This window comes from Pseudomonas sp. HAR-UPW-AIA-41, assembly GCF_002304225.1.
In the GTDB taxonomy this organism is placed as follows: domain Bacteria; phylum Pseudomonadota; class Gammaproteobacteria; order Pseudomonadales; family Pseudomonadaceae; genus Aquipseudomonas.
In genome coordinates this window covers 56461-113551 of sequence record NZ_NSLB01000007.1, presented here as the reverse complement: position 1 = coordinate 113551, position 57091 = coordinate 56461, and the positions used below count along the sequence as shown (strand labels likewise).

56 protein-coding genes (2 of these 56 running past the window's edge) are annotated in these 57091 nt (G+C 59.1%); 22 read left to right on the top strand and 34 right to left on the bottom strand.

Going from position 1 to position 57091, the window contains the following annotated elements:
* Positions 1-339, top strand: partial view of a response regulator transcription factor gene (locus CK486_RS14230; protein WP_095940968.1) — the end only. 807 nt of this gene lie to the left of the window's left edge; only the last 339 of its 1146 coding nucleotides appear in the window; the start codon falls outside the window, past its left edge; its stop codon occupies positions 337-339.
* On the opposite strand, the gene CK486_RS14225 is transcribed toward CK486_RS14230, so the two are convergent.
* On the bottom strand, positions 336-1370 hold the full coding sequence (locus CK486_RS14225) for an aminopeptidase (protein ID WP_176481716.1): 1035 nt from the start codon (positions 1368-1370) through the stop codon (positions 336-338). The genes CK486_RS14230 and CK486_RS14225 overlap by 4 nt on opposite strands.
* A 64-nt stretch (positions 1371-1434) precedes the next feature.
* Here CK486_RS14225 and CK486_RS14220 point away from each other — a divergent pair, with 64 nt between their 5' ends.
* Positions 1435-1854, top strand: a complete 420-nt coding sequence (locus tag CK486_RS14220) for a hypothetical protein (protein ID WP_095940966.1) — start codon at positions 1435-1437, stop codon at positions 1852-1854.
* Positions 1855-1902: 48 nt separating this feature from the next.
* On the opposite strand, the gene CK486_RS14215 is transcribed toward CK486_RS14220, so the two are convergent.
* The 3 genes from CK486_RS14215 to CK486_RS14205 form a co-directional block, all read right to left on the bottom strand.
* Positions 1903-2127, bottom strand: coding sequence for a DUF1161 domain-containing protein (locus CK486_RS14215; RefSeq protein ID WP_095940965.1), 225 nt, complete (start codon positions 2125-2127; stop codon positions 1903-1905).
* A gap of 118 nt (positions 2128-2245) precedes the next feature.
* The gene (locus CK486_RS14210; protein WP_095940964.1) at positions 2246-2461 is read right to left on the bottom strand and encodes a dodecin; all 216 of its coding nucleotides are present in this window, start codon (positions 2459-2461) and stop codon (positions 2246-2248) included.
* Between the two features lie 60 nt (positions 2462-2521).
* On the bottom strand, positions 2522-3409 hold the full coding sequence (locus CK486_RS14205) for a LysR family transcriptional regulator (protein WP_095940963.1): 888 nt from the start codon (positions 3407-3409) through the stop codon (positions 2522-2524).
* 112 nt (positions 3410-3521) lie between these two features.
* On the opposite strand from CK486_RS14205, the gene trpB reads away from it, so the two are divergent.
* The 3 genes from trpB (at position 3522) to CK486_RS14190 (ending at position 5945) form a co-directional block, all read left to right on the top strand.
* Complete coding sequence (gene trpB / locus CK486_RS14200) at positions 3522-4733, top strand: tryptophan synthase subunit beta (RefSeq protein WP_095940962.1); 1212 nt, start codon at positions 3522-3524, stop codon at positions 4731-4733.
* Positions 4730-5539: a tryptophan synthase subunit alpha gene (trpA, locus tag CK486_RS14195; protein WP_095940961.1), complete on the top strand. Its 810-nt coding sequence runs from the start codon at positions 4730-4732 to the stop codon at positions 5537-5539. Before trpB ends, trpA begins: the two co-directional genes overlap by 4 nt.
* A gap of 193 nt (positions 5540-5732) precedes the next feature.
* Entirely contained in the window at positions 5733-5945 is a 213-nt protein-coding gene (locus CK486_RS14190) for a hypothetical protein (protein ID WP_095940960.1), read from the top strand.
* 78 nt (positions 5946-6023) lie between these two features.
* Here the strand turns inward: CK486_RS14190 and pbpG are convergent, their stop codons facing one another.
* The 11 genes from pbpG to CK486_RS14135 form a co-directional block, all read right to left on the bottom strand.
* Entirely contained in the window at positions 6024-6920 is an 897-nt protein-coding gene (gene pbpG / locus CK486_RS14185) for a D-alanyl-D-alanine endopeptidase (protein WP_095941015.1), read from the bottom strand.
* 82 nt (positions 6921-7002) lie between these two features.
* Entirely contained in the window at positions 7003-8187 is a 1185-nt protein-coding gene (gene ppk2 / locus CK486_RS14180; protein WP_095940959.1) for a polyphosphate kinase 2, read from the bottom strand.
* Positions 8188-8326: 139 nt separating this feature from the next.
* The gene (locus CK486_RS14175) at positions 8327-8926 is read right to left on the bottom strand and encodes a hypothetical protein (protein ID WP_095940958.1); all 600 of its coding nucleotides are present in this window, start codon (positions 8924-8926) and stop codon (positions 8327-8329) included.
* Positions 8923-10185: a peptidylprolyl isomerase gene (locus CK486_RS14170; RefSeq protein WP_095940957.1), complete on the bottom strand. Its 1263-nt coding sequence runs from the start codon at positions 10183-10185 to the stop codon at positions 8923-8925. Before CK486_RS14170 ends, CK486_RS14175 begins: the two co-directional genes overlap by 4 nt.
* A 1-nt stretch (position 10186) precedes the next feature.
* Positions 10187-11173, bottom strand: a complete 987-nt coding sequence (locus CK486_RS14165) for a phospholipase (protein ID WP_095940956.1) — start codon at positions 11171-11173, stop codon at positions 10187-10189.
* Positions 11174-11319: 146 nt separating this feature from the next.
* Positions 11320-12144, bottom strand: coding sequence for a shikimate dehydrogenase (aroE, locus tag CK486_RS14160; protein WP_095940955.1), 825 nt, complete (start codon positions 12142-12144; stop codon positions 11320-11322).
* Positions 12144-12533, bottom strand: a complete 390-nt coding sequence (locus CK486_RS14155; RefSeq protein ID WP_095940954.1) for a VOC family protein — start codon at positions 12531-12533, stop codon at positions 12144-12146. The genes aroE and CK486_RS14155 overlap by 1 nt, the downstream gene beginning before the upstream one ends.
* A 4-nt stretch (positions 12534-12537) precedes the next feature.
* Complete coding sequence (gene hemF, locus CK486_RS14150; RefSeq protein WP_095940953.1) at positions 12538-13461, bottom strand: oxygen-dependent coproporphyrinogen oxidase; 924 nt, start codon at positions 13459-13461, stop codon at positions 12538-12540.
* A gap of 34 nt (positions 13462-13495) precedes the next feature.
* On the bottom strand, positions 13496-14050 hold the full coding sequence (locus tag CK486_RS14145) for an L-threonylcarbamoyladenylate synthase (RefSeq protein WP_095940952.1): 555 nt from the start codon (positions 14048-14050) through the stop codon (positions 13496-13498).
* Positions 14051-14322: 272 nt separating this feature from the next.
* A complete protein-coding gene (gene dprA, locus CK486_RS14140) occupies positions 14323-15408 on the bottom strand; it encodes a DNA-processing protein DprA (protein WP_095940951.1) in 1086 nt (361 codons plus the stop codon).
* 100 nt (positions 15409-15508) lie between these two features.
* The gene (locus CK486_RS14135) at positions 15509-16534 is read right to left on the bottom strand and encodes a LysM peptidoglycan-binding domain-containing protein (protein WP_095940950.1); all 1026 of its coding nucleotides are present in this window, start codon (positions 16532-16534) and stop codon (positions 15509-15511) included.
* A gap of 131 nt (positions 16535-16665) precedes the next feature.
* Here CK486_RS14135 and def point away from each other — a divergent pair, with 131 nt between their 5' ends.
* From def to CK486_RS14110, 5 genes are read left to right on the top strand one after another with little or no spacing between them, the layout of a single operon-like run.
* Positions 16666-17172 (top strand): peptide deformylase, encoded by a 507-nt coding sequence (gene def / locus CK486_RS14130; RefSeq protein WP_095940949.1) that lies wholly within the window; start codon positions 16666-16668, stop codon positions 17170-17172.
* Between the two features lie 60 nt (positions 17173-17232).
* Complete coding sequence (gene fmt / locus CK486_RS14125) at positions 17233-18165, top strand: methionyl-tRNA formyltransferase (RefSeq protein ID WP_095940948.1); 933 nt, start codon at positions 17233-17235, stop codon at positions 18163-18165.
* Positions 18162-19475: a 16S rRNA (cytosine(967)-C(5))-methyltransferase RsmB gene (gene rsmB, locus CK486_RS14120; protein WP_095940947.1), complete on the top strand. Its 1314-nt coding sequence runs from the start codon at positions 18162-18164 to the stop codon at positions 19473-19475. Before fmt ends, rsmB begins: the two co-directional genes overlap by 4 nt.
* A 12-nt stretch (positions 19476-19487) precedes the next feature.
* A complete protein-coding gene (trkA, locus tag CK486_RS14115) occupies positions 19488-20861 on the top strand; it encodes a Trk system potassium transporter TrkA (RefSeq protein WP_095940946.1) in 1374 nt (457 codons plus the stop codon).
* 25 nt (positions 20862-20886) lie between these two features.
* The gene (locus CK486_RS14110; RefSeq protein ID WP_095940945.1) at positions 20887-21204 is read left to right on the top strand and encodes a tetratricopeptide repeat protein; all 318 of its coding nucleotides are present in this window, start codon (positions 20887-20889) and stop codon (positions 21202-21204) included.
* Here CK486_RS14110 and CK486_RS14105 read toward each other — a convergent pair whose 3' ends face one another.
* The 3 genes from CK486_RS14105 to CK486_RS14095 are packed head-to-tail and all read right to left on the bottom strand — an operon-like array spanning position 21205 to position 23029.
* Positions 21205-21474 carry a PilZ domain-containing protein gene (locus CK486_RS14105; RefSeq protein ID WP_095940944.1) on the bottom strand — a complete coding sequence of 90 codons (270 nt, stop codon included), beginning with the start codon at positions 21472-21474 and terminating at the stop codon, positions 21205-21207. It lies immediately after the preceding gene.
* Positions 21475-21527: 53 nt separating this feature from the next.
* On the bottom strand, positions 21528-22415 hold the full coding sequence (locus CK486_RS14100; protein WP_095940943.1) for a lysophospholipid acyltransferase: 888 nt from the start codon (positions 22413-22415) through the stop codon (positions 21528-21530).
* 56 nt (positions 22416-22471) lie between these two features.
* Entirely contained in the window at positions 22472-23029 is a 558-nt protein-coding gene (locus CK486_RS14095) for a DNA-3-methyladenine glycosylase I (protein WP_095940942.1), read from the bottom strand.
* An 81-nt stretch (positions 23030-23110) separates the two neighbouring features.
* Here CK486_RS14095 and glyQ point away from each other — a divergent pair, with 81 nt between their 5' ends.
* The 5 genes from glyQ (at position 23111) to CK486_RS14070 (ending at position 27915) form a co-directional block, all read left to right on the top strand.
* Positions 23111-24058, top strand: coding sequence for a glycine--tRNA ligase subunit alpha (glyQ, locus tag CK486_RS14090; protein ID WP_095941014.1), 948 nt, complete (start codon positions 23111-23113; stop codon positions 24056-24058).
* Positions 24055-26109: a glycine--tRNA ligase subunit beta gene (gene glyS, locus CK486_RS14085; RefSeq protein WP_095940941.1), complete on the top strand. Its 2055-nt coding sequence runs from the start codon at positions 24055-24057 to the stop codon at positions 26107-26109. Before glyQ ends, glyS begins: the two co-directional genes overlap by 4 nt.
* Before the next feature lie 47 nt (positions 26110-26156).
* Positions 26157-26687, top strand: coding sequence for a D-glycero-beta-D-manno-heptose 1,7-bisphosphate 7-phosphatase (gmhB, locus tag CK486_RS14080; protein ID WP_095940940.1), 531 nt, complete (start codon positions 26157-26159; stop codon positions 26685-26687).
* A gap of 9 nt (positions 26688-26696) precedes the next feature.
* On the top strand, positions 26697-27479 hold the full coding sequence (locus CK486_RS14075; RefSeq protein ID WP_095940939.1) for a 1-acyl-sn-glycerol-3-phosphate acyltransferase: 783 nt from the start codon (positions 26697-26699) through the stop codon (positions 27477-27479).
* Positions 27480-27726: 247 nt separating this feature from the next.
* On the top strand, positions 27727-27915 hold the full coding sequence (locus CK486_RS14070; RefSeq protein ID WP_095940938.1) for a hypothetical protein: 189 nt from the start codon (positions 27727-27729) through the stop codon (positions 27913-27915).
* Positions 27916-28250: 335 nt separating this feature from the next.
* On the opposite strand, the gene CK486_RS14065 is transcribed toward CK486_RS14070, so the two are convergent.
* From CK486_RS14065 to CK486_RS14050, 5 genes are all read right to left on the bottom strand, one after another.
* Positions 28251-29045, bottom strand: a complete 795-nt coding sequence (locus tag CK486_RS14065; protein WP_095940937.1) for an NYN domain-containing protein — start codon at positions 29043-29045, stop codon at positions 28251-28253.
* Positions 29042-30268: a sel1 repeat family protein gene (locus CK486_RS14060; protein ID WP_095941013.1), complete on the bottom strand. Its 1227-nt coding sequence runs from the start codon at positions 30266-30268 to the stop codon at positions 29042-29044. The genes CK486_RS14065 and CK486_RS14060 overlap by 4 nt, the downstream gene beginning before the upstream one ends.
* A gap of 458 nt (positions 30269-30726) precedes the next feature.
* Positions 30727-32703 (bottom strand): hypothetical protein, encoded by a 1977-nt coding sequence (locus CK486_RS14055; RefSeq protein ID WP_095940936.1) that lies wholly within the window; start codon positions 32701-32703, stop codon positions 30727-30729.
* 50 nt (positions 32704-32753) lie between these two features.
* The gene (locus CK486_RS18105; RefSeq protein WP_176481714.1) at positions 32754-32897 is read right to left on the bottom strand and encodes a hypothetical protein; all 144 of its coding nucleotides are present in this window, start codon (positions 32895-32897) and stop codon (positions 32754-32756) included.
* A 134-nt stretch (positions 32898-33031) separates the two neighbouring features.
* Positions 33032-34195: a hypothetical protein gene (locus tag CK486_RS14050; protein ID WP_141248912.1), complete on the bottom strand. Its 1164-nt coding sequence runs from the start codon at positions 34193-34195 to the stop codon at positions 33032-33034.
* A 128-nt stretch (positions 34196-34323) separates the two neighbouring features.
* On the opposite strand from CK486_RS14050, the gene CK486_RS14045 reads away from it, so the two are divergent.
* A complete protein-coding gene (locus CK486_RS14045) occupies positions 34324-35277 on the top strand; it encodes a hypothetical protein (RefSeq protein ID WP_095940934.1) in 954 nt (317 codons plus the stop codon).
* Here CK486_RS14045 and CK486_RS14040 read toward each other — a convergent pair.
* From CK486_RS14040 to CK486_RS14005, 8 genes are all read right to left on the bottom strand, one after another.
* Positions 35271-36410, bottom strand: coding sequence for a hypothetical protein (locus CK486_RS14040; protein ID WP_095940933.1), 1140 nt, complete (start codon positions 36408-36410; stop codon positions 35271-35273). The genes CK486_RS14045 and CK486_RS14040 overlap by 7 nt on opposite strands.
* A gap of 91 nt (positions 36411-36501) precedes the next feature.
* Positions 36502-36903, bottom strand: a complete 402-nt coding sequence (locus tag CK486_RS14035) for a hypothetical protein (protein ID WP_095940932.1) — start codon at positions 36901-36903, stop codon at positions 36502-36504.
* A 10-nt stretch (positions 36904-36913) separates the two neighbouring features.
* Positions 36914-37363: a hypothetical protein gene (locus CK486_RS14030; protein WP_095940931.1), complete on the bottom strand. Its 450-nt coding sequence runs from the start codon at positions 37361-37363 to the stop codon at positions 36914-36916.
* Between the two features lie 12 nt (positions 37364-37375).
* Positions 37376-37708, bottom strand: a complete 333-nt coding sequence (locus CK486_RS14025; RefSeq protein ID WP_095940930.1) for a hypothetical protein — start codon at positions 37706-37708, stop codon at positions 37376-37378.
* Positions 37702-39579, bottom strand: a complete 1878-nt coding sequence (locus tag CK486_RS14020) for a TniQ family protein (protein ID WP_095940929.1) — start codon at positions 39577-39579, stop codon at positions 37702-37704. The genes CK486_RS14025 and CK486_RS14020 overlap by 7 nt, the downstream gene beginning before the upstream one ends.
* Positions 39580-39591: 12 nt before the next feature.
* The gene (locus tag CK486_RS14015) at positions 39592-40542 is read right to left on the bottom strand and encodes a TniB family NTP-binding protein (RefSeq protein WP_095940928.1); all 951 of its coding nucleotides are present in this window, start codon (positions 40540-40542) and stop codon (positions 39592-39594) included.
* Entirely contained in the window at positions 40542-42497 is a 1956-nt protein-coding gene (locus tag CK486_RS14010; protein WP_095940927.1) for a DDE-type integrase/transposase/recombinase, read from the bottom strand. The genes CK486_RS14015 and CK486_RS14010 overlap by 1 nt, the downstream gene beginning before the upstream one ends.
* A 1-nt stretch (position 42498) precedes the next feature.
* Positions 42499-43221 (bottom strand): hypothetical protein, encoded by a 723-nt coding sequence (locus CK486_RS14005; protein WP_095940926.1) that lies wholly within the window; start codon positions 43219-43221, stop codon positions 42499-42501.
* Between the two features lie 103 nt (positions 43222-43324).
* Between CK486_RS14005 and CK486_RS14000 the strand changes: the two genes are divergently transcribed.
* Positions 43325-44380 (top strand): hypothetical protein, encoded by a 1056-nt coding sequence (locus tag CK486_RS14000; RefSeq protein ID WP_095940925.1) that lies wholly within the window; start codon positions 43325-43327, stop codon positions 44378-44380.
* Between the two features lie 309 nt (positions 44381-44689).
* Here the strand turns inward: CK486_RS14000 and CK486_RS13995 are convergent, their stop codons facing one another.
* The 3 genes from CK486_RS13995 to CK486_RS13985 form a co-directional block, all read right to left on the bottom strand.
* Positions 44690-45739: a reverse transcriptase family protein gene (locus tag CK486_RS13995; protein ID WP_093985482.1), complete on the bottom strand. Its 1050-nt coding sequence runs from the start codon at positions 45737-45739 to the stop codon at positions 44690-44692.
* Between the two features lie 75 nt (positions 45740-45814).
* Positions 45815-46069, bottom strand: a complete 255-nt coding sequence (locus tag CK486_RS13990) for a hypothetical protein (protein ID WP_093985481.1) — start codon at positions 46067-46069, stop codon at positions 45815-45817.
* 620 nt (positions 46070-46689) lie between these two features.
* Positions 46690-47562: a YafY family protein gene (locus CK486_RS13985; protein ID WP_095940924.1), complete on the bottom strand. Its 873-nt coding sequence runs from the start codon at positions 47560-47562 to the stop codon at positions 46690-46692.
* A 122-nt stretch (positions 47563-47684) separates the two neighbouring features.
* Here CK486_RS13985 and CK486_RS13980 point away from each other — a divergent pair, with 122 nt between their 5' ends.
* The 5 genes from CK486_RS13980 to CK486_RS13960 form a co-directional block, all read left to right on the top strand.
* Complete coding sequence (locus CK486_RS13980) at positions 47685-47939, top strand: hypothetical protein (RefSeq protein ID WP_176481713.1); 255 nt, start codon at positions 47685-47687, stop codon at positions 47937-47939.
* 170 nt (positions 47940-48109) lie between these two features.
* Positions 48110-50308 (top strand): hypothetical protein, encoded by a 2199-nt coding sequence (locus CK486_RS13975; RefSeq protein ID WP_095940923.1) that lies wholly within the window; start codon positions 48110-48112, stop codon positions 50306-50308.
* Positions 50309-50746: 438 nt separating this feature from the next.
* Positions 50747-53164: a DEAD/DEAH box helicase gene (locus CK486_RS13970; RefSeq protein WP_095941011.1), complete on the top strand. Its 2418-nt coding sequence runs from the start codon at positions 50747-50749 to the stop codon at positions 53162-53164.
* Positions 53165-53217: 53 nt separating this feature from the next.
* A complete protein-coding gene (locus CK486_RS18330) occupies positions 53218-56211 on the top strand; it encodes a site-specific DNA-methyltransferase (protein ID WP_095940922.1) in 2994 nt (997 codons plus the stop codon).
* Positions 56211-57091 carry the beginning of a BPTD_3080 family restriction endonuclease gene (locus tag CK486_RS13960; protein ID WP_095940921.1) on the top strand. 2257 nt of this gene lie beyond the right edge of the window, so only the first 881 of its 3138 coding nucleotides appear in the window; the start codon lies at positions 56211-56213; its stop codon lies off the right edge, out of view. Before CK486_RS18330 ends, CK486_RS13960 begins: the two co-directional genes overlap by 1 nt.

Here is a 57091-nt window from a genome sequence, read left to right as displayed (position 1 = left end):
CTGGAAGCCCGCACGCTGGCCATGATCAACGAGCTTCGCTCTCAGGAGCGCGCCATCCGCATCCAGACAACCGCCAGCGTACTGCAACAGATGATTGCTGAAATGGAGCAGGCCAAGCTGGAAGTGACTAAACGCAGCACCGAAGAGCTGCAAGCCATGCTCGACACCCTTAATCTGGAATTTTCTCAACTTTGCCTGACCGGCAACGAGGAGCAACGTCTGATGACATTGCTGGCCGATTCCAGCGATCGCATCCATGCCCTGTTCCGCAGTGCCGCCGAGCAGGACCAGCTGTTCCAGCACCTGCTCAGCAGCGTGGCACAGACTCTGGAACGCTAAGGTCGACTCAGCGCCTGCAGACGGGCTTGACGCTCAGCCTCCGGCTGTCTGGCCAGCTGCGCCACCGCCGCATAAAAGCGTGGCCAGTTCCCCTCATTCTGCGCAAACAGCCGGGCGAAGGCCGGCAGCCACTGCTCGTAAAGGCCCACCGGCAGCAGACGGGCATTGTTCAGTGGCGCGTTGATCCAGGCATCGAAACGCCGATCACCCTGCCACTGCCGGTCACGCAGCTGGCGATAGTCTTGGCGCAGCCGGGCAAACTCGGCCTGCTTGGCCTGGCGCATGGCGGACGCCGGCAACGTCTGCGCATACAGGGCTTCCAGACGCCCGCGACTGGCCAGCAGCAGCGCGGTGAACTGCTCACGCTGACGCTCCAGACGACCATCAGCAGCCGGTAGTCCGCGCTGCTGGCGCCACTGACGCAGTCCTTCCTCCTCGACGAAACGGGCGAAGGATTCGTTGAAGGCCGTGTCGCCGGGCAGGTAGAACTGCTGATGGGCCAGCTCGTGAAAAATCAGCCCGGCCAGCTCGGCATCGCTGCGCCGGAGCATGCTGCTGAGCAGCGGGTCGTCGAACCAGCCGAGGGTGGAGTAGGCCTCGATACCCACCACCGCCGTGTCCCAGCCTTCCTGCATAAGCAGCGCGGCAGCACCGCGCGCACGGCCCGGTGCAAAGTAGCCGCGGTAAGCCACGCAACCGGCCAGCGGAAAGCAGTGCGTCAGCGGCTGCAGGGAAAACTCCGGGCTGGCGAACAGATTCCACACCACATAGGGCCGGCCCAGCTCGACATAGCTGCGGTAGCTGCCATTGTCCGGCAGGGCCAGGCGTTGGCTGGCGAAATCCCGGGCGAGGGCCGCCTCGCGCAGGCGCGTCTTGAGTTGCTCCGGCTGCGCCGGGTCGGCTAGCAGGTCAGACAGAGCCTGCCGTTCGTACAGCAGCTGCCACTGCCCGGCAGCCAGATGCGGCAAATCGCGCAGCTGGCTACAGGCCGTAAGCAATAACAGCGAGAACAGGAGCAGGGCAGTCTTCATCGGCAGCACTACAGAAAGACGCTTTGGCGTTAGGCTAGATGGATCATTTGTGGAGGCTAGCACCATGCGCGCTGTGATTGTTTCTCTCCTGCTGCTGACCGGCTGTGCCGCACCACTGCCGGCTGCCGACCCGCAGCAGGCCTGGGTCGACCTGCAACCTTTGCCTGGCCAGGTGCTGATGGCCGATGAGCTGGACCGCCGCGACCTGCGCGACGGCCGCTATTTCCAAATGGCGCCAGGCAGCCACGAACTGCTCCTGCGCTATCAGTTCGAGCGCCCGGGAGGCGGTGGCCTGAGCGACCCGGGTGGCGGGCCGGTGTGGATCACCTGCCAGTTGCGCATAACCTATGAGCACTTTGCCGCCGGCCAGCGCTACCGGATCGACGCCCGCCCCATCAGCGGCTACCGCGCTCAGGCCTGGCTGCGCGATACCCAGAATCAGGTGCTGGCACGTGCTCAGGTGCTGCGTTGCGGCAGCTACTGAAATGACAAAGGCCGGAACAAGTCCGGCCTTTGTCCACGCTCCTACGCCTTACTGGCGTTGGTAGACGATTTCCTTGCTGCCAGCCTCGCAGCTTCCAACCACTGTCTTGTCGGTGACGCTGCCCTTGGCCACGATCTCCAGGCTGTAGGCGACAACGCCCTTGTCCTTGAGCTTGGCTTCGATTTCCGCCTTGAGTTCCTCGCAGGGCTTGGGTGCAGCCAGTGCCTGACCGGCCACCATCATCAGCCCTACAGCCCAGAATGCCTGTTTCATGCGTACGCTCCTTCGTTGCGTGAATGCTGCCGCGACAGGCGGCAGTGCCAGTCTAGCCTGTCCAAGATGACCAGCTGATGGCCGGCCATCCAAAGATGCTGACCACTCGGCCGGTGACTCAACTGTCGGCGATGCGGAAACCGATTTTCAGGCCGACCTGATAGTGCGCCACCTTGCCGTTGACGATATGCCCGCGGGTTTCGGTAACCTCGAACCAGTCCATGTTGCGCACGGACTTGGCACACTCGGCCAGGGCGTTGCTGATGGCATCCTCGATGCTGATAGTGGAAGAGCCGACGACTTCGATCTTCTTGTAGGTGCGATGGTCCGACATGGGCGTTCTCCGTTGCGGGGTGTACCCGCAAGCCTAGTCGAGAAGCATCACCTCAGCCGGTCAGTCACGCAGCTCGTGGGCCAGCCAGGCGGCCAGTTGCTCGGCGCGGCGATCACCGCGGCGGCCAGGCACCCACAGCGCCAGACGTCCGCCGGTTGCGGTGAAGCCCCAGGGCGCCAGCAGACGACCAGCCGCGAGGTCATCGGCCACCAGTTGCTGTGGTGCAATGGCCACACCGAGCCCGGCCATGGCGGCTTCCAGCAGGTAGTAGAGATGCTCGAAACCCTGCCCCAGCTGCAACGGCGCGGTGCCCAAGCCCTGACTGGCGGCCCACTGCGGCCAGGCCTGCGGGCGCGACACGGTATGCAGCAACGCCTCGCCCAGCAGAACACTGGCCGGAGCCCGGGCCAGCTCGGCGGCCCGCGCATGACGCGGGCTGAACACCGGGCCGATGCGTTCGGCGGCCAGCTCATACACCTGCAGGTCCGCCGGCCACGGCGGACTGGCAAAGCACAGGGTGGCATCCACCCCGGGGCGGCGCGGGTCCAGCTCGCCCTCGCTGGCCGACAGCTGCAGGCGCAGCTCGGGCAGTTCGCGGTTGAGGCGATCCAGACGCGGGATGAACCAGCGCGCCAGCAGGCTGCCCGGGCAGGCCAGCACGAAGGGCGCGTCTTCTCCCTGCCGGCGCAGGTCGGCACAGGTGCTGCGCAGGCGCTCGAAGGCATCAAAGGCGGCATCGCGCAGGCGCACGCCGGCATCGGTGAGTTTTACGCCGCGGCCGTCCTTGACGAACAGAACCAGGCCAAGCTGTTCCTCCAGCGCACGTATCTGCCGGCTCACGGCCCCGTGGGTGACACTCAGCTCTTCCGCCGCCTGGCTGACGCTCTGCAGGCGGGCAGCGGCCTCGAAGGCGCGCAGGGCATTCAGCGGGGGCAGGTCTCGGCTCATGGAATTGGTGAGTTTTTCTGACAGGTCAGCGCAATCTAATCGCTTTTCAGACCGGCAGCCAGGGGTAGAATGGCGCCATCACCCGATTAGCCACTCCCGCCAGGAGCCTGACATGACTTCATTCCGCAGCGGTCCCGACGCCAAGGGCCTGTTCGGCCGCTTCGGCGGCCAGTTCGTCGCCGAAACCCTGATGCCGCTGATCAACCAGCTGGCGGCCGAATATGAGAAGGCCAAGACCGACCCGGCCTTCCTCGAGGAGCTGGCCTACTTCCAGCGCGACTACATCGGCCGGGCCAGCCCGCTGTACTTCGCCGAGCGCCTGACCGAGCACTTCGGCGGGGCGAAGATCTACCTCAAGCGCGAAGACCTGAACCACACCGGCGCGCACAAGATCAACAACTGCATCGGCCAGATCCTGCTGGCCAAGCGCATGGGCAAGAAGCGCATCATCGCCGAGACCGGCGCCGGCATGCACGGCGTGGCCACCGCCACCGTGGCCGCGCGCTTCGGCATGCAGTGCGTGGTCTACATGGGCACCACCGACATCGACCGCCAGCAGGCCAACGTGTTCCGCATGAAGCTGCTCGGCGCCGAGGTGATTCCAGTCACCGCCGGCACCGGCACCCTCAAGGATGCGATGAACGAAGCCCTGCGCGACTGGGTGACCAACGTCGACAACACCTTCTACCTGATCGGCACCGCCGCCGGTCCGCACCCGTACCCGGCCATGGTCCGCGACTTCCAGTCGGTGATCGGCAACGAAGTGCGTGAGCAGATCATGCAGAAGGAAGGGCGCCTGCCCGATTCGCTGGTTGCCTGCATCGGCGGCGGCTCCAACGCCATCGGCCTGTTCCACCCCTTCCTCGATGACGAAGGCGTGCAGATCGTCGGCGTCGAAGCGGCCGGTCACGGCATCGACACCGGCAAGCATGCCGCCAGCATGGCCGGCGGCGCGCCGGGCGTGCTGCACGGCAACCGCACCTTCCTGCTGCAGGACGCGGACGGCCAGATCACCGATGCGCACTCGATCTCCGCCGGCCTCGACTACCCGGGCGTCGGCCCCGAACACGCCTGGTTGCACGAGATCAAGCGCGTCGAATACGTGCCCTGCACCGATGACGAAGCGCTGCAGGCGTTCCACCAGTGCTGCCGCCTGGAAGGCATCATCCCCGCGCTGGAGTCGGCCCACGCCCTGGCCGAAGCTTTCAAGCGCGCGGCCAAGCTGCCCAAGGAGCACCTGATGGTAGTCAACCTGTCCGGCCGCGGCGACAAGGACATGCAGACCGTGATGCATCACATGAGCGAACAGGAGAAGCACGCATGAGCCGCCTGCAGAGCCGCTTTGCCGAGCTGAAACAACAGAACCGCGCCGCGCTGGTGACCTTCGTCACCGCCGGTGACCCGGACTACGCCAGCAGCCTGGAAATCCTCAAGGGCCTGCCGGCCGCCGGCGCCGACGTGATCGAGCTGGGCATGCCCTTCACCGACCCGATGGCCGATGGCCCGGCGATCCAGCTGGCCAACATCCGCGCCCTGGCAGCGAAGCAGAACCTGCCGAAGACCCTGCAGATGGTCCGCGAATTCCGCGTCACCGACAGCAGCACGCCGCTGGTACTGATGGGCTACTACAACCCGATCTTCGCCTACGGTGTCGAGCGCTTCATCGCCGACGCCAAGGAAGCCGGAGTCGACGGCCTGATCATCGTCGACCTGCCGCCGGAGCATAACGACGAACTGTGCGAGCCGGCTCAGGCCGCCGGTCTGGACTTCATCCGTCTGACCACCCCGACCACCGACGACCAGCGCCTGCCCACCGTACTCAACGGCAGCTCGGGCTTCGTCTACTACGTCTCGGTGGCCGGCGTAACCGGCGCCGGCGCGGCCACCATGGACCACGTCGAGCAGGCCGTCGCCCGCCTGCGCCGCCATACCGACCTGCCACTGTGCATCGGCTTCGGCATCCGCACCCCCGAGCACGCCGCCGACGTGGCGCGCCGCGCCGATGGCGTGGTGGTGGGCTCGGCACTGGTCGACCAGATCGCCAAGGCCGAATCGCCGGCCCAGGCCATCGACGGCGTACTGAGTCTGTGTCGCGAACTGGCCAACGGCGTGCGCAACGCCCGCCAGTAAGCTGCCTGCGGGCGCTGGTGCAAAAAGGCCAATCCTGTGATTGGCCTTTTTTATTGTCCCCCTGCCGATCCTCCAGCCACTGGTCGGCGCAGCCATCCACGCAGACCAACGGTCTGGCTGCTAAGCACCGCGCGAACTAGCGTGATCAGACAGGCCGACCTGCAAGCTGAGTCGGAACACCGAGAGACCTGTCATGATCAACGACGACCTACCAGCCAATGCCAAAGCCGTATTCGAAGCCCGCGAGCTAAGCCGACCAACCAGCGTCTTTCAGGTTGATGGCCGAAGCAAAAGCGAACGCCGACAGACCCCCGATCGTCGCGAGATGATTCGCTTCCAGGAAGACCGACGCAGTGGGCTGGACCGGCGTCCCGCTTCTGGCTGGCAGTGCGGCGTGACCATCTGAGCAACCCCGGCACACAGGCATAAAGAAACCGCTGGGCTCGGTTGAGCACAGCGGTTTTGTGTTGCTGGCAAACCGGCCTTACTGAGCGGCGCGCTGAGCCATCTTCTGCTGCTTGTAAGCCAGCGCCGCCGGCGCCACCGGGGTGATCTTGCCGGTTTCGATCCACTTCTTCAGGCGGTTGGCGTCAGCCATGTGGGTCAGCTTGCCGAAGGAGTCGAGCACCACGAAGGCCACCGGCTTGCCTGCCATCTGCGTGCGCATCACCAGGCAGTGACCGGCGGCATTGGTGAAACCGGTCTTGGTCAGCTGAATGCTCCAGTTGGGCTTGTGCACCAGGCTGTTGGTGTTGCGAAAGCCCAGGGTGTAGTTCGGCTTGCGGAAGGCCTGGGTCTTCTCACGGGTGGTGCTGAACTGGCTGATCAGCGGGTACTGCTGGCTGGCCTTGAGCAGTTTGACCAGATCGGTGGCGGTGGAGACATTGCCTTCCGACAACCCGGTCGGGTCACGGTAGCGCGTGTGGCTCATGCCCAGCGCCTTGGCCTTGGCGTTCATCGCCGCAATAAACGCCGGCACGCCGCCCGGGTAATGATGGGCCAGGCTGGCGGCGGCGCGGTTCTCGGAGCTCATCAGGGTCAGCTGCAGCATGTCGCGGCGGCTCAGCTCACTGCCCAGACGCACGCGCGAGTAGATGCCGCGCATCTCCGGCACATCCTTGATCACCACCGGCAGCTGCTGATCCAGCGGCAGCTTGGCATCGAGGGTGACCATGGCCGTCATCAGCTTGGTCACCGAAGCAATCGGCGCCTGCAGGTCGGGGTTGCTGGAATAGAGCACCTGATTGGTCTTCAGGTCGACCAGCAGGGCGCTGCCGGAGGCCAGCTCCTGTACCGCAGGAGCCTTGTTGGCCGCCACGGCCAGCGGGGAGAGCAGGGCGCTGCCGAGCAGCAGACCGATAAGGGTTTGGCGAATCTTCACGGACATCTCTACCGGAAAATGGAAAAAGGACGACGCAGTATAACCGCGCCGTCCTTCAGGGCTTAGCTCTGAGCCGTGTCACTCACAGCAGCGGCACATCAGCCACATGCTCGCCTCGCTCGTACACCACATTGGCGCGGCCGACGATCAGTGGATCCAGGGCACCGATGGACTTCAGGTCCTTACCGGCATAGGGCAGTTTGTGCAGCACGTAACGCATGGCATTGAGGCGCGCGCGCTTCTTGCAGTTGGACTTGATCACCGTCCACGGCGCATCGGCCGTGTCGGTGTAGAAGAACATCGCTTCCTTGGCCTTGGTGTAATCGTCCCACTTGTCCAGCGAGGCCAGGTCGATGGGGCTGAGCTTCCACTGCTTGAGCGGGTGTTTTTCGCGCTCCTTGAAGCGCCGGCGCTGCTCTTCGCGACTGACCGAGAACCAGAACTTGATCAGGTGGATGTTGTTGCGCGCCAGCATGCGCTCGAACTCCGGCGCCTGACGCATGAACTCCAGATACTCCTCGTCCGAGCAGAACCCCATGACCCGCTCGACCCCGGCGCGGTTGTACCAGCTGCGGTCGAACATGACGATTTCGCCGGCGGTCGGCAGGTGCTGCACGTACCGCTGGAAATACCACTGGCCACGCTCCGCCTCGCTGGGTTTCTCCAGAGCGACGATATGCGCGCCACGCGGGTTGAGGTGTTCCATGAAACGCTTGATCGATCCCCCCTTGCCGGCAGCATCGCGTCCCTCGAAGAGGATCACCACCTTCTGCCCGGTCTCCTTGACCCAGGCCTGCAGCTTGAGCAGCTCAACCTGCAGACGGTACTTCTCGCGCTCGTAATTGCGCCGCGACATCAGGTTCTTGTACGGGTAGCCGCCATGACGCCAGTCCTTGGCCAGCTCGTCGTCCGGGTGCACCGGCTGCTTGTTGAACGGCAGGGCGTTCTCCTGACTGAGCAGGGCATTGCGCAGCGCCACCGCATCGTCGGCCGAGAGGCCGGTCATGAAGGTTTCCAGCGTCTTGAGCTGCGTATCGGTATCGCCCGGCGGAATCTGCGCGAGGATGTCCTTGATCGCCACGCTGGTGGCCTGCTGCGCGGCGGCGGTCTTTTCCTGCACTGCGTGGCGCTCAAGCTGCCGGGGTTGCAGCGAAGGCGCGGTATCGCCGGCCTGGACACGGCGCGGCCGCGGGGTACGGGACGGCGCTTTCTTGGCAGGTGAAGACGGCTGGGCAGGGGCACTGGTGGTGTTGGGAGTATCAGTCATGGGGTTCCTTCCGGGAGCAGAAACGCGAATTCGCACAGGGTGATCCGTCCAGTTATACGCCCGGGGTCATGTGGCATATAGACGCAGATCAATGCCGCGCGGCCCTGCCGGCAAGCGCCAGCAGGACTTTCCGGAAAGCCTAGTCGGTCGGAGCCTGAGGTGCCGGACCGCTGGGCAACAGCTGGGGTGCCTGCTGCCGAAGTTGGCTTTGCAGTTGTTCCAGTTGGACCAGCGCGGCACGCGCTTCATCCAGCTCGGCGTTGCTGCGATTCCCCGCCTGCTCGGCCTGGGCGATGCGCTCGCGAATCGCCGGAATCTGCTCGACGCCACGGGTCCAGGCCTGCACCTGGCTGCGCGTCTGCTCATCCTCGAAGGCCGCATAAGCCTGCGGATCGGCCAGTTGCGCCGCCGAAGCAGGCTGCCGCGGTTTGAGGCCGCCCTTGGCCGGCATGCGCGGATCACCCTGCTCGGCCATCAGCTGCATCAGCACCTGCGCCTCGACTGGGGAAAGCGCTGGCGCCGCAACCTCCGCCGGCGCCTCCGCGGCGGCCGGCAATGCCTCGACCGTGAATGCCGCCGGCTCTGCCTGCAAGGACGCTACCTGTCGTGCCGGCACTGCAACAGCTGCCGATGGGACGGCCACAGGCTCCGCCGCCGGTGGCAACGAGCCAAACCAGACCGTGCTGGCCGCTACTGCGGCGGCGGCCAGCACACTGCCTCCCAGCAGCCAGCGCCTCACAGCCCCTGCACCTTGGCGCTGGCCAGCAGCGCATCCAGGCGCGCCTGAAACTGGCTGGAGAGCTGCTGACGGGCCACCGCTTGATTGACCTCGAAGCGCACGCTGGGATCATTCAGCGGCAGCTGGCGGTCTTCACGCTGGCGCACCTCGATGATCTCGAAGGCGCCGTCGATCAGCATCGGCTGCGAGACAGTGCCGGCCTTCTGGATCAGCGCCGTCTTGCGCAGGAAGTCCAGCTGCGGATCGTTATGGCGGATCAGGCCGAGATCACCGGGTACGGCCAGCTGCTTGTCCTCGGCCAGCGAGTAGCGGCGTACCGCCTCGGCAAACGTCAGCCCCTGCTGGATCTCGTTGTAGACCCGGTCGGCACTGGCCTGATCGGCCAGACGCAGATGAGCGGCCTGAACGCTGGCGACGTTGCGGTACTGGGCCAGATTGGCCTGGTAATAGCGCTCGGCATCGGCATCGCTGACCCGCGCGGCCAGCGCCTTGAGGCTCGGGGTCTCATGGTGGAAGTCGTTGTACAGGCCGATCTGGTGCAGGTACTTGTGACGCACCAGCTTGTCGCGCACCAGACGGCGGATACCGTCCTGCTCCGCCTGGCTGTAGCCCATCCGGCCGAGCTGGTACCACAGGTAGTCACGCTGGGCGTATTCGCGCACCAGCTCGCCCATGAAACGCAGATTGCCCTGTTGCAGCTCGACCTGCGCCTGCACGCTGCCGGCCTGGTACAGCTGCAGCAGGTTCAGCCGTTGCCGCGGCTGCCCGGGAAACTGCCAGCCGATCAGCTCGACCGTGGCCGCCTCGGCCTGCTGCGCCTCGCTCAGCCACAGGCTGTTAAGCACCAGCCCCTGCGCCCTGGGCGCCAGCACCTGTTGCAGGCGCTGGGCACTGAGCGCCTTGGGCTCCTGCAGATAGGGGCGGATGTCATGGTCGAAGCGCCGGCCGTACACCTGATCGATCAGCTTGGCCGCTTCGCTCTCCACCAGGGCATCGAGGTCCTGACGGTTGGCCGGGGTCAGCTCCGCCTCGACCTCGCGGGCCAGCAGGTGGTTTTCCACCAGCCCCTTGCGCAGGCTGGCCGGGTCGGTATTGAACTTGATGAGGGTCAGCGCCTGCTGCAGCAAGGCAATGCTGCGGGCCGGCAACACCTCGCCATTGATGCGCAATTCCGGCGAAGCGCTGGCTGCCAGGCCAAAGCCTGCCAGCCAGAGCCCGCACAACGCGCTGCGCCAACTGCACCGCAGCGAAGCAGCCACCTTATAGACCACCCTGGCCGTAGAAGTGGTTGGCACCCTTGGTCAGCACGCTGACGGTCAGGGCAATCGACTGTGGAATCAGCTGCTTGGCCACCCGCAGACGGGTGTCGTAGCTGCTGTCATACAGCGGTTCCGGATGCTGATAGGCCACCTGCGCGGTCTGGGTCAGCAGATCGCGCACCGGCTGGCGCGGATCGTACTGGCTGACCAGGTTGGCCACCGCCACCGGGTTGTTCAGCTGCTCGCTGGCATAGTGATCATCGACCCAGCCTTCCCAGCTGGAATGGCCATTGGCCGAGGTGATCCAGGTGTGGTGCGGCTGCGCCACATCGCCGGTGGCATGCAGGGCAAAGCCGATGGTCTGCAGCGATGGCGCGGCCTTGAACTGGTCGAACCAGTACTTGGCCAGGTTGTCGATGGGCTGGAAGGCCGCCACCTGGAAGTCGTCGTAATGCTCATCCCAGTTCGAACGACTGCCCTGGCGGTAGTGTGCTTCCGTACTGTTGTAGTCGGAGGTTTTCAGGCCACGGTTGTACAGATAGACCATGGCGTACCAGTCGACATCACTGATGCTGCCGTCGACCTTGTGATAGCGGTAGTCGTAACCGCCATGGTCGTTGCCGTGACTGTCGCCCTGACGGCCCATGTTGATGAAGTGCCAGTAGGACGTGTAGTTGACCAGCGACGCCGCGGCATTCCAGACCGGAGCGTATTCGTAGCCAACCCACCAGCCACCCAGGCGGGTGTCCTTGAAGTCATCCACATCGTAAGCGGCCTGACCGAGAATCTCCCCGGCTTTAGCCTCGGAGCCGGCCGCGCCGACATAGAACTGATAGGCCCGGCGCATCTCGGCACTGGCATTGGCCGAGTTCATGAAGGCGAGGGCATCCTTGACGATGTTCTTGTGCGTGGGTTGCGACCAGGCAGCAGCCTGACCGGCCGAGAAGGCCAGGCCTAGACCAGCCGCCAAAAGCGACAGTTTTTTCATGGTGAGGCGCTCTTTTGTTGTTGGAGTGGCGCAGGATGATCAACCTGAAAGACAAGACCATGACGGTTCTTTTTCAGGTTGAGCGCCGAGTAGAGCGCGGTATTAAGGATTAAGCCCAGCCAACCAAATGCTGGGCTAGACCAGAATCATGTTTCGCTGAGTAACAACCGCAGGTGACGCAGTACAGGGGCCGAGTCGGGACGCACACCGCGCCACAGGAAGAAGGCTTCGGCGGCCTGCTCGACCAGCATGCCCAGACCGTCGATCACCCGCGCGGCGCCCTGCTCGGTCGCCCAGCGGTTGAAGGCGGTGAGCTCCTTGCCGTACATCATGTCGTAGCAGACGGTATGCCCGGCCTGGATCAGGCTCGGAGCAATCGCCGGCAGCTCACCGGCCAGACTGGCCGAGGTGCCGTTGATGATCAGGTCGACCGGCTCGTCCAGCCAGTCGAAGCCGGCAGCCAGCACCGGACCCAGATCGGCAAACTCCCGGGCCAGTTGCTCGGCCCTGGCCACTGTGCGGTTGGCGATCACCAGAGCCGCCGGGTGCTGTGCCAGCAGCGGTTCCAGCACGCCCCGCACAGCTCCGCCGGCGCCCAGCAAAAGAATGCGCTGGCCCGTCAGGTTCACCCCGGCATTGACCGTGAGATCACGCACCAGACCAGCACCATCGGTGTTGTCACCCAGCAGGCAGCCATCGTCCAGCTTCTTCAAGGTGTTCACGGCCCCGGCACGGCGGGCGCGCTCGCTCAGGCTGTCGGCCAGACGGAAGGCTTCTTCCTTGAACGGCACGGTGACATTGGCGCCGCGGCCTTCGGCAAAGAAGGCCCGGGCAAAGCCGGCAAAGTCATCCAGTGGCGCCAGCAGCGCCTCGTAGCTGAGCGCCTGACCGGTCTGCTCGGCAAACAGACGGTGGATCAGCGGCGACTTGCTGTGGCCGATGGGATTGCCGAATACGCCGTAGCGGTCCATCAGGCTTCCTCTTGCAGATTGGCGAGTTCGATCAGGTTGCGATCAGGGTCGCGGATATAAACGGACAGCAGCGCCCCGGTGGCGCCGGTGCGCGGCACCGGGCCTTCTTCGATGGCTACAGCACAGCGCTGCAGGTGCGTCATCACCTCGGCCAGCGGCGTGCTGACGAGCAGACACAGGTCGGCGGAACCGGGCGTGGGGCGCAGAGCCTTGGGCTCGAACTCGGCGCCGTGACGGTGCAGGTTGATCTTCTGCTGGCCAAAGGCGAGCGCCTTGCGGCCCTGGCCGAAGGTGACCACCTGCATCCCCAGCACACGCTGGTAGAAGGCACAGCTGGCGTCGATATCCGCCACGGTCAGCACCAGATGATCAAGGCGCTCGACACGCATGGGCTCAGGCCTCCAGCTGCAACCAGTCACGGTCCTGCAGGAAATACTCGGTCAGGCGCGCTTCCTCGCTGCCCGGCGCCGGCTTCCAGTCGTAACCCCAGCGCACGTGCGGTGGCAGCGACATGAGGATGGACTCGGTGCGCCCACCCGATTGCAGACCGAACAGGGTGCCGCGGTCGAAAACCAGATTGAACTCGACATAACGGCCCCGGCGATAAGCCTGGAACTCGCGCTGAGCCTCGGTAAACGGCGTGGCCTTGCGCTTCTGCACGATGGGCAGGTACGCGGTGATGTAGGCATCTCCGATGGCGCGCATAAAGGCGAAGCAGGTGTCGAAATCCCACTCGTTGAGATCGTCGAAGAACAGGCCGCCAATGCCGCGCGGCTCGCCACGGTGCTTGAGGTGGAAGTAACGGTCACACCAGGCCTTGTACTTGGGATAGACCTCGGCCCCGAAAGGCGCGCAGGCTTCCTGCGCGACACGGTGCCAGTGCACGCAGTCTTCCTCGTTGCCGTAGTAGGGCGTCAGGTCGAAGCCGCCACCGAACCACCAGACCGGCGCCTCGCCTTCCTTCTCGGCGATGAAGAAACGCACGTTGGCGTGGGAGGTCGGCACCTGCGGGTTTTCCGGGTGGATCACCAGCGACACGCCGAGGGCCTGAAAGGTACGCCCGGCCAGTTCGGGACGGTGAGCGCTGGCCGAAGGAGGCAGGCTGTCGCCAAAAACATGGGAGAAGTTGACCCCGCCTTTCTCGATCACCGCGCCGTTCTCGATCACCCGGGTGCGGCCACCGCCGCCGGCAGGGCGCTGCCAGCTGTCCTCAAAGAAGCGGGCCTTGCCGTCTTCGGCCTCGAGGGCAGCGCAGATACGGTCTTGCAGGTCGAGCAGGTAAGCCTTGACGGCGTCGATGGCAGCAGCGGTGTTCATCAGCAGGTCTCAATGGGCTGGAGGGCGGCGGGCATCAGCCCGGCCGGACGATATCGCCGGTAATCAGGTCGCGAATGATACTGGGGTTGCGCCGCCCACCCAAAGCACCACCGCACAAGCCATCGAGCTGGCCATGGAAATACTGCTCGACGCGCAGGCGCGTGCGCGCCGCCGCCCGGCCGGCGGGATTGGCCGAGGTGGAGACCAGAGGGCCATAGTGCAGGCACAGCTCGCGCACCGTCGGGTGAGCGGAAACGCGCAGGGCAACGCTCTCATGCGCACCGATGATCCAGGGCGGCAGACGCCCCTGGTGCGGCACCAGCCAGGTCTGCGGGCCCGGCCAGGTACTGCTCAGGCGGTCCTGCCAGCGCTGCGGCAGGTCATCGAGCAGAAAGTCGAACTGCTCGATAGCCGCCGCCACAAGAATCAAACCCTTGGCCATGGGCCGGTCCTTAAGCTCGAGCAAGCGCAATACCGCCGCCTCGCTCCACGGATCGCACCCCAGTCCCCAAACCGCTTCGGTCGGGTAGGCAATCACACCACCGGCACGCAGCACAGGTGCCAGCTGCAAGGTTTTCCAATGACTCACGGATATCTCCCGGAAAGAGCCGCCAGTCTAGCCTGAGCCAGCATCGGCTTTTGCCGATCCTCGGATAGAAACTAGCAGGCTGTTGAAAACGTTGGCGAGGCCGCCAGCGCAAGGCAAAAACAGGCGAAGAAGCGCAGTTTACGAACGGTAAATGAGCATAACTCGCTACGCTCGCCCCTTCGGGGCCGCACTAAAGTGCGTTGGCCACCAGTGGCCTGCTGAGCCTGTTTTTAACGCTGCGATGGCAACGCAGGTAGTTTTTCAACAGCCTGCTAGCGACAGGGCAACCAGAGATTACCCTCCCGGGCGATCAGACCATCCAGTTCCAGCTCGGTCAGCTGCACCAGCACCTCCGATAACGACTGCCCGCTGCTGAGCGCCAGGCTCTCGCTGCTGGCCGGGGAGGCGCGCAACAGCTTCAGCAGTGGGTGATCGGCCACAGGCGCAACCACCTCGGCGCTCGCCAGTGGCACCTGCCAACCCTGCAGGCTCTCCAGAATATGCGCCACCGACTCCACCAGCTGTGCCCCCTCACGGATCAACTGGTGGCAACCATGGGCGCCCGGATGATGAATCGAACCGGGCAATGCCCAGACCTCGCGCCCCTGCTCGGCGGCCAGGCGGGCCGTGATCAGCGAACCGCTGGAAGGCGACGCCTCAACCACCAGCACGCCGAGCGACAGCCCGCTGATCAAACGATTACGTCGTGGAAAGTTGGCCGCCTGCGGCGGACAGTCCAGCGGCAGTTCGGAAACCAGCGCACCACCTCCGCCCACGATGTCATCCGCCAGCCCGGCATGCCGCTGCGGATACAGGCACTGCAGGCCGGTGCCGAGCACCGCAACCGTCCGGCCACCCGTCAGAGCGCCTCGATGAGCCGCACCATCGATGCCTAATGCCAGACCACTGGTGACGACGAAACCGCTCTGCGCCAGACAGCGGGCAAAAGCCTCCGCACTCTGCAGACCCGGCCTGGAGGCCCGGCGACTGCCGACCATGGCGATCTGCGGGCGCTCCAGCACAGCCGGATCGCCCTGCACAAACAGCAGCGGCGGGGCATCGGTCAGCTCTGCCAGCAGCGCCGGGTAATCAGGATCGTGCAGACAAAGCAGGTGATGATCCGCCTGTTCCAGCCAGGCCAGAGCGTGGGCGGCACTGTCGCGGGTAGTGGAACTGCGGCGCTGTTCAGCCGCCTCGGCCGGCAAGCCCAATGAGCGCCAGGCGGAAGCAGGGGCACTGAGCGCGGCACTGGCACTGCCAAATACGTCCAGCAGACGGGACATGCGCCGGGGGCCGATAGCCGGCAGGGCATGCAGACGGAGACGCGCTTCCAGCTCAGCCGGAGAGAGAGCAGCCATATCGATCATCCTTGATCGGCCACCTGCCGGGGCAGGCATTGTTGCGGGAGAAAATTTACAGGAGAAAGAAAAACCCCCGCACTTGGCGGGGGTTGATCGATCAGGGGTTGCGCACCTTGTCGTTGACCTCAAGCTGCCGCACAGCCTTGAGCACAAGGCCATAGCTGAGCTTTTCGTAAGTGCGGAACACCATCAGCAGCCCGGCGCGCTCGTCCGGCACCTTGACCATTTCACCGGTTACGCGGTCGCGCACGGTCTCACCGGTCTTGTACACCGCCAGCACATTGCCTTCGACAAGGCCGTCGCGGCTTCCCTTGTTCAGGGTAACCACGTCGAAAGTGCCAATCTGGCTGACGCCACGGGGTACATCGACGATCACGCCCTTGATGTCCTGGCTGGGAGAACTCGGCATGAAGGTGGAATTGATCGCACGCTCTTCGGTTGGGAAGAGACGATCCCCCAGGCGCACTTCCTGAGTGGAGCGCTGCATGACCATGGTGGCGATATCGCCCTCAGTAGCCGTCAGCTCGGCAGCGCCCATGTCATCAGCATTGATGCCCAGAAACTCCTGAGTTTCGGGGTCGATATAACTCTTGCCCTGGCGATAGATGCCATAGACCGACGGTCCGGCAGGGAACTGGCCACGCGCATACACACGGTCACCCACCCCGCTGATCACACGTTCGGCGTTGCCGGCCACGACATAAGGAGCGGCCTGGAACGCTTCGGCAGTGTCAATGATGCGGTTGTTCAACAGGAAGCTGTTGATCTTCTCCAGCGGAATGGTCGGAATCGCTTCCGCCATCGGCGTGCTGCGCACCTGCGGCGACAGTTTGATGGTGCCGCGGGAGGCGCCGCGGTTGAGCATCAGACGCGGCTGGCCGTCGACGTACACCAGATTCAGCGTGTCGCCCGGGTAGATCAGATGGGGATTCTCCACCTGCGGGTTGGCGTGCCAGATTTCCGGCCACTTCCATGGCTCACTGAGGAACTTGCCGGAAATGTCCCAGAGGGTGTCACCGCGAACCACGGTATAACGCTCCGGATGACCTTCTTTGAGCTGCACCTGAGCCTGAGCCAGGCCGCCAGCGGCGAGGAGCAGCAGGGCGAGTAGTGATTTCCTCATGCGGTGAATCCCTTTATTATGTTGGTGCGCCCGAAAGCCGCGAAGAATGCGGCTTGAAGCCCATTTTCAATGCTGTTCATCATCTTAGCAGCGGATTTTGACTTTATTCCACAAGTGCATCACAAACGCATATGGCCATCCTCACCATCCTCGAGTTTCCTGACCCGCGCCTGCGGACCATCGCCAAGCCGGTCGAGGTGGTAGACGACGCCCTGCGCCAGCTGATCGACGACATGTTCGAGACCATGTATGCCGCTCCCGGCATCGGTCTGGCCGCGACTCAGGTCAATGTGCACAAGCGTCTGGTGGTGATGGACCTGTCCGAGGACAAATCCGAGCCCATGGTGTTCATCAACCCGGAATTCGAACCGCTGACCGAACAGATGGACCAGTACCAGGAAGGCTGTCTGTCAGTGCCTGGCTTCTACGAGAATGTCGACCGTCCGCAGAAGGTGCGGATCAAGGCACTGGACCGCAACGGCGAGCCTTTCGAGCTGGTGGCCGAGGGCCTGCTGGCCGTGTGCATCCAGCACGAGTGCGACCACCTCAACGGCAAGCTGTTTGTCGATTACCTGTCCAACCTCAAGCGTGACCGGATCAAGAAGAAGCTGGAAAAACAGCACCGTCTGCAAGCTTGATCCACGAACCCCAAAGGCTTGCTCCGGCAAGCCTTTTTCTTTTCCTGTAGCGAGTCATTCATGCGTATCGTCTTTGCTGGCACCCCGGAGTTCGCCGCCGAACACCTCAAGGCCCTGCTCGGCACCCAGCATCAGGTCATCGCCGTCTACACCCAGCCGGATCGCCCGGCCGGCCGCGGCCACAAGCTGATGCCCAGCCCGGTCAAGCAACTGGCCGTCGAGCACGGCATTGCGGTGTACCAGCCCGCCACCCTGCGGGCGCCGGAAGCACAGGCCGAACTGGCCGCGCTGCAACCGGACCTGATGGTTGTGGTGGCCTATGGATTGATCCTGCCTCAGGTGGTGCTGGACACCCCGCGTCTGGGCTGCATCAACAGCCATGCCTCGCTGCTGCCGCGCTGGCGGGGCGCGGCGCCGATCCAGCGCGCCGTGCAGGCGGGTGACAGTGAAAGCGGCGTCACCGTGATGCAGATGGAAGCCGGACTGGATACCGGCCCGATGCTGCTCAAGGTGACTACGCCCATTGCCGCCACCGACACCGGCGGCAGCCTGCATGACCGCCTTGCCGTGCTTGGCTCGCAGGCCGTGATTCAGGCCGTCGACGCACTGGCGGCTGGCACCCTCACGGGTGAGGTGCAGGACGACAGCCTGGCCAACTACGCACACAAGCTGAACAAGGACGAAGCTCGCCTCGACTGGAGTCGTCCGGCCGTCGAGCTGGAGCGTCTGGTACGTGCCTTCAACCCCTGGCCGGTCTGCCACAGCACGCTGAACGGCGAGCCGCTGAAAGTGCTGGCCGCCTCTCTGGGCGAGGGCAGCGGGCAGCCCGGACAGATTCTCACCACCAGCAAGGACGGCCTGACCGTCGCCTGCGGAGAAGGCGCCCTGCGTCTGACCCGCCTGCAGCTGCCTGGTGGCAAGCCGCTGGCCTTTGCCGACCTGTACAACAGCCGCCGCGAGCAGTTCGCTCCCGGCCTGGTGCTCGGCCAATGAATCCCCGCCTGGCCGCCGCCCGCGCCCTGGCGGCCGTCCTCAACGGCAAGGCCTCACTGGGCAGCAGTCTGCCGCCACTGCTGGACAGGGTTGAACCGCGTGACCGCGCGCTGGCGCAGGATCTGGCCTTCGGCACCGCCCGCTGGCAACCGCGTCTGGCCCTGTTGATGGACAAGCTGCTGCAGAAGCCCTTCAAGGCTGCCGACCGTGATGTCGAGGCACTGCTGCTGGTGGGTCTGTATCAACTGCTGCATACCCGCATTCCCGCCCACGCGGCCATCGGCGAGACGGTGGCCTGCGTCGACAAACTGAAGAAAAGCTCGCTGAAAGGCCTGCTCAACGCCGTGCTGCGCCGGGCCCAGCGCGAGCATGAAGCCCTGCTCGCCGAACTGGATCGCGATCCGGTCCTGCACACAGCCCATCCACGCTGGCTGCAAAAGCGCCTGAAGGCCGACTGGCCTGAGCAGTGGCAGGCCATCTGCGCGGCCAACAATCAGCACCCGCCGTTGCTGCTGCGGGTCAATCGCCGTCAGGGCAGCCGCGAGCAGTACCTCGCCGAGCTTCAGGCCGCCGGCATTGCCGCCGAACCCTGTGCCTTCAGCCGCGATGGCATTCGCCTGCCCGAAGCCTGCGATGTGAAAACCTTGCCCGGTTTCATGGAAGGGCGCGTCAGTGTGCAGGATGAAGCCGCGCAACTGGCTGCCGACCTGCTCGACCTGGCCCCACGGCAGCGCGTGCTGGATGCCTGCGCAGCGCCCGGCGGCAAGACCTGCCACCTGCTGGAAGCTGAACCCGGTCTCAGCCATGTCACCGCCATTGACCTGGAACAAAGCCGGCTGGCGCGGGTGCGCGACAATCTCGACCGTCTGGGTCTGGATGCCGAGCTGATTGCCGCCGACGGTCGTGAGACCAAGGTCTGGTGGGACGGCAAACCCTTCCAACGCATTCTGCTGGATGCGCCGTGTTCGGCCACCGGTGTGATCCGCCGCCACCCGGACATCAAGCTGACACGCCAGGAGAGCGACATCGCCGCCCTGACTCAGCTGCAGGGCGAGCTGCTGGACGCCCTGTGGCCGACCCTGGAAGTGGGCGGCATCCTGCTGTACGCCACCTGTTCGGTGCTGCCGCAGGAGAACTCGGACAACATCGGTGCCTTTCTCGCCCGCACCCCCGGGGCGCGCGAGCTGGACATCACCGGGCCCTTTGGCCTGAAACAGGCGCATGGCCGCCAGTTGCTGCCGCAGGACGGCGGTCACGACGGTTTCTACTATGCCAAGCTGATCAAGATTGCCGCGTCACCACGCGGCTGACGGAGTGACTGCGTGAAGATCATCATTCTCGGCGCCGGCCAGGTCGGCGGAACCCTGGCCGAACACCTGGCCAGCGAAGCCAACGACATCACGGTGGTCGATACCGATACCGAGCGCCTGCGCAATCTCAGCGACCGCCTGGACATCCGCACCGTTGCCGGCCGTGGCTCCTTTCCCACCGTGCTGCGCCAGGCCGGCGCCGATGACGCCGATATGCTGGTGGCGGTGACCAACAGCGACGAAGTCAACATGATCGCCTGCCAGGTCGCCTACACCCTGTTCAGCACGCCAACCAAGATCGCCCGGGTACGCGAAGCGGCCTACCTGACCCGCAGCGGCCTGTTCGACAACGAAGCCATTCCGGTCGACGTACTGATCAGCCCGGAGCAGGTGGTGACCAACTACATCAAGCGCCTGATCGAATACCCCGGTGCCCTGCAGGTACTCGACTTCGCCGAGGGCAAGGCCCAGCTGGTGGGCGTGCGCGCCTATTACGGCGGCCCGCTGGTTGGCCACGAACTGCGTCAGCTGCGCCAGCACATGCCCAATGTCGATACCCGCGTGGCGGCCATCTACCGCCGCGGCCGGGCCATCCTGCCGCAAGGCGACACGGTGATCGAGGCCGACGACGAAGTGTTCTTCATCGCCGCCAAGGCCCATATCCGCGCGGTGATGAGCGAACTGCGGCGCATGGAAGATAGCTACAAGCGCATTGTCATCGCCGGTGGCGGCAACATCGGTGAGCGCCTGGCCGAGGCGATCGAAAGCCGTTATCAGGTAAAGATCATCGAGATGAGCCCGACGCGCTGCCGCTACCTCTCGGAAAGCCTGGAAAGCACCATCGTCCTGCAGGGCAGTGCCTCCGACCGCGACCTGCTGGTGGAAGAGAACATCAACGAGGCGGACATCTTCCTCTCGCTGACCAACGACGACGAAGCCAACATCATGTCGTCCCTGCTAGCGAAGCGTCTGGGCGCGCGCAAGGTGATGACCCTGATCAACAACCCGGCCTACGTCGACCTGGTGCAGGGCGGCGAGATCGACATCGCCATCAGCCCGCAGCTGGCCACCATCGGCACCCTGCTGGCCCACGTGCGCCGCGGCGACATTGTCAGCGTGCACTCGCTGCGCCGCGGTGCAGCCGAGGCCATCGAAGCCATTGCCCATGGCGATGCCAAGTCGAGCAAGGTTGTCGGTCGCATGATCGAAGACATCGCTCTGCCGCCCGGCACCACCATCGGCGCGATCATCCGTGACGAAGAAGTGCTGATCGCCCACGACGACACCCGCATCGAATCTGGCGACCATGTGATCCTGTTCCTGGTCGACAAGAAGTACATTCGTGATGTCGAGCGTCTGTTCCAGGTGGGCCTGGCGTTCTTCTGACAAACACGGCTATTCAGGAGCAAGCATGCGCGAAGGACTGGAAAAGATGCTGGCGCGCGGCGTGGACAACTCGCTGCTGCGCTTTGGCCTGGGCAAGGCCTGTCTCGACGAAGGCGAGGCCGAGCTGGCCATGCAGCACCTGCAGAAGTGCCTGAGTTTCGACCCGGCCTATTCGGCAGCCTGGAAACTGCTGGGGCAGGCCTGCCTCAAGCAGGGCCTGGAAGCCGAAGCGCGTCTGGCCTGGGAGAATGGCCTGGAAATCGCCCGCCAGCGTGGCGATAAGCAGACCGAAAAGGAAATGCTGGTGTTCCTGCGCCGACTGGATAGGCAGCTCCCCGCCTGATCAAGCTTCCTGAATAAAACGCAAACCTACGCCAAGAGTTTCGACGCGAATGACTGCCATGCGCAAAATGGGCGCCTCCATCGGCAGTCCCTGCACCTGCCCTCGGACCTGCTCCCCCACCTTGAGCAGAGAATGAGCCTGATCCAGCAAGATGTAGACCCCACAATCGGAGATATCCCGAGTGGTGACCAACATCTCGCCATGCAGCGGATGCTCCAACTTGAGCTTCACCTTTAGCGGGGTCCGCGGATTGCCTCGTTGATTTGTCATGCGCCTCCGGCTATGGCCTAGAACTGCTGGTTATTCCATTAAAGCAGGTTTTGTTAGTACCACTTCTTCTCGCCGTCTGGGCGTTTCTTGAAGCGTTTCATGCTCCACATGTACTGGCTGGGAGCCTGCCGCACCTGCTTCTCGATACCCTGATTGAGCGCCGCCACGGCCAGCTCGACATCATCACCATAGAGTGCTTCCGGCGCAGCCTCGATAATCACGCGGTAACCGCTGCCGTCGGCCAGACGCAGCGCATGCATGAACACCGCCACCGCCTTGTGCCCGTGAACCAGTGATGGCACGAATTTGCTGGTCAGCGTCGACACGCCGAAGAAGGGGACGAACACGCCACTGCTGCGGCTCGGCTCAGGGTCCGCGGCAATCCCTGCAATGCCGCCGTTGCGCACCCGCTTGACCAGGCTGAGGATGCCCTCACGGGTGGAGGGAGCCAGCTCGTTGCCCAGTTGCGTGCGCTGGCGCACCAGCAGCTCGTCCACCGCCTTGAGCTTCGGCGGGCGATAGAGAATGCTCGGCTGGCACAGGGAGCAGACGTACTGCAGGAGCATTTCCCAGTTGCCCAGGTGGCTGCTGATCAGCACCACGCCCTTGCCCGACTGCAGCGCCTGCTGCAGCACCTCCATACCCTCGACCTGACGAATCAGACCCAGCGACTTCTGCGCCGGCCAGATCCAGGCACAGGCGCTTTCGGTCAGGGTCTTGCCAATGTCCTTGAGCGTCTGCCCGACCAGCGCCTCGCGCTCCTGTGCCGACATATCCGGGAAGCATTTGCCCAGATTGACCCGCACCACCTGACGCGAACCGTTGGGCAGCTTCCACATCAACCAGCCAATCGCACTGCCCACGGCCTGCACGGCACGCCAGGGCAACAGGGCAAACAGACGGAGGAAGCCAACCACCAGGCGGCCTTTCAGATCATCCACAGCGGACTCCAGGCAAAACGGCAAAGGCGGCCATTGTAACCATCTGCCAGGCGCTGTCAGCGCCCGACCAGCAGTTCGGCATAACGGTCGCAATCGGTGGTGTGATCCATGACCATGCCGGCGGCCTGCATGTAGGCATAACAGATGGTCGGGCCGACAAAGGTGAAGCCGAGTTTCTTCAATGCCTTGCTCATGGCCTCGGCCTCCGGCGTGACAGCAGGAACCTCGCCGCGCCCGGCAAAATGGTTGATCTTCGGCACACCTCCGACAAACGACCAGAGCAGCGCCACCGGGTCCTCCAGCTTCAGCCAGGCCCGTGCGTTCTGGCGCGCGGCCTGCAGCTTGAGGCGGTTGCGGATGATGCCAGCGTCCTGCAGGCGCTCCTCGATCTCCGCGTCGCTCATCCGCGCCAGCCGCTCGGCATCGAAGCCCCACAGCACCTCGCGGTAACGCGCGCGCTTTTTCAGCACCGTGATCCATGACAGGCCGGCCTGAAAGCCTTCCAGCAACAGCAGTTCGAACAGGCGCTGCGGATCGTGCAGCGGCACTCCCCACTCCTCATCGTGGTAGGCAATGTACAGCGGGTCGTCGGTGCACCAGAAGCAGCGTGGCATAAGGCGTTCCATGCGGATTGCGCAGAATTGATCGGGTATACTGCCGCGTTTTACGACATCGTCTCGATACCGGTGAAATTCGTGAGCCAGACTACGCCTGACGTCAGCACCTTCCAAGGATTGATCCTCGCCCTGCAAAGCTACTGGGCCGAGCAGGGCTGCGTGATCCTGCAGCCCTACGACATGGAAATGGGTGCCGGCACCTTCCATACCGCCACCTTCCTGCGCGCCATCGGTCCTGAGACCTGGAACGCCGCCTACGTCCAGCCCTCACGCCGCCCGGCCGACGGCCGCTACGGCGAGAACCCTAACCGCCTGCAGCACTACTACCAATTCCAGGTAGTCCTGAAGCCGAACCCGGAAAACATCCAGGACCTGTACCTCGAATCGCTGCGCCGCATCGGCGTCGACACCCTGGTGCACGACATCCGCTTCGTCGAAGACAACTGGGAATCGCCGACCCTCGGCGCCTGGGGTCTGGGCTGGGAAGTCTGGCTAAACGGCATGGAAGTCACCCAGTTCACCTACTTCCAGCAGGTCGGTGGCGTCGAGTGCTACCCGGTCACCGGCGAGATCACCTACGGTCTGGAGCGTCTGGCCATGTACCTGCAGGGCGTCGACTCGGTGTATGACCTGGTCTACTCCGACGGCCCGTTCGGCAAGGTCACCTACGGCGACGTGTTCCATCAGAACGAAGTGGAGCAGTCCACCTTCAACTTCGAGCACGCCAACGTCGACAAGCTGTTCGACCTGTTCGACTTCTACGAGTCCGAGGCCAACCGCCTGATGGAGCTGCAGCTGCCGCTGCCGGCCTATGAAATGGTGATCAAGGCCTCGCACAGCTTCAACCTGCTGGATGCCCGCCGCGCCATCTCTGTCACCGCGCGTCAGCAGTACATCCTGCGCGTGCGCACCCTGGCGCGGAACATCGCCCAGAGCTACCTGCTGGCCCGCGCCAAACTCGGCTTCCCCATGGCCACCCCCGAACTGCGTGACGAAGTACTGGCCAAGCTGGAGATTGCAGAATGAGTGCACATGATTTCCTGGTTGAACTGGGCACCGAAGAGCTGCCACCCAAGGCTCTAAAGAGCCTCGGCGAAGCCTTTCTGGCTGGCGTCGAAATGGGTCTCAAGGCCGCCGGCCTGAGCTATCAGAGCGCCCGCTACTATGCTGCTCCTCGCCGCCTGGCCGTGCATGTCGACGAGCTGGCCAGCCAGCAGCCGGACCGCACCGTCAATCTCGACGGACCGCCCGTGCAGGCCGCCTTCGACAAGGACGGCAACCCGACCCAGGCGGCCCTCGGCTTTGCCAAGAAGTGCGGTGTCGAGCTGAGCCAGATCGACCAGAGTGGCCCCAAGCTGAAATTCAGCCAGTCGATCGCCGGGCAGAGCACCGTCAGTCTGCTGCCGGGCATCGTTGAAGCCGCACTGAATGATCTGCCTATCCCCAAGCGCATGCGCTGGGCTGCACGCAAGGAAGAGTTCGTTCGCCCGACCCAGTGGCTGGTAATGCTGTTCGGTCACCATGTGGTCGATTGCGAAATTCTCGCGCAGAAGGCCGGCCGTATGTCCCGTGGCCATCGTTTCCACGCCAACTACGACGTGGTGATCGAAAGCGCCGCCAGCTACTCCCATGACCTACGTGGCGCCTTCGTGGTTGCCGACTTTGCCAAGCGCCGCGAGCAGATCGCCGCCCGCGTCGAGGAACTGGCCAAGGCCGAGAACGGCACCGCCATCGTGCCGCCGGCGCTGCTGGATGAAGTGGCCGCACTGGTCGAATGGCCGGTGCCGCTGGTCTGTTCGTTCGAAGAACGTTTCCTCGAAGTGCCGCAGGAAGCCCTGATCACCACCATGCAGGACAACCAGAAGTACTTCTGCCTGCTGGACGGCAACGGCAAGCTGCTGCCGCGCTTCATCACCGTGGCCAACATCGAGTCGAAAGACCCGGCGCAGATCGTCGCCGGCAACGAGAAAGTGGTTCGTCCGCGCCTCACCGACGCCGAGTTCTTCTTCAAGCAGGACAAGCGCCAGCCGCTGGAAAAGCGCAACGAGCGCCTGGCCAATGTGGTGTTCCAGGCTCAGCTGGGCAGCGTGTTCAATAAGGCCGAAAGAGTCTCGAAGTTGGCCGGCTTTATTGCCGAGCGCATCGGTGGCGATGCCACCCGCGCGGCTCGTGCCGGTATCCTGTCCAAGTGCGACCTGGCCAGCGAGATGGTCGGTGAATTCCCGGAAATGCAGGGTATCGCCGGTTACTACTACGCCAAGCACGATGGCGAAGCCGACGACGTGGCGCAGGCCCTCAACGAGCAGTACATGCCGCGCGGGGCAGGGGCCGAACTGCCGAGCACGCTGACCGGCGCCGCCGTGGCCGTGGCCGACAAGCTGGACACCCTGGTCGGTATCTTCGGCATCGGTATGCTGCCGACCGGTTCCAAGGACCCCTACGCCCTGCGCCGTGCCGCGCTGGGCGTGCTGCGCATCCTGATCGAGAAGCAGCTTGATCTGGATCTGGTGGAAGCCGTGGCTTTCGCCATCGGCCTGTATGGAGACAAGGTCAAGGCCGAAGGGCTGGCCCAGCAGGTGCTGGACTTCATCTTCGACCGCCTGCGCGCCCGCTACGAAGACGAAGGTGTCGACGTGGCCGTGTACCAGGCCGTACGTGCACTGAGCCCGGCCGCGCCGCTGGACTTCGATCAGCGCGTGCAGGCCGTGCAGGCGTTTCGCCAGCTACCGGAGGCTGCTGCCCTGGCCGCCGCCAACAAGCGCGTGTCGAACATCCTGGCCAAGGCCGAGGGTGAGCTGCCAGCCACGCTGAACAGCAACCTGCTGGAAGCCGGTGCGGAGCAGGCTCTGGCACAGGCCGTAGCCGCTGCGGCCCAGGCCGTGGCGCCAATGGCCGCCGCGCGCTGCTACCGCGAGGCACTGGCCCAGCTGGCCAGCCTGCGTGAGCCGGTGGACGCCTTCTTCGAAGCGGTTCTGGTCAACGCCGATGATGCGGCCGTGCGGGCCAACCGCCTGGCGCTGCTGAACCAGCTGCGTGGCCTGTTCCTCGGCGTCGCCGATATCTCCCTGCTGGGCTGACGGGCACACCGGGCGGCTGCAGGCCGCCCGGTGGTTCGGGTAACTGCATGAAACTGCTGATCCTCGACCGCGACGGCGTCATCAATGAAGACTCCGACGCCTACATCAAGTCGCTCGACGAGTGGACTCCCATCCCCGGCTCGATCGACGCCATCGCCCGCCTGAGCAAGGCCGGCTGGACCGTGGCCGTAGCCACCAACCAGTCTGGGCTGGCGCGCGGCTATTACAACGAAGCCACCCTTGAATCGATGCACAGTCGCCTGCGCCAGCTGGTGGCGGAGCAGGGCGGTGAAGTCGGTCTGATCGTTCATTGCCCGCACGGGCCGGACGATGGCTGCACCTGCCGCAAACCGCTGCCCGGCATGCTGGAACAGATCGCCGCTCACTATGACGCCGACCTCACCGGACTGTGGTTTGTCGGTGACAGCCGAGGTGACCTTGACGCGGCCCTGGCCGTCCACTGTCAGCCGGTTCTGGTAAAGACCGGCAAAGGCCTGCGCACCCTGGCCAAAGGCTTGCCGGAGCGCACATTGATATTCGATGATCTGGCGGCAGTTGCCGCTCACTTGCTCGACTAAGGACGCACCATGACAGCATTGCAGGCGATACGAGTTTTTCTCTTCTACCTGCTGCTGTCATCCAGCTCGCTGATCTGGTGCACCCTCTGCGTCTTCATCGCGCCCTTCCTGCCGTTCCGCGCACGCTACCGCCTGGTCAACCAGGCCTGGTGCCACTGCGCCGTATGGCTGAGCAAGGTTATCGTCGGTATCCGCTACGAAGTCAGTGGCCTGGAGAACATCCCGGCGCAACCCTGCGTGATTCTGGCCAAGCACCAGAGCACCTGGGAAACCTTCTACCTGTCCGCCCTGTTCGAACCACTCTCGCAAGTGGTCAAGCGCGAGCTGCTCTACGTGCCGTTCTTCGGCTGGGCCATGGCCATGCTCAAACCCATTGCCATCGACCGCAGCAATCCCAAGGCAGCCCTCAAGCAGGTCGCACAACGTGGCCATGAGTGTCTGCAAAAGGGCGCCTGGGTGCTGATTTTCCCCGAAGGGACCCGCGTGCCTTCGGGGCAGATGGGCAAGTTCTCCCGCAGCGGCGCGGCACTGGCGGTGAACGCTGGTCTGCCCGTTTTGCCGATTGCCCACAATGCCGGTCGCTGCTGGCCCAAGCATGGCTGGGGTAAAACACCAGGAACCGTGCAGGTGGTCATCGGCCCGCTGATGCACGCCAGCGGAACAGGCCCACGCGCCATAGCCGAGCTCAACGACCGAGCCCAGCACTGGGTTGCCGAGCAGCAGCAGCGTATCGATGGCTATCAGCCAGAGACGTCACCCGAACGGGAAGAGGAACTGGCCGGCAGCGTCTGAAACTGCTTGTGGATAACCTGTGCAGGAAAAACCGGCAAAGTGCTATTACCTGAAACAAGGTACTGAAGTTAAAAGCTTTTCCATCAAGCGTCTGTAACAGCTGGAAAGTGCATAAGTCTTTTCAGGAATAAAAAAACCGGCCATTCAAGGCCGGTTTCTATTTGCAGCGCCAATCTGTCGACGGGCAACAAAACTGGCATTCAGAACTACAGGCAAACCCAATTAAATCAATGACTTACGAAAAATAATGGGCACCATTATTGGCATGATTGAGCCATATAAACTGGCATTTTCCGCCGAAATTACCGCAATAAATGGCATTTTCCGTAAGCCCCCGCAAAAAGGCACTACAAACGGGGAAAACCGCCTCCTGAGCGTGGCGGCTTGGATTGACATCCTGTCAATGAAGCTCAGATTAGAGAGGAAAGCCGGCTGATGGAAGCCCCATCCGTCGTGGGTTTTCGGACTCAAACTCCCTGCCTGGCGCACAACGGCCTGATCACGCCTAGCAACGCAGCGGACTGAGAAATGTGCCACGTGCGCACACCTTTTTCAGGCAACAAAAAACCCGCCGAAGCGGGTTCTTTCCTGACCATTCAACATCCTGTCGATGCGTCCTAGCAATGGTCAATCATCCATGATGCCGAGCAAGTCCGTTGCTCAGTGGGTGATCCTAGCTTAGTGACCACTAGGCTATACAAGAAGCGGTTAATAGCGCCAAGCCATGTAAGCCATTCGCTATAGCGGATACATGTTGTCTCAGCGAAAAGGTCAGGCCACTGAAGTAGCAGATCGCCTCTTGTACCTAATTTGAGGGTGATTGTTGACTCGCTTCATCTCGAAAAGATCAATGGCCGCAAAAAGGTCTACCAGCCGTGGATAACCATAGTTCCGGGCATCGAACGAAGCCTGATTACCGATCCGACTACCCACGGTTGCCAAAGAAGCCCAACCATCCTCACTCTCTGCATATGCGACCGCGTTGCGCAGCAGATTCATTAGCCTGGTATCCCCCTTGAGCTCCTTACCTGTTTTCCTCACCGGAGCAGGTACGAGCTCCGAGCTTTCAGCAGCCAAGCTCTTTTCCAAATACGTGATCAGAGCACCGACCTGCTCATCAGCAATATCTGGTTGATCAACATACAAAAACCGCGAGCACGCATTTACGAAAGGCTCAGGCGTTTTGCGTTCACCAAAGCCCACAACCTGCTTGCCTTCGGCCCGAAGCCGCATGACCAGTGGGGTGAAGTCACAGTCCGACGAAACCAAGCAGAAGACATCGACTGGTTTATTGAACAGTACATCCATGGCATCAACAGCCATGGCCATGTCCGTCGCATTCTTACCTTTAACCAGATCGAACTGCTGAATAGGCTGTATTGCATGCTCGTGCAGCACTTTGCCCCACGGATCCAGGCATGGGTTCTTCCAGTTGCCGTAGGCCCGGCGAATAGACACCGAGCCATAGGAAGCGAGTTCAGCGAGCACGTCACCTATCTTGCGGCTTGGCGCATTGTCAGCATCAATGAACATGGCAACATTCAAACTCTGTTGCTGGCCACTCATACGAAACTCCCTCTAGCAGTGGGCATCCAGTCCAACGCGCCCTCAGATCCAATATTGCTGAACAATTCTGCCGCCTGTTTCTTGGCCTTTTCCTCCTCAGCAGCACTTAATGGAGCAAGCCTTACGCCCTCATCGCCAGCGACATAGAGCGGGCCACCTTGATCATCGTCGTACTCTTGGTCTGCGTACATGCCACCATCATGGTATGCCCGCAGCGTACTCTTGCGCAGATCGGTACCCAGATGCTCGGCAAGGTAAACCCAGACCCAGCTCTGGAATAGGTTGTCCCGGTCGTCTTCATCGATCAAACCACGCATTGCATCGACGTCACCATGCAGAGCGGCCTGATGTTTCCAATGCCTTGCGGAGGCATGGTCATCGGCCTCTTGAGCCAGCCAGGCTAAAGAGCGCATCGCCTCGACATCGCCTAAACCTGCGGCCTCCTTGAACCAGTGCTCAGCTTCCTCATGGTCTCCCTGATGTACTGCAAGCTGCGCCTTATCAAAAGCAAGATCCAATCTGGCATCTGCCCATCCCAGACGTGCAGCCTCATTGAGATGAAGTGCTTCCCGCTCGGCATTAAGCAGCTGAGTCTTGTAGGCCATCGCCCATTCGAGCTGCACCCCATCAAGATCACGTCCCTGCTCCATCAGCGAGTACCAATAAGAGGAGCCCTCCTTTTCGCTGAGGCCGGCGCCTCTATATATATGTGCCAAAGCGTAGTGAGCCACCGCGCTTCCTCTCGAAGCCGCACCGCTCAGCCCGTCAATCAACAATGCGAGTTTTTCGTGGTCGAGTGACGGTGTCGAATTGCCTGCTGGCTCAGCCTCCGAGGCCTCATGCTCATCCTCGTCCTCATCAACCTCAAACCACTCTTCTGGATATGCCCAACTATCCTCTTGCAGAGCATCTATGACGGACTCAACAGAGATAACCCCCAGGCGCTGACCAGCAATCATGCTGAGTAAGGCCTCTCCAGCCGTGTCAGCAACCGACTGATAACCCAACTCGACTAATCGACGGTGAAGTGTTGCCAAAGAGGAAGCTACAGGCTCTTGCGGGCGCTGCATTACAGCCATGAGGTGCGTCGCATCCAACGAGGCACGGGTATTGAACCCAAAGCTCGCGGCAAATAGCTCATAGATATGCGAGTGGCGAAATGACTGCTGAGTAACAGAATCAAGCTGTTGCTTGGTGGCGTAGACGAGTTCTTTGATAGCCATGAAACCAATCCCCATCGCCTGACGTACGGAGCGAACGGCACACGTTTAAGCCCCGGACATCCAGGCTTGGAAGGGTTTCTCAGCTAGAGAGATATGAATCGAGGGAATACGAAGCCTTTTTTAACTCGTGTGCAAGTTGGGCGGGCGCCTGCATCAGATTCTAGCTAGCAATCTGTCGCAAAGTCGAGCGCTGCGTCAGCCGACTCGCTAGACACTATTTCACTGCTGGAGGAGCCGGCTTCCAGCAGTGAAAAACACTGGACAGGGGCATCCTGCCCCTGCGTGTCAAAGACGAACTCTTGCCCTCTGGCCACACTGTTGAGCAAACACTCATCACCAGCTACGCAACTGGATAGAATTGCTTGAATGGTGTGCATGACTGACTCGGCGTGTGATGGAGCCGCCCAGAAAGCGGCACCGCCCGACTCATATACCCACGGAAGATGCTTGGTCAGCAGTCAGTCCGCAGTCCTCCAGTAGTCGTTCAGACTCCAGACCTCGTGTTTCTTGACAACGAGAGGAGCTAGCTGCGCCAGCAGCTCCCTCGCGCGCAAAGCCATCTCTTGGTCGGAATAGATGTCAGCTTTCAACAGTGCCTCAACCGCCTGCATCCACTCGCCACTGGTCAGGATCGATTCGCCATATGGGGCTTCGTACCACTCGTCGACCACCCCCTCGATATCCGCAAACTCATGGATCAGGTAGTCAGCCTCATCGGCAAAATATTGCGCCGGTTGGGCCACAGACAGCAGGGCTTGCTGCGCTTCCGCTGACTCTCGGGCGATCTCAATTGCGGCGCGTAGCTCCATGTATTTCCAGTGTTTCAAACTGAGCAAAATGTTGCTCTGTCCATTTTCGCGAAAGCCCAACTGATGGGAGTCAAAACCCACCGATGAAGCCAAGAAGGCCTGGGCCTCCTGGGCCACGCGCAGGCAGCCAGCAAATTCACCTCGCACGAAACCGTGGTGGTACTCCCGGCAAAGCAGGTTGGACTTCAGAAAAACAAAATCCCCCCTCTGCTCTTGGGCTACCTGCTCTACCAAGCTATCGAACCGGCGAATCAACTCCTCCAAGCCCGCTCCCGCACAATGCGTGGTCAGCGTCTGAAACAGTGATGGCTGATGCAGGATGGCCGATAAATCCCCCCAACGTAGGTATCTGAGATCCTCGTGAAAACGCTGCCGCAGCACCTCGTAGCCGGACAGACCCAGCACATAATGAATGTGCAAAAGCTTAAGCTTGAGGAATCGCCTGCTCGGCTCCAACAGGCTTCTCTGGAAAAAGGCGAAGTCTTCATGCCTCCCGATCAGCTCCTCCCATTCCCGACAGATCCGTTCCGCCACCTGAATTTCAAGTTCCCTCAGCCCGTGGGCACGCTCTCCGCGCACCCTCCAACGAGCGGAGTACGGGCTCAGCTTCTCCTGCCAGACGAACTCCGGCGCCAGCCCATTAGCCTCATAGGCAAGCTGCCTATCCACATCTGACGGAAGACAGCCGCTGTCGGGCAGTAAGAGGGAATACAACCAGTCGATACACCAGTTGCGGATCTGCTCGTAATTCTCACGATACCGATAACGTCGGTAGGGGTTTTCGAGATCTCGTGGCCAGTAGAGCAATGCTGGAAACACGACAGCGCGATGGTCAGCCAGTGCTTTGGCACGACGGTCTTCTGCCATATCTCGCATTTCCGCGGCCCAATGCTCGTGGCCAGACAATGGCTCAGCTTCTTCTCTCTGGAATTTGTAGCGCGCCACCTCCTGATCAGCAGCGCGCTTATCATTGATGCAGCAAATCGCCAGAAGCATCCAAGCCTCCGAATGCTCCGCATCTACTTCAACGGCTTGTCGAGCCACCGCCACCGCCTGCTCGGCCAACCCTAATCGATAGAGCGCCCAGGCTTTCTCATTGAGCTGATCTGGACTGAGTAGAGAACTACGCCCTTGCTCCTCAACCCGCTCCAACAACTGAACGGCCCGCAGCGCATAGGGCGTTCCCTTGCCGACTGTACTCACCTGACTATCTGCCAACAGTCGGTCTTCCAAGACAAAGTCTTCAAGTGACGACTGCTCCCTGAGTACCTTTTCCAGTGAGCTAAGCCGGTCGACCCAATAGCTATAGGCATGCAATTTCTGCTCAAGACGCGCCCTAGCTCGCTCAATCTCCTGATGCAACTTCGCTGACGAAACCTGGCTTTCGGCCAGCTCACAAACCATATCCTGGCTGTTGAACACCGCATCCAATGCCAGAAGGTTCTTGATCAGGTTGTCGCACTCCGTAGAGCGCTTGAAAACATTCGACCCACTATCGGGGTCGAGTCGATGCTGCTTGAGAGGATCCCTGCCCGCGAGCTTGGCAAGCAGGCTGCGATCATCGTCATGCCCAAATAGGCGTATTAAAGTTTCTTTCACGCCATTCGATTCGGCTTTTCTTGCCATAACTCTCTCCTAGAAGACCGGGGATCAGATCCCCGGCCATGGCACTCTGATTACTTACTCTTTGTGCCTCCCTGGCGGCTGCTGTAATACGCCGGGTTGTTTGGATTCAGCTGATTAGCGCGATTGTTCTGCGCAGCTTGGTGGGCTGGGTTGTTTGGATTGGACTGGTTGGCATGATGGTTCTGCTGACTCATGGTGGAGCTCCTATGGGTGGTTGAGGCCCCATCGTAAAAATGCACGGAGTGCAGAAAAGGATTTTTTCAAAGCTGCGAAAACCGAAGTCAATTGCCCCTGCTTTGAGGTATCACTGAAAGCAGGGAAGACCCAATCATCGACGCAATACGTAAACGAAATCAGCCTTACCAGCTATCCGAACCACCTCAACACAAAGAAGCTCAACGCCACTGTCCCGGAAGAAATCTTCCAACGCATCACAGTCCAAACCAATGCCATAGTGCCGAGCCTTGAACTCTCCGTAAGGCAGACATGCCGGAGCAAGGCCTTCTCGGTATTGCCGGAGAATAAGTCGTGCATCGAGGTAACCATTAACGTCCGGCTGACTCTCGGTCGTGAGCGATGCGACTAGCTCCTGTGAACACGGATCACCCACTCGACTCAAACCAGAGCTATCACCATCGGCCAGTGCCTCAAGCTCATCCTGAAGCGCAGCCTTTGCCCAAGCAGGAAACATCCAGTTCCTATACTTGGCCACATAGCGACCTGCGTATTTTCGCGACAGTCGCTTGAGCAGCTCAGCGATAGCTGGACTGAACGCCACTGAACGCACCACCACAGAACCAAAATCAAGCACCCTCAGATCGACCCAAAAGCCCTGAATCGTGAACCGCTGCCGCTCAGGCAAGTGCACGCTGGGCCCCTGCTGAACGTCGCTGTCAACAGACAGCAATGGATCGCCGCCAACAACTTCCGGGAGAGGATAAAGCCACTGCTTTAAGGTCACGTCATGCAGGATGACCCTTCTTATCTCCAGCAAACCATCCGACGAGGGCGTTACGACCAAGCCGCTCAAGTCGATCTCGACAGTGCGAATGCCCAACTGCTTAATCCGCTCCAGTTTCTCCTCATCAACAAACGAGGTGCAGGCAAACTCAATCAACAGAGGGCCATCCGTCAGCTCAGCGACAAGATCAGGCCTGAAATCACCCATCCAGGGCTCTTCTTTAACGGATTCAAAATCCCACCAGGAGCTCTGGTCTTCAGAATCTGGGTGATGTCCCGGCTGCGGAGGCAACTGCAAGCCTAAGCTTTCTCTCACCACCTGCTTGGCGTATCGGTGCAGAAAGCTTTCTGGCGTGACCTCACAGGGATCTTTTTTTGAAGCATGGGCGAAATGGTGCCTCAGCTGTAGTCCTCGGCGCGCAACAACGACCTCATTGCATTCAAGGCACCGACAGCCACAAGCCAGACCGCGTACTACTTCGTTAATCGAAACAACTCGGCCACTGGCATCTACTGCAATCGTCATGGTCATGAGACTTTCCCGCTGGAGTTAAGAAGGTCTCAAGACTGAAAATAAGCGGCAGAAAAAACCTCCAGATATGGCCGGATTCCGGAAATCCAGGTTTTAAATCCATATAAATCAAGGGCATAGGGAATTGCATGTTCGAAGCACTTCAGCGTCTAAAGCATCAGCTCACAGAGAATCCCTCGCGCGGACGGGCGTACGAGATCCTGCTATTCATGACCAATAGCTGCCTCGACCGCCCTGACAGCCAAGAGAAACTGACCTTCGAGGCTAGGAATCTGCTCGCCGGCTGCGGTAATGCGACGGAGAAAGACTCAGACCCTAAGGATTGGGTTCCGAAAATCGCGATCCTGCGGCGCACCCTGAAGCTGGCCCAGCCGGAATCTGATGGGCCGCGCCTGCAACTTGGCTATACGCCAGGTGGCGGCAGGGGGGTGGTGAGCCTGTATTGGCTGGAACTGGAACCCCAAAATGACGGGGAGAAGACACCAGAAATTGCGCCTTCCTCGACCGTCGCCTACCGCCGCTCCGCCAAGGGCGCGATCAAGACATCACTCGCCGCTCGCCTATTCCTAAAGGGTGGCGAAATGCGCAACCTGAGCTTCAGAGGTCTCAGCTTTCTGAGCTCCCTCCTTCTGGGCAGCGCATTCTGGATACTGCTCCTCGCGATCATGTTGTTCGCCCTGAGCCAACGTGATGGCCCCCTCACCATGGGAGGCCTCATCACTCTGGGACTTACCTTGGCCGGGTTTGTATTCATCTGGCGGGAGATTTACACCCCCTGGTTCCGCGTCGTTGACGACTGCGTCGTCAAAGCCCCCGACTGGGTATCCGCGTTCAGCGAAACCAGCTGCGAGCTGGAAATGTTCCGGCATGACAATTACCGCTGGACGCGCCTGGTGCGCTTTTCGGCTGACTGCCCCGTTTGCGGCAGCACCATCGAGCTCCAACCAGGCAAGCCAGACCATCAACTACCCCTGGTAGGTCGCTGCGTCGAAAGCCCACACGCCCATGTCTATAGCTTTGACCGGATGACACTGCGTGGCGCGTACATTGGCCCCCCGATGCCCGAAGAGAGGGATCAGTAAGGAATCGTTATCTGCTGATCCAGAATGGCGTCTGGCTGCATTACCAAGGGATCCAGCCAGTTCGCTTTAGCCCGAGCCCAAGCCAGAAACGTCTGCTGCTGTTCGGACAAACCACCCATCTGCTGGCCATGGGCTTCTTGGGCGCGTAAAAACGCCCGGATAGTTTCTGCCTGCTGCCAGCGCTGCGCATCCTCAATCAACTGCGCCAGCTTCTGCTTTTCAGCGTCCTGAATCGCTTGCTGCGCCAGCGCCGCCCGGCGCCGTTCTTCGCGGATCGCCGCCAGGCGTTCTTGCTCTTCCTGGTAGCGGAGCCTGCTAATCGCCCGCCCGACCATCACCTCCACGGCGAGGTTGAGCTGCTCCTCGATGGGTTGCCGCACCTTGTCTTTGACCACCGCGTCATAGCCATCGCCGCAACGGATTTCGAGGGTTCCCGCAGGGGTGTACTGGTAGCGCGGCCAATAGCTATATTCGCCACGATTCTTGGCCGTCAGCTCTTTCTCCGTAGGGACATAGTTAGAGCGCTTGGTGGGCTCATAGATACCGAGCGTGAAGCGGCTACCGAACATCTCGACCTGCATGTGCCGATCACCAGGGCGCAGGCTATAACCACGCTTTTCCAAGGCTTTGACCAGCGTATTGAGCACCCGAAATGCCCGCTTGCGCTGGCCAGCCGAGACGGCGATATCGAATCCACGACCACCCGGAATCGGTATCCCTCGGTTGTCTTTGTAGCCACTGCTGAGCGCATCGCGGGTAGCGGCCACCAGGGGATGCCAGTGCGTTCCCCGACTCGGTACCCGGATGTGATTAGCGGGATCACGCTCAAACGCCAGAACCGACAGCAACCGCGCATCCGGTGGTGGGGCCTCACCAGATGGTTTGACCGGTTGCGCGACAAACCGGTGAAGGTGACGAGGATTGCCTTTGAAGACCGGTAGCGTTGGGGGAGCAGGGACTGCTTTTCCTGCCTTCAGCTTGGCCCAATACCCACGGGGAGGGGTCGGAATCTGCAAGCGACTGCACAGCTTCTTCAAGCCCACATCCGACAGCCCGTAGCGTTTGGCCACCGATTGCACCGGTTCGGCCCACACCTCGGCAAACAGTTTGTCTCGATCAAATTGCTCCCACATCGCGCACCTCCGTGACGTTGAGCGGGCGACCATTTACCCCATGACGTGTTATGCGAAGCCCGGTTCGAATCCCCAGCCAAGGGGCCCAGGCTCAGAAACGAATACGGCCCACGGTTTCCAAGGTCGCCCGCTTACGCTGGCCCTCCCCCAGCAGCACATAGGTCGAGTTCAACGTACGGAATAGGAATCCCTCCTCGAACAACGAGAGCGGAGAAGTGCGCACGACATCGCCCACATCCCACCTGCGAGCCGAATCGTAGATAACGCTATGGGCATAAAGGATCACCGGCTGCCGCCGCGTTTTTTCCAGCTCAACACGCTGGGCTTCGCTCACATCGAGATCGATCCACAGCCACTGACGAACCAGGCAAAACTCCGTGAACCAACAGTGCTCGCGCGCAAAGGCCAGCGCCTGATCATCGGTCATAGTTGATCCACGCATGGGCTCGCCAGGGCGATAGAGCAGGTCAGTAATCGTTTGGAGATCGTCCATGGCACGGCCCTCAGTCATCCAGATCGTCTTGGTCGCCTTGAAACTGGGCGGGCGTTGACAGCGACTGACTGAAACGACGTTGAAGTTCCCCCCAGACGCGATCCATCGATAAAGTCAGTCTGTGATTCGGGATATCGATGTAACGAAGCTGAAACTCCCGGCATACCAACGATGCAACTACATCTGGGGCGATGCTCTCGCTGATCCGATAGAGAAAGAGGTTGGTCGGGCGCGTCCTGGCATGCCTTTCACAAGCCAGTTCGATAGCCCGCATCAGCAGCGTCGGATCAGCATTAAGCGCTGTCGACCACCCCAGCACCCGCCTGGTCTTGAGATCTTGAACGAGCCCGCAATGCAACGGGCCCTTGGTCGTGCTGAGAATGGCAACATCGACAATCCACGCGCTTTCCGGACTGGCTTCGATGTCACTGCGACTAAAGCGTTTCTTGGAAGGCTTCATTTCCGTGTCTCCTCAGTGCAGACAACGACGCGAATGAGCAAGGCTCGCGGAATCAAAAAGATCGATGAGATGCAGCAGCGACTGTCGACCGCCACGCGAAAAATTCACGACGACCAGGCAATCTTGCTCGCCGGTCTTGATCAGCCAACGCTGGCCGTACTCGATGACCTGCGTGATGCTGCCGGAGATCAGTTTTTCACCTCTGGCATAGCCCCAGGTCTTGTAGGCAACCCCAACCAAACACCCCGATACGACCTTCGCATCGACGACATAGCCTGTGATCACTTCGGGGTAATCATCCAACAGGGCATCGGCGAGCTTGGCTTTCTTGAGTAGCGTCAGCATGGGGACTCCTCCAACTGGTCAGCGAGCTCTCGGATAGTGGGTTTGCGCAGCTGCGCAGCGCGGGCAAGATCAGCATTTCGCACCAGCAAACCGCGTAGGCCACCCACGGATTGCTGAGGGGGCGCGATGACTTCAATCTTGGCGGGACGCCACGCCTTGGTCAGGTACAGGGTCTTGGTCTTGAGCTGCTTGGAGAGCTCAGCGGTGGGGCAGTACGTCAGCAGAAACTGCATCAGAGCCGACAAGGGGATGACATCGCGTGTTGATTTGCCATGCGTCTGAACGATGCTTTTGAGGTATCCACCCTGAATCCACTTTTTGATCACCCCGGCTTTCCAGCCAGACACCTTGGCCAGCTCGCTGACGCTCAGCACAACGTCAGGATCGTTATCGCGAACCCGCTTCGCGATCTGCACCTTGTCAAATTGCAACCCGGCCAGCCCCACGAGTGAACTGATATGACCTACGGGCTGCACAATGCCTTGGAGGATGTCCTGCAAAATGCCCACGATCTTGCTGTTAGAAATGCCATGCTTGGCGGAGATGTCTTGAATGCCGATCAACTGTGCTGCTCTGGGCTTTTTGCGGACACTTCCCACTAGTTGCTGAATCACCTGATCGACATCTGCGACTCGGAATTCGCCGGCCACGAGTACGGGGCGCTCGTTGCGCTTGTAGCGGCGCAACCCACCAGCCTGGATAAACCGCTCAAAGAAATTTTTCGATACGTTCAGGCGCTGACGGGCTTCCGTCGCAGAGAGATAGCTCGCTCGATCAGCGGCAATCTGGTCGAGCGTTGAGCGATGAACAGCAACGAAACGACTCTTGCCCTCCTGATGCACTCGCCCATCAATCTGCTGTGTAATCACCAGGTTCGCCAAGATATCGGGAGCCACACCCAGAAGCCTTGCAGCCTCGGCGGCAGCGAACCAATGCATGGAATCTGCGTTGTCAGCGCCGAACATCAGGCCGCGAGTGCTAACACCCAACCTCCCATCGAAGTGTTCAGCGATCTGTGCCTTTAAACGATCACGCAGAAAATCAAAGCTCGGCGCCGCATAGGTACTGAAAAGCTCCCTGTACCAAGTACCGATTCGCCCGGCCAAGCTGACCCCTTCACCCTGAAAGAGGTGGTCTTCCAAAACGTCATCGAAACGCTGAGGCCACTCACCCAACAGCGACTCCAAATACCCCACCATCGCCACGGAGTCTTCAAAAGAGGAACTGGCAGCAAAGCGAAATTTTGGGGGAAGCTGATCACTCATGCGCCCCTGCGCTTTGGCCAGCATCAGCAAAAAAGCGGGTAGCAAAGGCTCAAAGCTCAGTTGGTGAAGGGGCAGGGGTAGCGCCTGCCGGTTTGGTGCATCCACATTCTCCAACAGGGCTGAAAGCCCAGCAGAAAACGCTGACGCAGGCTCACTGATGGCATGGCAATACTCATAGCCGCAGTCACAGTGCATCAACGCCCGTCGCGTCAGACAGATCGGCTCTGCACACTGCGGGCATTGGCTGAGCAATTCTGTCTGATGCTTATGGCAGGCGATTACCAGCACATGAGACCACGCCTCTTGTGCCACGCCCTCATCAGCCAGGCATTGAGGGCAGACAGGCGAACATTGGCTGCGCAAAAACGCTTTTTGTCCCAGGTAGGGCGCCTGGCCTGCACTCACTGGCGTCAGGTCATGCTCAGCCAGCTCAAAGCACTCTCGGAGCAGTTCTAGCTCTTCCGCCGAGTAACAGACCTTCATGGTCATGCCAACGTCAGCCAGCAGTGCATGCGCCGTGCCGTAACCATTTAGCTCGGCTTTGCGCATGATCAAGGAGTTCAAGCTTTCACCAGGCTTGAGGCTGACACTCTGAAAAAATGACATGGCGTCGCCTCCTTACAACTTAGGAATCGGCAAGTGCGCCTGCTGGAGCACTCGCACATATTCCGCATTCAGCTCCTGCTCCGAGATCTGAGTGCTAGGCGAGAACGGATTACCTGAGAACGGCTGATGGTTAATGCCATGTGCGTAGGCCTTGGCCAGGCATTTCATGTCGATCAATTTGCGGGAGTTATCGGTCTCGGCGTGGCTGAGAAAGTCGATAAGCACACCAAACCGTCCCATACAGGCGGCATACAGAGGTTTCAGCGAGTCAGGGTCATCTAGCACGGTCTTCCAGCCGTGCTCGCGATACGCCTCCGCAATCATCGCCACCCCATCGGCAAAGTCCTGACGGTGAGAAGTGCTGGCCCAGGCATAGGGATAAAGCAGCTCCGTTGCCAGGCAGCGCCGCTGAAACGCTGATTCGAAGTTGATAAAGCGCTGAGCCGTCGGCAACCCCACCAGGATCAACGAGGCTTTAGACGTTTCGAGGATGTATTGCAGAAAATTCACCGCGATTTTCATTTTCTCGGCGCGGAGGTTTTCAGCCAGATGTTGGACTTCATCGAAGATGATCGTATTGACCTCGGCGACTTTCAGTTGCCCCATGGCCTGATCGACGACGTCCGAGGTACTGCTTCTGCTCAACACTCGGCATTGCAGAGCTCGAATGATGCTCAAGGCAATGGATCGCTGATTCGGCTCTACTGGGCAGATCACATGGATCACGGGCTTAACGATCTTGCCTTGTGCATCCTGCTGCTGAGGGTAATCTGCACACCAAGCTGCAATCGTCTCCGACTTTCCCACTCCCGCAGGCCCCAGCAACGGGAAAATCTGAGGCTCACGTTTATCTGCCGGCACCTGAGCCTGCGCAATCACTGCAAGGCCGCGCTCATACGCTCGCAGCATATGTGCATGGAAAATACCCTCTGAACGCACCACCTTTTTCGCCAGATTCGTCATTACTTTTTCCTCCGGTGGGGTTTTACTGCTGCCACGATGGGATCCGTCGATACCAGCGGCGCGTCGGCCAGCGGCTGCTGAGAGGCTGTCGTGATCGCTGCTTTGGCGCGCTCGATTTCGCGTTCGGCCTTACGATTACGATTAATACGACTCGTTCTGCTCTTCGTTGAATGAGCGTCTTCGATAATCTGATGTTGATTCAGCACATGCTCGGCTCTTGAAATCTCAAGATCCGTTTTGTAGCTCTGGCTACGGTAATATTTCGCCTGTTCGAAGCTCATCGCCGGCATATGCGGATTTTTATTGGGCACCACACGCCAGGTTTTGCTGTCGCTATCGAAAACATGAATTGCGCTGCAATCGAGGGGATTCACATACGCTTCAACTTTCTGCTTGCCATTGGTCTTATAGAGATCAGAAATATATTCACTCTGATATTGCTGGCATTGATAGTTGAGGCCTTCGCGCGTCACATTGAGTTTTACTTCTAGATGATGACGGCAGGCTTCCAGCAACTCTTCGGCTGAGGGAGCAGGAAATAGCACATATTTCTGACTCAATATCTCTAGTGCCTGAACCGGCGAACAAGCACAGTTGAATTTGCTCGTCAGGCGGTCGTTAACCTTGAGATGATATGTGTCAGTGATCCAGCGGATGATCAGAGAATACAACTCATCGAGCGTGAGTTTTGCCGTTTTCTCAGCATTCTCCAAGGCATGGTCTTCACGCTTGTCATGCGAGAATTTTGCTCCCGGCAGCTTTTTGATCAACATCGTATGCAAGGTGCCAAAAAACCGTTCAATAAAGGGTTTTTGGTAGGGGGCGCCGGCGATGCAGTATTCGAGCGTCATCGACAAGTAACGTGCGGCTTTGACCACCATCGGGCCATGGCAATCGGCGCCGTTATCCATTACCAGGGTACGAATATCAGCTGGAGCAGGCCACAAGTGAATGCAACCGTGCTGTTGACGAAACGCCTCGCCTTTAGGCGAAAAAGCAAACTGGAGAGCTTGCAGCACGCCGACCTGACTGGCCGGCAGAATGGTGAGGAAGATGCCGACAATCGTCTGTGTTGCCGTATCGATCATCGCGTACAAGGTCGGACTGCCGATGATGTTACCGAACGCATCGACAATCAAAATATCCAATACGGTTGAATCCAACTCCACGCGCGCATAAGGCTCTTGCACATCGAAAAAGTGCAAGGCATCGCGCATGATCAAACGAAAAGTTTTTTCGTTCAGCCGGCCTTTCAATTTCTTAATATTGAGACCTACAATAAATCGACCAACTGCGCGCCGTGAAACTCCGCCCAACTCAATATTCAGCTCAGCAGACTTTTTATCACAGCGAATATTAATGGTTTCGACAATATCTTTTACACTGAAACCTGAGCTATTGCAGTATTTCTCTTCCAGCACATTGATGATGATATCTTCAACATGTGGATCAAGCGACAACGAGCGGTGTACGCCTCGTAGCGAATACTTAGGAGCCAGACAACTTGGCGACTTAGCCTGCTTATAGATTTGCCAGTATCTTTCAATACTCCGCCGACCTGGAATTCTGCGTTTACCGCCATACTCTTCCTTGATTTTCTTGTAGATATACTCCCAAGTGCTGTTATCGATGTATTCCAGAATTATCTCAATGTACTGCTGACGCTCCTCCAGCGCTTTACGTTCATTGGCCATAAGTTTCCGGGGCTCGAAAATTTCTTCGATCCCATCTGAGTTCTGCTTGCACACCACCAGTCGGAGCTCACCCGCTGCGACCTTATTGCGAAACTCTTCGCTTTCATAAACGTAGGTTTCACCCACCGGGCCCAGCAGCACCACTTGCTGGGCTTTGGTGTGGATAGTGTCGATCACATACTTTCGGCCATCACAGCCTGCAACCAGGCCACCGACTTTGTAGCGTCGTGGACTGAGGTAGCTGTCATTGACTACAGCCATATCACAGCTCCACGAACACTAGGTGATCGAGGCTGCCATGCGCCGCTTCAACCCAACTGTTGCTGTCAAAAAGGGACTGGCTCAGATCCGCACACAGCACCCCATGGGCTAGCCCAAAGAAAATGTCGGCGTTCGATAGACCGGCAGATTGCTTGAGGGCCTGGGTCAACCAACGCTGCTGATGCACCAGGGCCTTGTGGAGTTTTTCAATCGCCAACTCGGCGTGATGTCGTTGCCCCTCACTCGTGGCTTTCAGCAGGTTTTCCAGGTTGGAAATGAAAACAGGGGTGAACTGTTCTTCCGTCAATGTGGTGAACGACTTGCCGTACTTGTTGAGGATTTTCTTAGCCAGTGCATGTTTTTCGCCGTGCTTCGCCAAAAACGCACTCGGCTTGCTCTCACACACCCCCTGCTGACCATCATCGCGCTCATACGCACTGTCGGCGGTGTAGCGACGTACAGCTTTGCCGCCACGCTTGGGCAAGTCCGCCAGGCGATCCACCAGGGTCTCGTTGTCCAGATCGATGCACACCGCCTGATCCCACAGCCGCTTGATTCCCACTTGCACGCTCAACAGCAGCAGGTGGTTGCGCTCCAGAAAGCTTTGACCCGCAACCCAACCCGCGTCATTACGCGGTGTTGGCACGACATAGGCCTTGTGGCCACGCTTAACGCGCTTGGCTACATCGCGGACAGGTTTACGATTTTTGGCTCTGGAAGGCATGTTTAGTGGAATCTCCTAGAAAGGACATTTACATTCATAGTAAACCTTGTTAGGGTTGTCAACAAATTTAAATGACCGTCCAACTTAAAGCAGAGAAACCGCTATGGGCCGCCGCGTCGACACCAGCTGGTATGAAACCTACCAAGAGGGCATCGCTTTGGAGCAGCAATCCCGCGAACAGCGCTTCAGCGATCCGGAAGTCGCCGCTCAACTGGGCCTAAAACCCAAAACTTGGTCTCGCATCAAAATCGCCGGGCGCTTTTTGGATGGACTCACACCGGCCTTTGACCGGGCCAGCCTGCACTGCGGTTATGCTCCCCTAGAGCGCCTGGCCAAGCTGGGATCGATTGCCCCCGAGGTCGCGCAAGAAGTACTCCATGCGGTACTGAGCAACCAGCTTAAATTGCATGAACTCGAAGCACTGGTTCGCAATCAGGCTGCCACCACAGCGGAAAACCAAGCTCCACGCCCCCTCCGCGCGACCGCCTCTAAACACGCGCTGTACCAGCGCATGGAAGACTTTTTTAGCGCCTCAGACCTGTACGCGTTTGATGCCTACCAAGGGCGCGCGCTACGTCGACGCAGCACCTTGGGCGCTCCGGGTGGTTACTATGTGTACAACGCTAAAGGCAAGCTCACCTGCGTGGTGCTATGCATTCAGCCGGGTGCGTGGCGCGATCCAGCCACCGCAGCACGGGAGCTCTATGAGCACGCGCTGTCGCAACGCGCGGTGGCACCGCACATCTGGTGTGTGTTCGAGCGGGCTAACGTGGTGCTCCAGCGCCTGGCCGAACTGAGCCTGCATTGGGGCGGTTCACCTTATGACCCCAAAGGGCAGTGGCTGTACTTGGCGCATTTCGACGACCATGGCGTGCTAGAGGTGCTGTTCGAACAGTACTTCACCCAACTGATCAAACAGCTTCGGACTGGCGCAGGGCTGATTGAGCGGGCGGAGTTGTACTGCTCGATAGAGGCAGCCGATGGGCAACCCTCTGGCGAGTTGGTGGCATTACGTCCGCTGTTAAAGCTGCCGAAGCATCCCACCAAAAGCCGACTGTTCCGCGAAGTCGTCCAATCCCGTATCAAGGCAGTAGGCGAAGGGGCTAACGCCAGCCCAGTTGAGAGACGCGGCGCCCTGGAAGTCGATCTCGACATGTAGTAGCCCGTGCATGACCCGCAGGGCTGCACGTAATAGGACGTTTTGTTTAATTCGCCCCCTCACCTGACCCCATGCCGGTGACCACTCGACCGATGGCGGTATCCGATCTGAGGCCCTGCGCTATACCAGAACCCTGGGGACTGGTTTGACGCGAGAGCAGGGGGCGCCATGAAAAGAGCCATCGAGCAGGAGACGTTGCAGGCGCTGGTCGAGACCGGAGCGGCGCGAGCCGGTGAGACTCTGGCGTTCGCTGACGGCGGTGGGGCGATTTTGTGAAGGCGTGGGGATCAAGGCGCTAACAGTGGAACTCTAAACCACTGGAACATCCGCTCCAGTCGCAGCTGCCGCATAGCGATCCAAAAGCGGCACCTGACAACGCGTCTTCAAAGCTTTGAGGCGCAGCTTGTAGCGCTCCCCATCGGGATGACCGCAAGCAATCAGACGTCCGACACGCCCCATCACACTGCGAAACGTCGGTTCTAACTGTGCCCAACTGGCGCCTTGGCTTGCTTGATCTTCCGCCTGCTTAACCGCGGCACGAATAGCTTTACGTTCTGCCTTCGGCAGACCCGGTGCCTCATTGAAGACCGAAAGCCCAGTGACCGTCAGCGGCTCATAGCCCGCCTCCACTTTCGGCTTCGCCAAAAGCGATTGACCGCGCTTGCGGATGTGCAGCTTGGTGCGCTTCTGCTGACAACCTTTCTTCGCCAGCATGTCGGTCACTGCCGCGACCAACCCCGTCAGTGCTGAACGCTCCAGAGTCGTCATGGCAGAAATCGTAATGTCATCGGCAAAACGGGAATACTTAAGGCCTCGCGCGTGCAGGCGAGCCACTAGAGCAGGCTCAGTATCCCAAAACACCAAGTTGGCCAGATAACCACTGGTGCTCGCGCCCTGGGGAACGACGCCGTGGCGGGTGGTGAGCAACGCCAGTACCTGAGCCACCTCGTCAGAAAAGCCGAAGAGTCCGGAAAAAATCTGCTGCACATGCTGCACGCCGATGGACGGAAAGAAGTCCTTGATGTCCTGAAGCAGGATTGTTTTAGCCTTTCCATGTATCCGGGCATTGGAATAGATACTCCGGCGTGAATTGGGGTCTTTGATCCCACCGTGGAGGTAGTCAGGGTAGCGAACCCGAGCCAGAAATTTATCGACGATTTTGCGCTGAACCTTCTTCAGTGGTTCGTGAGCATCGTACGTGTGTCGCACGCTTCCATCTTTCTTGGTTTGTGGGACATGGCGGTACAGATTTGAGCTGCGTTTGGCGAGGCTCAGGAGCAGCTCGACAGGCTCTCCAAGCGCCAAAGAGAGGGCCTTCAGGCTGTGAATGGATTTGCAGGGGTAACGCGGAGCATCCATGTCCTATCCCAAAATGACGTGAGGCCGATCATCTGGATCGGCCTCACTGGAATTCGAATGATGTGGTTTGTTGCGTCATGAGGCGATTCCCCCAAGGATTTCCCCCACCTTGAGGAGGAGGTAATCCCAAGCGGATTCCGGGTCTTCCAGGATCCATACCGCAAGGCGCTGAAGGCCAACTTTGGCAGCAAATTTTGCCACCTTCTTCAGCCATTTGACTCCTTTACGTTCCGGCTCTTGGCGAGGCTCGGTTCCACCTTTGAGGCGGGCATCTTCAATGTTGTGCATGTGCTGATCGGTACGACCGACAGCGTTCTTCAAACGTTTCATGGTTATTGCTCCAGACGGGCGAAATTGCCCCGCCGCCAAGCACTTCGGGCCGAATGGAACTTTGAAGATGCCGCTACAAACCACAGTTCTGCTTATCAAGAATTGATAAGCCGTCCGCCGCCTTACTGTCGTTTAGCCGATGAAGCCTCGCTGATAACCACGTGACGTTTGCCACGTGACCCTCAGCGCTGAGCACATCGGGGTGACGACAGGTTGTGGGGCGAAGGTAGCCCTGGAGAACACCAGAGCTGGTCAGTTTCCTAACCACCAACTGCAAGCCCGATTCATAACCATGTTTAAAGAGCACCTGGGCGGTAACACCCAGCCAGGCTAGTTTCACAGAGCCAAGGGGCAGATTTCAACCTCATCTGACCCGATGATTCAGGCAGCATTGGACATCACTGCGTCGCAACCGATACCTGTCCCAAACGTTTACGTACGAAAAGTCGACAGGTCGATGACTCCAACACAAGCCGGTAGTGTCATCATCAACACGACCTGGAGGTGTCCGATGTGGATGATCAGCTCAATTGATGCAGGAATGCTCGCTGCTACCCTGGGCGGGGTGCTTTGGTTGCTCGCTCGAATTGCCTACGGCCCGGCGGAATAAACTCGCATCCCTAGGAGTACAGCCAAACGCCCAGCTCATCGAGGTTGCTCACCACAATCTGTTGGGCGCTAGCCTTGGTCTGCACTTTGTGCGGATCGATCTGATAGCGCTGTAACACGTATTGCACCAGCGCCCCGCGAGTCGCCACTTTCAGCTGCCCAGCCTGCATCCCAAAATCCAACTCGATGATGCTGCGTTGGTCGGGTTTCAGCCGAGGATCAGGCTCTATCACCACTTCGACCTCACTATTCCAACCATCATCCGCGTCGCGGCCTTGGTCGGACTCACCAAGCACGTCCAGCTCACCCCTGAAGCGACTCAAGACAAAGTCCCGGTAGTCGCGGTTCTTTTCACAGTAAGCCCGCACGTGCCAGCGCATGCCGGTATAGACAAGGGTGTGAGGTGCGATCAGGCGTGTTTCGGCCACTGGGTTGGCCAAAGAAACATAGTCGCACTCCAGGCGAAGTCCCTCACGACAGGCACGCAACAGCGGGCGCAAGACTTCAGGCCTAACCGAACGATCCGGCACATTCAGAACTTCGGTATGCGCGTAAGCCAGCGCTAGGCCTTCGATGTGTGGTGCCCGCTCGCTGTTTTGGTTCAGTAAATGCAAGTAGGCACTTGCACTGTCATCAATAAACAGCGGGCTGAATCGGCGACTGGGTACATAGCCTTTGATGTGCTTGTCGTAGTCCAAGTTGCCGGGCGCGTGGTCAGCCAGATAGCTGTTGATGTCTTTCGAAGCTTGTTGCCGGCTGATACCGAAGCTCTGCATCAAATGCCCCGTGGTGAGTCGCCCCTCCCAAAGCGCGATGGTCTCAATCAATCGGTAACGTAGTGCCAGATCCCAACGAACGCTGGTTATTGATTGCTTACGCTTCATGCGAGGGCATCCTGCTCAGAAAGTTTACCTGTTCATGTAACCAATATTTCTATGTCGCCAAACCTTACATAAGGTTTACCTGGCAGTTCAATTCGATCTGCGGAAATTTCACGGGAGGCCACATGGAACCGTGGGTTCATGGAGAGCTAGCTGTTCTTACCCTCGTGTTCCAGGGATTGATTTTCCTGGTCATGCAGCAAAAAAATCTGGTCATCCAAAAACTACTGAGAGGTCAGGCCCACATAAGTGAGTTACGCCGCCGCACGATCATTGGGCTAGAGCATGAAAACGCAGAACTGAAAGCCATGCTTAGAGCCCATGAGGCCCAGTTGATACAGCTTTCGCGACGCATCGATGTGAGCGAATCCAGTAGCTAGCGAGTGCTGGCCATGCGGACAAGAAATTAATGTTTTGGTTGCTGTTTGCCTTTACCCACAAGGTCGGTCTGGATAATGTGACTGACGACACAAGCCACACCCCGAAGAGGTAGTGGTAACCCTACGCTCCAAAATTTGCGCAGAGCGGGCGGTGTCGTCACGGAGTCGGTATGGAAATGGATTGGGAAGCGCTTTTAGACGAACTGTGGAGCTATGCCGCATCGGATCCAAATGAGCTGGATACGAAAATCCGCGCATGCTTGAAAGGTCATTCCTCAGAGGGCCTGCTGCAAGCCGTAGCACTTCTAATTTCACAAGGGCAGCACGCCACAGCCCGAACGCTTCTCAGTGAGTTCCTCGAAAACCACCAGGCTGCGGATGAAATCAGACGCCGCCTTGAGCTCATTCTGCATTTCAAAAAAAGCCGCGCCCCCCAATCCCTTTCGCTCAAGAGCAAGCAACACAACAAAGAGACGCTGCTCAAAGACGTCAATCAGCTCGTCGCGGCAGGCAAGTTACAAGCGGCTGAATCACTCCTACTTGAAGCTATCGATACAACTGAAGAGCCTGACTACCTAAACCTACTCAGCCGCGTATACATGCTGCAACGCCGCCCCATTGACGGGGCCAAGGCGATGCAACGTGCGCTACTGCTAAAACGCCAACAAGAAGCCTTTGTCGAGCTCGCTCTAGAGCCAGAAGACGATTTACCTACAGCTAGTGACCTAGCCTTCCTCAATAACTCAGCCAAATCCCTGGCCACACTTGAAACATCATCAGAGCCCGCAGGCCAGGCATCGTCAAAAACCGAGGAAGACTCACTCAATTTCATTCAGCACGCTGCCGCTGAGCTTCCTCCTTTAAACCAAGACAATTGGTGGGAAAACTCAGCAGGCCCTGCTGCCAATGAAACCCCGGCACTCACAGATGAAAACCAAGTAATCGATGAGGCAGCGACATCACCAGCGATTAAAGACTCGCCAGAGGAACTAGAAGTCTCTGCGCCAGTCCCTAAAAAGGGCATTCTCAAACTTGTCCTGCCAAGAAAGATAAGCGAACCCGGCCAAGCTCAAGCCAGCGTCAAGATATTCAAAAAAGCCGGGCGATCTCTGAGCATCAACGATACATCGCCCTTGAGCTCACCAGCGCCATCAGAGCCTGATGACTGCCCTGTACACCAAGAACCTGCTCCTCAAACTGAAGAGTTACCAATCACTCTTCCGATTCAAGACGAGCTCCTAGATGAGCAAGACGATTACGACGACGATCTTCTAGACACTGACCTTGAGCTAGAACTAACTACTCCGGTTCAGATGGGTTTGGGGCTTGAAGATCCCGAGGATGAGCTCGACCTCGATCATGATCTGCATGATCTGAGCATCATCGAACTGGGAACAGAACGCGAAGAAGATAGCAGCAATAATCCGGATGACTTCCGTGATCTAGATGATGACTACGCCGCGTATGCATTTGACCCGGATGAGGTCTTCGACAACCAAGAACCGATAGCTGCCGAATCCAATGACTGGCTGGCAGACAAGCTTACCCGCGAAGATCGTGCACTTCAGAAAGCAGCGGAGTTGATTGCAAACGCCAACTGGCCTCTCAGCACCTTGCCTTTGATTCAGCAGATTTTTGTCATGAGCGGCTGGGGCGCAACTCGCCTTGCGTTGGAGAGAGAGATCAAAAAAGGCCTCACTCCTGGTGAGTTGATTCTGGCTGCGCACATCAAGGTGATCTGGGCTGAGAATGACATCTACTGGATCGCCTTCGATAAAACAGGAAGTAGCCGCCTGTCCCATGACGTTCTGTCCTGGCCGACAGCTCTGCTGATCGTGCGCTCCTTTGACTCTCTTCCCCAAGTAGAAGAGATCGAGGTGTTCCTCGAAAACCTATTTGCATCCTGGTACGAAAACAGCACATTGCGCCGCGCGTTTAAGGCCTTTGCACGCTATCTATGGTTCAGGTTCGCCAATCTGGAAGGTTGCTTGCCCGCCAGCCAGCACTTTGACTTTTGTGATCCCCGTGAACTACCGGCAGAGGAATACAGTGATCTGGGGCTTTGCGACACGCTAGAAATCGAGAAGACCAAGCTCCTCAGAGCTTATGGTGTTTTCCAAACCAAGCACCCACAAGAGCCCAGCTGCTACCTGAGTGACCAGCCCTATATCAGAGAAATAGAACCAAGCAAAAAACAGCACAGCAAGACTGACGCTGAGGACAAGGAACTTCTGATAGCAATTGAGGATGACGACGACAGTATCAACGATGGTATTGGTCAGGCCGTGCCTCAATGGTCAGCTGCGTCACTCACTTCCGCCTTGCACAGGCTGAACACCGAAGAGCCTTCACTCAGTATTGAGCCTTAACGGATAAAGGATTAACTCATGAAGTCCCTGAGACTTACCCATGTTCCTGGTTGCTGGGTCAGCCAACCACTGCCTAGCGGTCAGGGCGAACGCCGGGGCATTGTCAAAATGAGTGTCGCTAAAGAAGCTGAAGATCAAATTCAGGTTCACTGGTTCATTCCTGAGAAGAGTCTGACCTATGTCGATGCATCTGCCGTGCGCTCGGGCTTTCAAAATGGCATGGACGTGGTCGATGACACGCCAGGTACTGGAGTTCGATCACTAGGGCAGGGTGTCATCATGCAGCAGCGCACCTTGGCGGGCAGCGAGCAGGTATTGGTCGATTTTCCTGAGCGTGGCGAGCGTCATTGGCTGCCCTATCAATACCTGCGTCAGGTGAAGGGCGTTAAGCATCGGTTTGTCACTGCCAGTAAAGGCGAAGCAGTCGATGCAGAACGCATGCGACTGCGCATGCTCGCCCAAGCCATCAAGGTGTGGAATGAAAACACGGGAGCCCTTTCTCACTTAGAGATTGAACCGCTGCCTCATCAGATTCACTTGGTGCACCACATCCTCGCCTCCGGCAACTTCAACTGGTTGATCGCGGACGATGTGGGTCTTGGGAAAACCATTGAGACCGGCATGCTCCTGCATGCACTGAGGCAACGAGACCTGGTCAAACGCATCTTGCTGGTTACCCCTGCTGGCCTGACGAAGCAGTGGCAAGAAGAGCTCTATCACAAGTTCAAGATCGAAGACTTTGAAATCTATGGTGAGGACTTTTTCATCAACGAACCTCGCCAATGGAAGATGCACGACTGTGTCATTGGCTCCATGGATCGACTCAAGCAGGAAGGTCACCTGGAGAGTCTGCTCCAGGCAGAGCCCTGGGATCTGGTGATATTTGACGAAGGCCATCGACTCAGTCGTCGTCAGTACGGGCAGAAGCTCGACAGCTCGGAACGCTATGACCTGGCTAAAAACCTACGCAGTCAAACCAAGCACATGCTGTTGCTGAGTGCGACCCCTCACCAAGGCATGCAAGACAAGTTTGTCGCTCTACTGGAGCTGCTTCGCCCCGAGCGGCGCACCGATCTCATGGCACTCAACATCAAGCCAGAAATCCTGCACGACATGGTGTTCCGTAACCACAAGGCCGATGTGACGGATGCAGAAGGGAACTTCATTTTCCAAGGCAAAATAACCAGTGCCTTGCAGGTACCCAGCAGCACTGAATCCATCGAATTCGATAAGACCCTCCAGAACTATCTGCGCAAAGGCTATGACGCGGGCGAAGCACTGGGACGAACCGGTAACGCCATTGGCTTCGTAATGACCGTCTACCGCAAGCTAGCAGCCTCCAGTGCAGCAGCTATTCACCGGGCGCTGTGCAACCGCCTTCAGCGCCTGCTCGACGATGAGGCCAACGGACTCTCAGATGAAGAGCCCAGAGACCAACGTTATCTGGGTGAATGGGAAGAACAGTTCACTAGTGATGCCCGCGAGTTCTTCGCCGGTGAAGTGCAGCTGCTTAAAGACCTGATTGCCGAAGCAGAAGCACTGAAAGCAAACGACCTCAAGCTGAAGCTGTTTATCGAAGACATCATCGGCAAGATTCACGCTGCCAATGCCGACGAGAAGGTGCTGATCTTTACCGAATACCGCACCACTCAAAACTATCTGCGCGAAGCACTGGCTGACCACTATGGCAGCGACCAAGTCGAGCTCATCAATGGCTCCATGCAACATGCTGAGCGACGCGAAGCCATCAAGCGTTTCGAGGAGCAAGGCCGCTTTCTGATTTCGACCGAGGCCGGTGGGGAAGGCATCAACCTCCAGAGCAAATGCCACGTCATGGTCAACTATGACCTGCCCTGGAACCCAATGCGCCTTGTACAACGCATTGGCCGCCTGTACCGCTACGGGCAGAAAAAGAAGGTTGTCGTGTTCAACATCCAGCAAACCGACAGTCTGGATCAGAACATCGTCGACCTGATGTACGAGCGAATCGACAGCGTGGTGACCGACCTCGCCGAGGTGCAGCGGCATGAGTTCAACGAAGGCCTCAAGGATGAAATCCTCGGCGAGCTGGCCGAGCTGATCGACGTAGAAGACATCCTGCAACAGGCGACAAAGCTCGGCATAGACCGTACTCGTGAACGCATCGACGAAGCGCTAAACCAGGCACGCACGGCTGCCGCTAAACAGCGAGAGTTGTTTGCCCATGCCGCCACCAGCGACCCCAATGAACTGCGTGACGAGCTGGAAATCACCGTCGATCATCTCTACAGCTTCGTCCTTGGGATGTTCGATCAATTGGGAATTGAGGTCGCTGAGCGCAGCCACAAAGAACGGTTGCTGCGAATCCGACTGTCCGAGCAGGTAATGCGCGACATGGGGCTATCCCCAAAGGCTTCGCAGCGTATGGATGTGACCTTGGATCGCATGCTGGCAGCCAATCGCCCAGACACCCACATGCTCGACCTCAACTCCAAGCTGATGCAGTACCTGCTGGGCAAAGCCTGCGAGTACGACTTTGGCGGTCTAGCTGCAATGCTCAAAGCACCAGAACTAGAAGAGGGTGCTCTGCTTGGAGCCATGCTGCGCTGGCAAGGCCCACAGGGTAAACGCATGCGGCAGGAGTTTGTGGCCATTCAGGTTAGCGGTGGCAAAGCCAAACTGAACCCTGCAAAAGCCAGCCAATGGCTCCTGAGCCCTGCCGAACACAGCAGCCTTATCCCCGACCCTGAAGCCTCTAAAGGGCTGTTCAAGGTTGCAGAAGAAACAGCTAACCAGCGACTGGCTGATGCCAGTAACCGCTACCTGATACCCGAGAATTTGGACTGGGCTGCCGCAGGCTGGACGCAGCAGCACTGAGTTCACACACTTTAGGCCTAAGCGCCGCACTGTTTTAGTTAAGGAAGAACTTCATGAGTCAACACGACGCCAACCTGCACGACCTGATCCTTCAATTACTCCCGAAGGACGGCAGCAGCATCGGCAATATCAAGCTTCAGCAGCAGCTGACCGAGGCGGCGGCATTCAGCTTCAGCGAAGAGGACTACTGGCGTGTTCGCGATGCCTTGATTGCCGATGGTGTGCTGGGTAAAGGCCAAGGCCGTGGTGGCTCGGTATTTCTGGCTCAGCCCTCCGCTAGCAAGCCTGCATCCCTAGCAGACCAGGTAGTGGCCAAACATCGTCCACAGCCTGAAGCCCCTCAGGCGACTGCGGATGCTGCTCTAGGCGCAGATCCTTACGCCACCTATCAGTACGACACCAAAGCCACCAGTCGCCCAGATGTCGGCGTGCAAGAGCAATTCAATGCCAGAAAGCCGCCCAAGCAGTATCGCTACGACTCCAGCCTGGCCCCCGAACTGTGCTGGGATGAAAACGCTGAGCGTGACTTTGCTGAATGGCTGCTCAACCTGGTAGCTGAAGCCGCAGAAAAAGGCGAGGCCAGCGTCTTTACCGAAGAACAGGTATGGAAAGGCAATGGTGAACGCTTTAACAGCCTGAGCCAGTGCGTGGCACGCCTCAAGAGCCTTACCCAACCCTTCCTCAATTGGGCAGGCAAGGCTGAACGCCAACAGATAAGCGTCCCAACTGTGCCGCTGTTTGTCCATGAGCGGCATTCGACGCAAAACATCCTGAAGACACTCGAATCCCACCGGGCCGCCGGCACCATGCTCGATTTGTTTGGCGACAACGCCGACAAGGACATTGCCGACCAACTCGATGCCTACACCCATAAGGAACAATGGGCCAACCGCCTGATCCTCGGGGACTCCCTACAAGTGATGAATTCCTTGCTGGAGTATGAAGGGATGGGAGGGCAGGCACAGGTTTTTTATTTTGACCCTCCGTACGGGGTTAAATATGGCTCAAACTTCCAACCTTTCGTAAGAAATCGAAAAGTTGAGCATGGTAAAGATGAAGAAATGATACGCGAACCCGAAATGGTTAAAGCCTATCGAGATACTTGGGAGCTAGGACGCCATTCATATCTTGCTTATATACGTGACAGATTAAACCTGGCAAAGGATTTAATGACTTCGTCGGCGAGTATATTTGTCCAGATCTCTGACGAAAACTTTCATTTGATTAGAGCTGTCATGGATGAAGTATTTGGCGAAGAGAACTTCGTAGCAGTAATTAACTTCAAGACTATGATGCCCCTTGAGTCGGGTAAAATTGAGTCTGTCGTAGACTATTTATGCTGGTATGCGAAAGATAAGGATTTGATGAAATATCAAAACCTTTGGATGTCTAAGAATGTTGGGAAAGGTAGCGAATTCGTATTCGCAGATACCCCTGATGGAGGGTATAGAAAATTAACCCCCGAGGAAATCAGCAATTTTGATGAGACAAAATCAAGGTATCGAGTTTTCAAGCGCTCTGATCTAACTTCATCAGGATATACAGCATCTTGTACTTTCCCCATTGATTTCAATGGGAAGACTTACACAACAAAACGCGGAAAGAGTTGGCGAACAACCCGCGATGGAGTTCAAAATCTCATAAAGCAAAATAGACTTTTCTCGTTAGGAGAAAAGCTTTACTTTAAAATGTATCTCTCAGATTTTGGCCTTTCATCTCTGACTAACCAATGGACTGATACAATTGAGTTTGGTAGCAGATCTTATGTGGTGCAGACTACACCAACAGTGATTGAACGCTGTATTCAGATGACAAGTAGCCCCGGAGATCTAGTTATTGATATAACTTGTGGATCAGGCACTACTGCATATTGTGCAGAGAAATTGGGGCGACGCTGGATTACTTGCGACACTTCTAGAGTGCCTCTGTCATTAGCCAGACAGAGACTACTTACTTCTACATTCCCTTGGTTCGAGTTAGACAACCCAGCTAGAGGCCCCTCTGGTGGATTTGTTTACAAGCGCAAAAATAATCGCAACGGTGAGGAGGTTGGTGGCTTAATTCCAAGGATTACGCTGAAGTCCCTAGCTAATAAACTCGAACCTGAAACTGTAAAAGTTGTTGATAGACCGGAAACAAATACAAAAATCACACGCGTCTGCGGCCCCTTCACCGTAGAAGCCACTATCCAAGCCGCTCACTCCCTAGAAGTAGAAGGTGCCACCCAGGCAGCGGAGCAAGCCGCTGGCTACAACGCCCGCAGCTACCTGGATCGCATGATCGATATTCTGCGTCGCAGCCATAATCTGCGCCTGCCGGGTAATCGCAGCCTGAAGCTGGAGCAGGTTCGGGTACTGGATAATGACTTCCTGCACGCCGAAGCAGTGGATGAGCAGGAGCAGCGTATTGCTATCGTCTTTGGCCCTGAGGACGGTGCGATCAGCTCAGACCAGGTATTTGAAGCAGCCAGTGAGGCGTACTTCCTCAAATACAGTCAACTGTTCTTCTTTGGCTTTGCTATCCAGGCCAAGGCCCGAGAACTGGTGGATGACCGCAAGCGCCTGCGTTTGCCCTGCACTTACATCAGCGTAACGCCGGATGTGGCGATGGACGATCTGCTTAAGACCAGCCACACCGACCAGCTGTTCTCCATAACCGGTCTGCCGGATGCGCGCATTGTGTCTGCCGGGCTGCGTGATGATGGCCGTGCGATGTACCAGGTAGAACTCTTGGGGCTCGACACCTTCCGCCCTGACACGATGGATACAGAGTCGGTTGAGCCGGAAAACCTGCCATGCTGGATGCTCGATACCAGCTATAACGGCATGGCCTTCTGTGCCAGCCAGGTGTTTTTCCCGCGTACCGGTGCCTGGGACAACTTGCAAAAGTCCCTGAAGGGCCAGTTCAACGACAGCGTATGGGAACACCTGGCCGGCACTACCAGTGAGCCCTTTGTTGCCGACAGCAAAGGCCTGATCGCCATCAAGGTGATCGATGAGCGCGGTAACGAGCTGATGCGCGTGTTGAACGTGGCGGAGGCAGAGTAATGACCGGACGTACCGCCGTACCGGTCAGCGAAGTACCGGAACCCATTATCAACTCACCTTATGCGGAGCCAACTCATCACTGGCAAGTGGCAGTCGGTAAGTCACCGGTCAAGGCAGAGGGCCGCCGCCCGGCTTACTACTTTTACCGGGTGCCAGAAGGTGCCGGTACTGGTCGCAAGAACAAGCGGCAGGCCGAACTGCTCGGTGAAACTGATGTTGGCTCCCAGGAAGAGCTAGGACAGGTCAACCTTATCCGTCAGCGCCTTAATGAATGGCGAGCGGGTAAGTTGACGGGCACACCTTATGACGGTGCCTCTCGGATCAGCAAAGAGCTGATCGAGCTTTGGCGGTCTGAGGATCGAGGTCAACGTCTGTTCTTTGCCCAGATAGAAGCAGCAGAAACTGTCATTTTTCTGGTGGAGGCCGCAGAGGTCTACAAGAAAGGCCTCCTAGGCATTCCCAAAGACGAGCCTGGCCCAGAGGGAAAAGCGAAAGGCCTGCGCGCCTTTACCCGTTACGCCAACAAGATGGCAACCGGCTCCGGTAAGACCACTGTGATGGGGATGCTGGCTGCCTGGTCGATTCTCAACCGAGTGGCAGCACCGACCGATGATCGCTTCTCCGATACGGTGCTGATCGTTTGCCCCAACGTCACCATCCGTGAACGCCTCAAGGAGCTTGACCCGCTGTTGGGCGATTTATCGCTCTACCGCACCCGCCAGTTAGTGCCCGTACAACGAATGGAAGAGCTGCGCCGAGGCGAGGTGATGATCGCTAACTGGCACAAACTCGCCAAGCTGGAGAGCAACACCGTCAATGGTGACTCGGCCAAGGTGGTGAAGACTGGTGAAGCGGTTGAGATCACCAAACAGTCGGGTAA

Coding starts and splice junctions, on each gene's coding strand:
- trpB (WP_095940962.1), top strand. CDS start 3,522: ATGACTTCATTCCGCAGCGGTCCCGACGCCAAGGGCCTGTTCGGCCGC.
- CK486_RS14190 (WP_095940960.1), top strand. CDS start 5,733: ATGATCAACGACGACCTACCAGCCAATGCCAAAGCCGTATTCGAAGCC.
- CK486_RS13990 (WP_093985481.1), bottom strand. CDS start 46,069: ATGAAACGTTTGAAGAACGCTGTCGGTCGTACCGATCAGCACATGCAC.
- ppk2 (WP_095940959.1), bottom strand. CDS start 8,187: ATGACTGATACTCCCAACACCACCAGTGCCCCTGCCCAGCCGTCTTCA.
- CK486_RS14135 (WP_095940950.1), bottom strand. CDS start 16,534: ATGAGGAAATCACTACTCGCCCTGCTGCTCCTCGCCGCTGGCGGCCTG.
- CK486_RS14055 (WP_095940936.1), bottom strand. CDS start 32,703: ATGGCAAGAAAAGCCGAATCGAATGGCGTGAAAGAAACTTTAATACGC.
- CK486_RS13980 (WP_176481713.1), top strand. CDS start 47,685: ATGGAACCGTGGGTTCATGGAGAGCTAGCTGTTCTTACCCTCGTGTTC.
- CK486_RS18330 (WP_095940922.1), top strand. CDS start 53,218: ATGAGTCAACACGACGCCAACCTGCACGACCTGATCCTTCAATTACTC.
- CK486_RS14105 (WP_095940944.1), bottom strand. CDS start 21,474: ATGACAAATCAACGAGGCAATCCGCGGACCCCGCTAAAGGTGAAGCTC.
- CK486_RS13995 (WP_093985482.1), bottom strand. CDS start 45,739: ATGGATGCTCCGCGTTACCCCTGCAAATCCATTCACAGCCTGAAGGCC.
- CK486_RS14030 (WP_095940931.1), bottom strand. CDS start 37,363: ATGAAGCCTTCCAAGAAACGCTTTAGTCGCAGTGACATCGAAGCCAGT.
- CK486_RS14220 (WP_095940966.1), top strand. CDS start 1,435: ATGCGCGCTGTGATTGTTTCTCTCCTGCTGCTGACCGGCTGTGCCGCA.
- CK486_RS14110 (WP_095940945.1), top strand. CDS start 20,887: ATGCGCGAAGGACTGGAAAAGATGCTGGCGCGCGGCGTGGACAACTCG.
- CK486_RS14205 (WP_095940963.1), bottom strand. CDS start 3,409: ATGAGCCGAGACCTGCCCCCGCTGAATGCCCTGCGCGCCTTCGAGGCC.
- CK486_RS14025 (WP_095940930.1), bottom strand. CDS start 37,708: ATGCTGACGCTACTCAAGAAAGCCAAGCTCGCCGATGCCCTGTTGGAT.
- dprA (WP_095940951.1), bottom strand. CDS start 15,408: ATGGCTGCTCTCTCTCCGGCTGAGCTGGAAGCGCGTCTCCGTCTGCAT.
- CK486_RS14225 (WP_176481716.1), bottom strand. CDS start 1,370: ATGAAGACTGCCCTGCTCCTGTTCTCGCTGTTATTGCTTACGGCCTGT.
- CK486_RS14060 (WP_095941013.1), bottom strand. CDS start 30,268: ATGGCTATCAAAGAACTCGTCTACGCCACCAAGCAACAGCTTGATTCT.
- CK486_RS14010 (WP_095940927.1), bottom strand. CDS start 42,497: ATGGCTGTAGTCAATGACAGCTACCTCAGTCCACGACGCTACAAAGTC.
- aroE (WP_095940955.1), bottom strand. CDS start 12,144: ATGGACCGCTACGGCGTATTCGGCAATCCCATCGGCCACAGCAAGTCG.
- CK486_RS13975 (WP_095940923.1), top strand. CDS start 48,110: ATGGAAATGGATTGGGAAGCGCTTTTAGACGAACTGTGGAGCTATGCC.
- CK486_RS14045 (WP_095940934.1), top strand. CDS start 34,324: ATGTTCGAAGCACTTCAGCGTCTAAAGCATCAGCTCACAGAGAATCCC.
- CK486_RS18105 (WP_176481714.1), bottom strand. CDS start 32,897: ATGAGTCAGCAGAACCATCATGCCAACCAGTCCAATCCAAACAACCCA.
- gmhB (WP_095940940.1), top strand. CDS start 26,157: ATGAAACTGCTGATCCTCGACCGCGACGGCGTCATCAATGAAGACTCC.
- rsmB (WP_095940947.1), top strand. CDS start 18,162: ATGAATCCCCGCCTGGCCGCCGCCCGCGCCCTGGCGGCCGTCCTCAAC.
- hemF (WP_095940953.1), bottom strand. CDS start 13,461: ATGAACACCGCTGCTGCCATCGACGCCGTCAAGGCTTACCTGCTCGAC.
- CK486_RS14215 (WP_095940965.1), bottom strand. CDS start 2,127: ATGAAACAGGCATTCTGGGCTGTAGGGCTGATGATGGTGGCCGGTCAG.
- fmt (WP_095940948.1), top strand. CDS start 17,233: ATGCGTATCGTCTTTGCTGGCACCCCGGAGTTCGCCGCCGAACACCTC.
- CK486_RS14065 (WP_095940937.1), bottom strand. CDS start 29,045: ATGAGTGGCCAGCAACAGAGTTTGAATGTTGCCATGTTCATTGATGCT.
- CK486_RS14000 (WP_095940925.1), top strand. CDS start 43,325: ATGGGCCGCCGCGTCGACACCAGCTGGTATGAAACCTACCAAGAGGGC.
- CK486_RS14210 (WP_095940964.1), bottom strand. CDS start 2,461: ATGTCGGACCATCGCACCTACAAGAAGATCGAAGTCGTCGGCTCTTCC.
- CK486_RS14155 (WP_095940954.1), bottom strand. CDS start 12,533: ATGCGTGTCGAGCGCCTTGATCATCTGGTGCTGACCGTGGCGGATATC.
- CK486_RS14040 (WP_095940933.1), bottom strand. CDS start 36,410: ATGTGGGAGCAATTTGATCGAGACAAACTGTTTGCCGAGGTGTGGGCC.
- CK486_RS14005 (WP_095940926.1), bottom strand. CDS start 43,221: ATGCCTTCCAGAGCCAAAAATCGTAAACCTGTCCGCGATGTAGCCAAG.
- CK486_RS13970 (WP_095941011.1), top strand. CDS start 50,747: ATGCGACTGCGCATGCTCGCCCAAGCCATCAAGGTGTGGAATGAAAAC.
- CK486_RS13985 (WP_095940924.1), bottom strand. CDS start 47,562: ATGAAGCGTAAGCAATCAATAACCAGCGTTCGTTGGGATCTGGCACTA.
- def (WP_095940949.1), top strand. CDS start 16,666: ATGGCCATCCTCACCATCCTCGAGTTTCCTGACCCGCGCCTGCGGACC.
- CK486_RS14015 (WP_095940928.1), bottom strand. CDS start 40,542: ATGACGAATCTGGCGAAAAAGGTGGTGCGTTCAGAGGGTATTTTCCAT.
- trpA (WP_095940961.1), top strand. CDS start 4,730: ATGAGCCGCCTGCAGAGCCGCTTTGCCGAGCTGAAACAACAGAACCGC.
- CK486_RS14020 (WP_095940929.1), bottom strand. CDS start 39,579: ATGTCATTTTTTCAGAGTGTCAGCCTCAAGCCTGGTGAAAGCTTGAAC.
- CK486_RS14035 (WP_095940932.1), bottom strand. CDS start 36,903: ATGGACGATCTCCAAACGATTACTGACCTGCTCTATCGCCCTGGCGAG.
- CK486_RS14050 (WP_141248912.1), bottom strand. CDS start 34,195: ATGACCATGACGATTGCAGTAGATGCCAGTGGCCGAGTTGTTTCGATT.
- CK486_RS14095 (WP_095940942.1), bottom strand. CDS start 23,029: ATGCCACGCTGCTTCTGGTGCACCGACGACCCGCTGTACATTGCCTAC.
- CK486_RS14070 (WP_095940938.1), top strand. CDS start 27,727: ATGGGCACCATTATTGGCATGATTGAGCCATATAAACTGGCATTTTCC.
- glyS (WP_095940941.1), top strand. CDS start 24,055: ATGAGTGCACATGATTTCCTGGTTGAACTGGGCACCGAAGAGCTGCCA.
- CK486_RS14165 (WP_095940956.1), bottom strand. CDS start 11,173: ATGAAAAAACTGTCGCTTTTGGCGGCTGGTCTAGGCCTGGCCTTCTCG.
- CK486_RS14075 (WP_095940939.1), top strand. CDS start 26,697: ATGACAGCATTGCAGGCGATACGAGTTTTTCTCTTCTACCTGCTGCTG.